At 66.7% G+C, this 55,787-nt stretch carries 52 protein-coding genes and 1 other RNA gene (1 of these 53 running past the window's edge); 26 read left to right on the forward strand and 27 right to left on the reverse strand.

What is annotated here, in order from left to right:
* The first annotated feature begins 585 nt into the window (after positions 1–585).
* From ACFQ4G_RS13860 to ACFQ4G_RS13875, 4 genes are all read left to right on the forward strand, one after another.
* The gene (locus tag ACFQ4G_RS13860) at positions 586–1,107 is read left to right on the forward strand and encodes a CBS domain-containing protein (protein WP_238203952.1); all 522 of its coding nucleotides are present in this window, start codon (positions 586–588) and stop codon (positions 1,105–1,107) included.
* Between the two features lie 329 nt (positions 1,108–1,436).
* Positions 1,437–1,718 carry a hypothetical protein gene (locus tag ACFQ4G_RS13865; RefSeq protein WP_238203944.1) on the forward strand — a complete coding sequence of 94 codons (282 nt, stop codon included), beginning with the start codon at positions 1,437–1,439 and terminating at the stop codon, positions 1,716–1,718.
* A gap of 74 nt (positions 1,719–1,792) precedes the next feature.
* Positions 1,793–3,652, forward strand: a complete 1,860-nt coding sequence (locus ACFQ4G_RS13870; protein WP_238203942.1) for a zeta toxin family protein — start codon at positions 1,793–1,795, stop codon at positions 3,650–3,652.
* Between the two features lie 295 nt (positions 3,653–3,947).
* Positions 3,948–4,109, forward strand: coding sequence for a hypothetical protein (locus ACFQ4G_RS13875; protein ID WP_238203940.1), 162 nt, complete (start codon positions 3,948–3,950; stop codon positions 4,107–4,109).
* 173 nt (positions 4,110–4,282) lie between these two features.
* On the opposite strand, the gene frc is transcribed toward ACFQ4G_RS13875, so the two are convergent.
* Positions 4,283–5,557, reverse strand: coding sequence for a formyl-CoA transferase (frc, locus tag ACFQ4G_RS13880; protein ID WP_238203938.1), 1,275 nt, complete (start codon positions 5,555–5,557; stop codon positions 4,283–4,285).
* A 195-nt stretch (positions 5,558–5,752) separates the two neighbouring features.
* Positions 5,753–7,495 (reverse strand): oxalyl-CoA decarboxylase, encoded by a 1,743-nt coding sequence (oxc, locus tag ACFQ4G_RS13885; protein WP_238203930.1) that lies wholly within the window; start codon positions 7,493–7,495, stop codon positions 5,753–5,755.
* A 798-nt stretch (positions 7,496–8,293) separates the two neighbouring features.
* Between oxc and ACFQ4G_RS13890 the strand changes: the two genes are divergently transcribed.
* The 3 genes from ACFQ4G_RS13890 to lexA all read left to right on the forward strand — a co-directional run bounded on the left by ACFQ4G_RS13890 (position 8,294) and on the right by lexA (position 10,815).
* Positions 8,294–8,986 (forward strand): GntR family transcriptional regulator, encoded by a 693-nt coding sequence (locus ACFQ4G_RS13890; protein WP_238203965.1) that lies wholly within the window; start codon positions 8,294–8,296, stop codon positions 8,984–8,986.
* A gap of 211 nt (positions 8,987–9,197) precedes the next feature.
* Positions 9,198–9,803: a helix-turn-helix domain-containing protein gene (locus tag ACFQ4G_RS13895; RefSeq protein ID WP_238203928.1), complete on the forward strand. Its 606-nt coding sequence runs from the start codon at positions 9,198–9,200 to the stop codon at positions 9,801–9,803.
* 268 nt (positions 9,804–10,071) lie between these two features.
* The gene (gene lexA, locus ACFQ4G_RS13900) at positions 10,072–10,815 is read left to right on the forward strand and encodes a transcriptional repressor LexA (RefSeq protein ID WP_238203926.1); all 744 of its coding nucleotides are present in this window, start codon (positions 10,072–10,074) and stop codon (positions 10,813–10,815) included.
* On the opposite strand, the gene ACFQ4G_RS13905 is transcribed toward lexA, so the two are convergent.
* On the reverse strand, positions 10,809–13,070 hold the full coding sequence (locus ACFQ4G_RS13905; protein WP_238203924.1) for a ComEC/Rec2 family competence protein: 2,262 nt from the start codon (positions 13,068–13,070) through the stop codon (positions 10,809–10,811). The genes lexA and ACFQ4G_RS13905 overlap by 7 nt on opposite strands.
* Positions 13,071–13,266: 196 nt before the next feature.
* Between ACFQ4G_RS13905 and gltX the strand changes: the two genes are divergently transcribed.
* From gltX to ACFQ4G_RS13920, 3 genes are all read left to right on the forward strand, one after another.
* A complete protein-coding gene (gltX, locus tag ACFQ4G_RS13910; protein ID WP_238203922.1) occupies positions 13,267–14,694 on the forward strand; it encodes a glutamate--tRNA ligase in 1,428 nt (475 codons plus the stop codon).
* A 208-nt stretch (positions 14,695–14,902) separates the two neighbouring features.
* The gene (gene gltA, locus ACFQ4G_RS13915; protein WP_238203920.1) at positions 14,903–16,192 is read left to right on the forward strand and encodes a citrate synthase; all 1,290 of its coding nucleotides are present in this window, start codon (positions 14,903–14,905) and stop codon (positions 16,190–16,192) included.
* Positions 16,193–16,367: 175 nt separating this feature from the next.
* Complete coding sequence (locus ACFQ4G_RS13920; RefSeq protein ID WP_238203918.1) at positions 16,368–16,562, forward strand: amino acid transporter; 195 nt, start codon at positions 16,368–16,370, stop codon at positions 16,560–16,562.
* A 284-nt stretch (positions 16,563–16,846) separates the two neighbouring features.
* Here ACFQ4G_RS13920 and rpsD read toward each other — a convergent pair whose 3' ends face one another.
* Together rpsD and murI are read right to left on the reverse strand one after the other, a co-directional pair.
* Positions 16,847–17,464: a 30S ribosomal protein S4 gene (gene rpsD / locus ACFQ4G_RS13925; protein WP_238203916.1), complete on the reverse strand. Its 618-nt coding sequence runs from the start codon at positions 17,462–17,464 to the stop codon at positions 16,847–16,849.
* Positions 17,465–17,670: 206 nt separating this feature from the next.
* The gene (murI, locus tag ACFQ4G_RS13930; RefSeq protein ID WP_238203907.1) at positions 17,671–18,549 is read right to left on the reverse strand and encodes a glutamate racemase; all 879 of its coding nucleotides are present in this window, start codon (positions 18,547–18,549) and stop codon (positions 17,671–17,673) included.
* 194 nt (positions 18,550–18,743) lie between these two features.
* Between murI and egtB the strand changes: the two genes are divergently transcribed.
* Both egtB and egtD read left to right on the forward strand, forming a co-directional pair.
* Positions 18,744–20,018 carry an ergothioneine biosynthesis protein EgtB gene (gene egtB / locus ACFQ4G_RS13935; RefSeq protein ID WP_238203905.1) on the forward strand — a complete coding sequence of 425 codons (1,275 nt, stop codon included), beginning with the start codon at positions 18,744–18,746 and terminating at the stop codon, positions 20,016–20,018.
* 47 nt (positions 20,019–20,065) lie between these two features.
* Complete coding sequence (gene egtD / locus ACFQ4G_RS13940; protein ID WP_238203902.1) at positions 20,066–21,040, forward strand: L-histidine N(alpha)-methyltransferase; 975 nt, start codon at positions 20,066–20,068, stop codon at positions 21,038–21,040.
* Between the two features lie 3 nt (positions 21,041–21,043).
* Here egtD and ACFQ4G_RS13945 read toward each other — a convergent pair whose 3' ends face one another.
* The 4 genes from ACFQ4G_RS13945 to ACFQ4G_RS13960 form a co-directional block, all read right to left on the reverse strand.
* Entirely contained in the window at positions 21,044–21,319 is a 276-nt protein-coding gene (locus ACFQ4G_RS13945; protein ID WP_238203900.1) for a hypothetical protein, read from the reverse strand.
* A gap of 381 nt (positions 21,320–21,700) precedes the next feature.
* Entirely contained in the window at positions 21,701–24,178 is a 2,478-nt protein-coding gene (gene clpA, locus ACFQ4G_RS13950) for an ATP-dependent Clp protease ATP-binding subunit ClpA (RefSeq protein WP_238203898.1), read from the reverse strand.
* 23 nt (positions 24,179–24,201) lie between these two features.
* On the reverse strand, positions 24,202–24,552 hold the full coding sequence (gene clpS / locus ACFQ4G_RS13955; protein WP_238203963.1) for an ATP-dependent Clp protease adapter ClpS: 351 nt from the start codon (positions 24,550–24,552) through the stop codon (positions 24,202–24,204).
* A 405-nt stretch (positions 24,553–24,957) separates the two neighbouring features.
* Positions 24,958–25,302 carry a phasin family protein gene (locus ACFQ4G_RS13960; protein WP_238203962.1) on the reverse strand — a complete coding sequence of 115 codons (345 nt, stop codon included), beginning with the start codon at positions 25,300–25,302 and terminating at the stop codon, positions 24,958–24,960.
* Positions 25,303–25,599: 297 nt separating this feature from the next.
* Between ACFQ4G_RS13960 and ACFQ4G_RS13965 the strand changes: the two genes are divergently transcribed.
* Positions 25,600–27,087: an SPOR domain-containing protein gene (locus ACFQ4G_RS13965; RefSeq protein WP_238203960.1), complete on the forward strand. Its 1,488-nt coding sequence runs from the start codon at positions 25,600–25,602 to the stop codon at positions 27,085–27,087.
* Positions 27,088–27,227: 140 nt separating this feature from the next.
* Here ACFQ4G_RS13965 and ACFQ4G_RS13970 read toward each other — a convergent pair whose 3' ends face one another.
* The 3 genes from ACFQ4G_RS13970 to ACFQ4G_RS13980 all read right to left on the reverse strand — a co-directional run bounded on the left by ACFQ4G_RS13970 (position 27,228) and on the right by ACFQ4G_RS13980 (position 29,429).
* Entirely contained in the window at positions 27,228–27,941 is a 714-nt protein-coding gene (locus ACFQ4G_RS13970) for a J domain-containing protein (protein ID WP_238203894.1), read from the reverse strand.
* Positions 27,938–28,186, reverse strand: coding sequence for a hypothetical protein (locus tag ACFQ4G_RS13975; protein WP_238203893.1), 249 nt, complete (start codon positions 28,184–28,186; stop codon positions 27,938–27,940). Before ACFQ4G_RS13975 ends, ACFQ4G_RS13970 begins: the two co-directional genes overlap by 4 nt.
* 109 nt (positions 28,187–28,295) lie before the next feature.
* A complete protein-coding gene (locus tag ACFQ4G_RS13980; protein WP_238203891.1) occupies positions 28,296–29,429 on the reverse strand; it encodes a S1C family serine protease in 1,134 nt (377 codons plus the stop codon).
* Between the two features lie 424 nt (positions 29,430–29,853).
* Between ACFQ4G_RS13980 and ACFQ4G_RS13985 the strand changes: the two genes are divergently transcribed.
* Complete coding sequence (locus ACFQ4G_RS13985) at positions 29,854–30,069, forward strand: hypothetical protein (RefSeq protein ID WP_238203889.1); 216 nt, start codon at positions 29,854–29,856, stop codon at positions 30,067–30,069.
* A gap of 213 nt (positions 30,070–30,282) precedes the next feature.
* Here ACFQ4G_RS13985 and ACFQ4G_RS13990 read toward each other — a convergent pair whose 3' ends face one another.
* Positions 30,283–30,483: a hypothetical protein gene (locus ACFQ4G_RS13990; protein WP_238203887.1), complete on the reverse strand. Its 201-nt coding sequence runs from the start codon at positions 30,481–30,483 to the stop codon at positions 30,283–30,285.
* Between the two features lie 347 nt (positions 30,484–30,830).
* Between ACFQ4G_RS13990 and ACFQ4G_RS13995 the strand changes: the two genes are divergently transcribed.
* The 3 genes from ACFQ4G_RS13995 (at position 30,831) to ACFQ4G_RS14005 (ending at position 35,148) form a co-directional block, all read left to right on the forward strand.
* Positions 30,831–31,268, forward strand: coding sequence for a hypothetical protein (locus tag ACFQ4G_RS13995; protein WP_238203885.1), 438 nt, complete (start codon positions 30,831–30,833; stop codon positions 31,266–31,268).
* A 107-nt stretch (positions 31,269–31,375) separates the two neighbouring features.
* The gene (gene scpA / locus ACFQ4G_RS14000) at positions 31,376–33,544 is read left to right on the forward strand and encodes a methylmalonyl-CoA mutase (protein ID WP_238203882.1); all 2,169 of its coding nucleotides are present in this window, start codon (positions 31,376–31,378) and stop codon (positions 33,542–33,544) included.
* 170 nt (positions 33,545–33,714) lie between these two features.
* Positions 33,715–35,148 (forward strand): mannose-1-phosphate guanylyltransferase/mannose-6-phosphate isomerase, encoded by a 1,434-nt coding sequence (locus ACFQ4G_RS14005; protein WP_238203880.1) that lies wholly within the window; start codon positions 33,715–33,717, stop codon positions 35,146–35,148.
* Between the two features lie 11 nt (positions 35,149–35,159).
* On the opposite strand, the gene ACFQ4G_RS14010 is transcribed toward ACFQ4G_RS14005, so the two are convergent.
* The gene (locus tag ACFQ4G_RS14010; protein WP_238203878.1) at positions 35,160–36,695 is read right to left on the reverse strand and encodes a YifB family Mg chelatase-like AAA ATPase; all 1,536 of its coding nucleotides are present in this window, start codon (positions 36,693–36,695) and stop codon (positions 35,160–35,162) included.
* Between the two features lie 146 nt (positions 36,696–36,841).
* Between ACFQ4G_RS14010 and ACFQ4G_RS14015 the strand changes: the two genes are divergently transcribed.
* The 4 genes from ACFQ4G_RS14015 to ACFQ4G_RS14030 all read left to right on the forward strand — a co-directional run bounded on the left by ACFQ4G_RS14015 (position 36,842) and on the right by ACFQ4G_RS14030 (position 39,594).
* Positions 36,842–37,105: a PepSY domain-containing protein gene (locus tag ACFQ4G_RS14015; RefSeq protein WP_238203876.1), complete on the forward strand. Its 264-nt coding sequence runs from the start codon at positions 36,842–36,844 to the stop codon at positions 37,103–37,105.
* Between the two features lie 56 nt (positions 37,106–37,161).
* Positions 37,162–37,258: signal recognition particle sRNA small type (ffs, locus tag ACFQ4G_RS14020), an RNA gene on the forward strand.
* Positions 37,259–37,329: 71 nt separating this feature from the next.
* Positions 37,330–39,201 (forward strand): DNA polymerase III subunit gamma/tau, encoded by a 1,872-nt coding sequence (locus tag ACFQ4G_RS14025; protein ID WP_238203874.1) that lies wholly within the window; start codon positions 37,330–37,332, stop codon positions 39,199–39,201.
* A 72-nt stretch (positions 39,202–39,273) separates the two neighbouring features.
* Positions 39,274–39,594, forward strand: a complete 321-nt coding sequence (locus ACFQ4G_RS14030) for a YbaB/EbfC family nucleoid-associated protein (protein ID WP_238203872.1) — start codon at positions 39,274–39,276, stop codon at positions 39,592–39,594.
* A gap of 64 nt (positions 39,595–39,658) precedes the next feature.
* On the opposite strand, the gene ACFQ4G_RS14035 is transcribed toward ACFQ4G_RS14030, so the two are convergent.
* Entirely contained in the window at positions 39,659–41,275 is a 1,617-nt protein-coding gene (locus tag ACFQ4G_RS14035; protein ID WP_238203871.1) for a phosphoenolpyruvate carboxykinase, read from the reverse strand.
* Positions 41,276–41,617: 342 nt separating this feature from the next.
* Between ACFQ4G_RS14035 and recR the strand changes: the two genes are divergently transcribed.
* From recR to truA, 4 genes are all read left to right on the forward strand, one after another.
* A complete protein-coding gene (gene recR, locus ACFQ4G_RS14040; protein ID WP_238203868.1) occupies positions 41,618–42,223 on the forward strand; it encodes a recombination mediator RecR in 606 nt (201 codons plus the stop codon).
* A gap of 129 nt (positions 42,224–42,352) precedes the next feature.
* Positions 42,353–42,871 (forward strand): peptide deformylase, encoded by a 519-nt coding sequence (locus ACFQ4G_RS14045; protein WP_238203857.1) that lies wholly within the window; start codon positions 42,353–42,355, stop codon positions 42,869–42,871.
* A gap of 28 nt (positions 42,872–42,899) precedes the next feature.
* The gene (gene fmt / locus ACFQ4G_RS14050) at positions 42,900–43,829 is read left to right on the forward strand and encodes a methionyl-tRNA formyltransferase (protein WP_238203854.1); all 930 of its coding nucleotides are present in this window, start codon (positions 42,900–42,902) and stop codon (positions 43,827–43,829) included.
* 25 nt (positions 43,830–43,854) lie between these two features.
* Complete coding sequence (gene truA / locus ACFQ4G_RS14055) at positions 43,855–44,631, forward strand: tRNA pseudouridine(38-40) synthase TruA (RefSeq protein ID WP_238203852.1); 777 nt, start codon at positions 43,855–43,857, stop codon at positions 44,629–44,631.
* Here truA and dapE read toward each other — a convergent pair.
* A complete protein-coding gene (gene dapE, locus ACFQ4G_RS14060) occupies positions 44,598–45,800 on the reverse strand; it encodes a succinyl-diaminopimelate desuccinylase (RefSeq protein ID WP_238203844.1) in 1,203 nt (400 codons plus the stop codon). The two genes, truA and dapE, sit on opposite strands and share 34 nt — an antisense overlap.
* A gap of 112 nt (positions 45,801–45,912) precedes the next feature.
* Between dapE and ACFQ4G_RS14065 the strand changes: the two genes are divergently transcribed.
* On the forward strand, positions 45,913–46,689 hold the full coding sequence (locus ACFQ4G_RS14065; RefSeq protein WP_238203834.1) for a HesA/MoeB/ThiF family protein: 777 nt from the start codon (positions 45,913–45,915) through the stop codon (positions 46,687–46,689).
* Positions 46,690–46,919: 230 nt separating this feature from the next.
* On the opposite strand, the gene ACFQ4G_RS14070 is transcribed toward ACFQ4G_RS14065, so the two are convergent.
* The 11 genes from ACFQ4G_RS14070 to ACFQ4G_RS14120 form a co-directional block, all read right to left on the reverse strand.
* Positions 46,920–47,123, reverse strand: a complete 204-nt coding sequence (locus tag ACFQ4G_RS14070; RefSeq protein WP_238203832.1) for a hypothetical protein — start codon at positions 47,121–47,123, stop codon at positions 46,920–46,922.
* A gap of 63 nt (positions 47,124–47,186) precedes the next feature.
* On the reverse strand, positions 47,187–48,218 hold the full coding sequence (locus ACFQ4G_RS14075; protein WP_238203830.1) for a formate dehydrogenase subunit gamma: 1,032 nt from the start codon (positions 48,216–48,218) through the stop codon (positions 47,187–47,189).
* Positions 48,219–48,263: 45 nt separating this feature from the next.
* Positions 48,264–48,860 carry a formate dehydrogenase FDH3 subunit beta gene (gene fdh3B / locus ACFQ4G_RS14080; RefSeq protein ID WP_238203818.1) on the reverse strand — a complete coding sequence of 199 codons (597 nt, stop codon included), beginning with the start codon at positions 48,858–48,860 and terminating at the stop codon, positions 48,264–48,266.
* Between the two features lie 12 nt (positions 48,861–48,872).
* On the reverse strand, positions 48,873–51,815 hold the full coding sequence (locus ACFQ4G_RS14085) for a formate dehydrogenase subunit alpha (protein ID WP_238203816.1): 2,943 nt from the start codon (positions 51,813–51,815) through the stop codon (positions 48,873–48,875).
* A gap of 7 nt (positions 51,816–51,822) precedes the next feature.
* Positions 51,823–52,047: a formate dehydrogenase gene (locus ACFQ4G_RS14090; protein ID WP_238203807.1), complete on the reverse strand. Its 225-nt coding sequence runs from the start codon at positions 52,045–52,047 to the stop codon at positions 51,823–51,825.
* Positions 52,048–52,091: 44 nt separating this feature from the next.
* Positions 52,092–52,739: a TorD/DmsD family molecular chaperone gene (locus ACFQ4G_RS14095; RefSeq protein WP_238203805.1), complete on the reverse strand. Its 648-nt coding sequence runs from the start codon at positions 52,737–52,739 to the stop codon at positions 52,092–52,094.
* A 95-nt stretch (positions 52,740–52,834) separates the two neighbouring features.
* On the reverse strand, positions 52,835–53,482 hold the full coding sequence (locus ACFQ4G_RS14100) for a DUF3306 domain-containing protein (protein WP_238203803.1): 648 nt from the start codon (positions 53,480–53,482) through the stop codon (positions 52,835–52,837).
* Positions 53,479–54,024: a DUF3305 domain-containing protein gene (locus ACFQ4G_RS14105; protein WP_238203801.1), complete on the reverse strand. Its 546-nt coding sequence runs from the start codon at positions 54,022–54,024 to the stop codon at positions 53,479–53,481. The genes ACFQ4G_RS14100 and ACFQ4G_RS14105 overlap by 4 nt, the downstream gene beginning before the upstream one ends.
* Positions 54,021–55,031: a DUF6352 family protein gene (locus tag ACFQ4G_RS14110; protein WP_238203799.1), complete on the reverse strand. Its 1,011-nt coding sequence runs from the start codon at positions 55,029–55,031 to the stop codon at positions 54,021–54,023. The genes ACFQ4G_RS14105 and ACFQ4G_RS14110 overlap by 4 nt, the downstream gene beginning before the upstream one ends.
* Positions 55,028–55,606: a DUF6505 family protein gene (locus ACFQ4G_RS14115; protein WP_238203797.1), complete on the reverse strand. Its 579-nt coding sequence runs from the start codon at positions 55,604–55,606 to the stop codon at positions 55,028–55,030. The genes ACFQ4G_RS14110 and ACFQ4G_RS14115 overlap by 4 nt, the downstream gene beginning before the upstream one ends.
* A gap of 156 nt (positions 55,607–55,762) precedes the next feature.
* On the reverse strand, positions 55,763–55,787 hold the 3' end of the coding sequence (locus ACFQ4G_RS14120; protein WP_238203795.1) for an OprO/OprP family phosphate-selective porin. The gene runs 1,289 nt beyond the window's last position; 25 of the gene's 1,314 nt are visible here — the last part of the coding sequence; its start codon lies beyond the right edge, outside the window; it ends in the stop codon at positions 55,763–55,765.

Raw genomic sequence — 55,787 nt, forward strand, 5'->3', positions numbered from 1 at the left:
GCCGTATTGCAGGTTGGCGATCATCACCATGCAGATCACGCCGATCACAAGCTGACCCCAGCGGTATCCGTCGGATACGCGCTCGGTCGTCGGTTCCGCCCTCGTCATAGCTGTCCTCCCGGTTATTCTCTTGTGTGTGAATCGCGGCGTCGGGGCCGGTTGACCGGCTTCCACTCTCAGCGACGGCGGACCGTTTCTGACGATCACCACGCTGGTATTTGGAATACCAGCCTCTCTCGTACGTGCTGGCTCGTCAAGGGCGCGCTGAAGAAAAATCGATTCCGCAACGCAGCAAAGACAGGATTATTTCAAGTTTTCGCGTTTTGTATCAGCATTCCAAGAGCGTCGAGAGAAAGATGTGAAGCTCTCGATAAATAGGCTTTCGCTCTGCTCCTGCAGTCATACTGGGATCGTTCGCCCCAGCATCTCGGTGCTACCGACCCGCATCTCGGTCTACAAGTATCGATCCGGATCAGGCTGGGCCCAGAGCACCCGCTTTCCTTGTACCGGCGTGACTATGCCGATGCAGTCCCGGCATTTAGACAAGCGGACGATTCCCGCCTGGCGCGAGCGCGGACCGGCCTCATGGCGCCGGCCCGCTGCACCATAGTTCTCTTTCCTCCGTTGACAACCGGTATTTTGCATACCAGTGTCCGATCCCAAGAAGCATTCCCGAGGGAGGGAGACGCCATGGCAGCCAGCCAGCCGACCGGACAGGGCGGCGCAGGCCTGCAATATATCCGTATGGATCGCTCCGTACGTGAAGCCCTGCGCCAGCTGCGAAGCCCGGATGTCGATGCCCTGGTCGTCATCGACGGCGACCGCCCCACCGACGGGGCGATCATTGGGATCATCACCGAGCGCGACATCTTCCGCGCGATGGCGGCGCGCGGTCTCGAAGCGCTCGACAACCTGGTATGGATGCTGGCGAAGGAAGACTTCGTTTCGGTCGATGTCGGCATGTCGGGGACCGATCGACTGAAGCAGTTCTGCGCGCACAAGACCGATCATCTCGCGGTGACCGACGGCTTCGTCCTCACGTCGGTTCAGAGCATCTGGAGTTGCGTCGACGAGGTTGCGGGAGGCGGAAAGACCGCTCATGGTTGACACCCCATCGGGCGGACCGTTCATTCAAGGTCGATGTATCTCAAGGTTGTGGACCGTCGTGTCGCGAAGTAGATGACGCACAATCGATTTGTATTTTCGAGTATTGCGATGCAAAAAATCGGTATCGCAGCTGCAGGATAAGATATTCCGCGTCTCGTCATTGACCCGAGACCGGTTTGCATTCAAAATTTATCCCAGGTGCCGCATCGTCCCGCGCTTCGAAACGAGGCGGGATCCAAGCCGGTCATCGAAGCTGGAAGACGCTGCGGGTCCGCGATGGTCGGTGAGCGATCGACATGGGCGGCTCGTGGACAACAAGGTTAGCAGCGATGCGTTACTTGGCCATTCTCGAATGCCCTGTCATCTTCAGCGGTGAATCCGCCTATGGGATGACCAGCATGGACATGTGTCCGTCGGCAGGCATCACCCGCGGCCTGATCAGCCGGCATGTGAAGGTGATCGATTCCCGGATCATCGCCGTCTGCATCTGGCAGAGCGAGTTCTGCGCCAAGCTGTTCTTCAACACCGACTGGTACGAGAAGGCCGAGGCTCTCTGGGGCGACCGCTACCAGTTGCGGCTCGAAGTCATCGACGAGGCGGCGGTCGCCTGACCTCGGTCCGATAGACGCCTGCAATCGTCGAGCCCGGCCTCCCTCGGAGGCTCTGAATGTCGGAGCGGCCGGGCATGTCGAGTCTGAAGAGCGAGGCCGCGCGCCTCGACGGCCCCGTTTCGGCCTCCCTTGCTTCCTCCCTTGCGTTCCAAGAATTCGGCCCGTGGAATCCGGGGCTGGAATCGAGCCTTCCCCGCTCCTTCCTGCCGCTCGCCACCGTGTTCAGGCCCGAGAACGTCGAGACCCGGCTCGCCGATGCCGGCGAGATGAGCGACGTCAGCGGACTTCCCCTGACGCAGCTGGTGAGGTTCCGGGCCCAACGCCTCGTCGTCCACGAGGTGCTCGTGCGCGTCATGGCCGACCTGTCGGTGCCGGTCGGCCGGACCTATGGCGATCTCGGCGTCAATTTCCGGGCGATCGTCGGCACCATCCTGCGTGATGGGATCGCGTCCCATGCCGATGAGATCGCGAGCCTGCTCGAGCGGGTTCGGGCGCATACGGTGCTCGTCCTCCACCGGGAGCTCTCCGACATGCTCGATGGGCGTGGCGTCGAACCCGCCCGGGAGCGACCGTCCCTTTGGCGGGCCATGTTCGGGACGCACGAGACCGCGAGGCGACGTGAGGATGCCGAGACGCCGGAGAACCGGGCCCTGCTGCATCTCGATGGATGGCAGCAGCGCTGTGTCGCCTCGGCCGATTCCCTCGAGGCCGCGGCCTGTGCCGCCCTCCGCCATGTGGTGACGAGCATCATCGGTCGTCGCGGTTTCCTCATCCGCGACAGGGCTCTTCTCTCACATCTCGCCTGCACGCTCGTTTCGAACCAGTACGGAAGCAGCAGGATCGGGCAGTTGATCGAGCCGTGGTTCCGCGAGATCGTGGCGCGCGAGGGCTATCACCGGCTGAAGATCCAGGCTCAGCCGGTGGTGATGAACGTCAAGGGTGCGTCGGCTTCGGGCAAGAGCACGATCCGTCCCTACCAGCGCGCCCTCGTCGGGCAGCTCGGCCTCGAATGGTCGGATTTCGCCGTGGTCACGCCGGACGTCTGGCGGAAATACCTGCTCGATTACGCCAGCCTCGGGCCGGCGCGGCGCTATGCCGGGACGCTGACCGGCCACGAGGTGGAGATCATCGACCGCAAGCTCGACCGTCACATGGCGGTGAAGGCCGCGGAGGGACGCATCTCGCACCTGCTCATCGACCGCTTCCGCTTCGACAGCTTCGCCGTCGATCCGGGCGCCGAGACCGGGAGCCAGCTCCTCACCCGCTTCGGTCACCGGGTCTACATGCAGTTCATGATCACGCCGCCGGAGGCTACCGTGGAGCGGGCGTGGAAGCGCGGCGAGCAGTTCGGTCGCTACAAGGCGGTGGAAGACCTGCTGGCGCACAATGTCGAGGCCTATACCGGCATGCCGCGACTGTTCTTCACCTGGGTCCTGCGCTCCGACAAGGAAGTCCATTTCGAGTTTCTGGACAACAGCGTTCCCGATGGCGAACGACCGAGGACCATCGCCTTCGGCGTCAACGGCACCATGAACATCCTCGACCTGAGGTTCATCTTCGACATCGAACGCTATCGCAAGATCGACATCAACGCGCGATCGGCCGACGAGGTCTATGCCGATGCGGGCTCGATGGAGCCGCGGCAGAATATGGGCTTTCTCCGCGACTGCGTCCGCCGGATGACGACGATCCGTTTCGCCGATCATGCGACGGGACGCGTCTATGCCCGCCTGGACCGGGGCCGTCTCAGCAACCTCGCCACGGACATCGTCCCGCGCTCGGCGGAAGATCCGGATCTGCAGGCCGCCCTGGTGGCGATGGGCGTCCCGGTGGACCGGTCCGGCCCGCTCTCGGCCGTCCCTCAGCCTGACGAATGGCTGCGGCCGGGCGAGGCCCCGACCCTGGGCAGATGGGGTAATGCAGCGTCCCACTGAGGTCGTTCTGAACCTTCAACTCGGTCCGCACGGAAACAGGTGATGGAAGGTCCCTCTTTGATGGTGGAATAGCTGCCCTCGACGGCGCCAGAACACGGTCGGGCTCTGCTGCACCCGCTAAGTCGATGACCCGAACCGCAGATTCGTACCCACCCGTGGATGCGTCGGACGCTCGCCGAAAGCTCGTTCATCCTCCGACATGCATTGGCCGCATGTCTGGTCGAAGGAATGTGGTATATCAGTTTGCGCTGCACCATGACATATAGGATGGGTAACACGCCCTCAGGAGCCCACCATGCTCGCCACCATCGTCGCCGCCGTCCTCTGCATGATCGTCCTTCAGGTGCTTCTCGTCGTGAAGGTCGCGGACTTCCTGTCGGTGCGCGCCGACAAGAGCCGCGCCGAGAGCCGCGATTACGTGACGGGCTCGGCCGGCCGCTTCACCGGCATCGCCTGAACGGTCCGGCGTCCGGGGCAATCGACTCTCTTCCGCATCGCGCGTTCTCCCCTGACGGAAAGAGCGCGGTACCGTGCCGTTGGCCGATACCGCGCTGAGTCAGGAGGAGTTTCACGTCGTGCGCAAAAGCCGGGAGGTCGAGACAGCCGGCTTCCGCTTCGTTCGAGGGCCGGTCACTCGGCGGCGATCCTCCGGACCGCGCCGATAGCCCCCGATTCCGAGATCCTGAGCCTGTCGCTCTCGGAATATCCGAGGACGTCGCGCAGGATTTCTTCCGTATGCTCGCCCAGCAGAGGCGAGCGCTTGACCTCGACCTGACTCGCCGAGAGCCTGATCGGGTTGCCAACGGTCAAGTATTTGCCGCGCTCGGGATGGTCGATCTCGACCACCGTGCCGGATTTCCGCAGCGACTCGTCCTCGGCGATCTCCTTCATCGAGAGGATCGGTCCGCAGGGGACGTGGAGCGCGTTGAGGATTTCCATCGCCTCGAACTTGGTCTTGGACATGGTCCAGGCCTCGACGCGCGTGAAGATCTCGTTGAGATGCGGCAGGCGGCCCTTCGGGGTCGCGTAGTCCGGGTCCGTCTTCCAGGTCGGCTCGCCGATGACGTCGCAGATCGGTTCCCAGACCGCACCCTGGGCGATGAAGTAGATGTAGGCATTGGGATCGGTCTCCCAGCCCCTGCATTTCAGGATGCGCCCCGGCTGGCCGCCGCCCGAATCGTTGCCGGCACGGGGCACCGAATCGCCGAAGCCGATCCCCTCGCCATACTGGCTGTATTCCTTGAGCGGCCCCCGCTCGAGCCGCTGCTGGTCGCGCAGCTTGACCCGGCACAGGTTGAGGACGCCGTCCTGCATGGCGCAATCGACCCTCTGCCCGAGGCCGGAATGGGTCCTCTGATAGAGCGCGGTGACGATGCCGAGGGCGAGGTGGAGGCCCGTGCCGGAATCGCCGATCTGCGCCCCGGACACCATCGGGATGTCGGTGCGGAAGCCCGTGGTGGAGGCCGCTCCGCCGACGCATTGGGCGACGTTCTCGTAGACCTTGCAATTCTCGTAGGCGCCCGGCCCGAAGCCCTTCACCGAGGCGAGGATCATCCGCGGATTCGCGGCGTGGATCGCCTCCCAGGTCAGGCCCATCCGGTCGAGGGCGCCGGGAGCGAAGTTCTCCACGAGGACGTCGCATTCCTTCACCAGGCGCCACATCACCTCGATCCCCTTGGGGTTCTTGGTGTCGAGGGTGATCGAGCGCTTGTTGTGGTTCAGCATCGTGAAATAGAGGCTGTCCACATCCGGGATGTCCTGAAGCTGCTGACGCGTGGCGTCGCCGACTCCCGGACGCTCGACCTTGATCACATCGGCGCCGAACCAGGCCAGCAACTGCGTGCAGGTCGGCCCGGACTGGACATGGGTGAAGTCGAGGATCTTCACGCCTTCGAGGGCATTCATGGGGCTCACCCGGTTCTGGGGCGATGAGGGGGCGACGGCCGGATTCACGGCCGTCGGGTTCGATGTGAGGGCGTGCTCCTCCCCGGTGTCGCGACCGTCGTCTCACAATTCGCGGGCATCGCGGGTCCCTTCCCCTGGAAGGAGAGGGAGCGCGCCACGCCCGTACCGGGGAGCGCCGCCTACAAGGGACGTGTGTCAGGCGGGCTTCTTCTTCACCGTGCTGGTCGGGTTGAGGCTGCCGATATTGCCGCTCTCGGTCCCGGCCTGAGGGTCGATCACCGCGTTGATGAGCGTCGGGCGGCCCGAATCCATCGCGGCGTTGACGGCCTGGGACAGTTCGTCCGGCGTCGTCGCGTTGACGCCGACTCCGCCGAAGGCCTCCATCATCCGGTCGTAGCGCGAGTCCCTCACGAACACCGTGGTGCCGGGATCGCGGCCGGTCGGGTCCGTATCGGTGCCGCGATAGATGCCGTTGTTGTTGAACACGACGATGCAGACCGGCAGGTTGTAGCGGCAGATGGTCTCCACCTCCATGCCGGAGAACCCGAAGGCGCTGTCGCCTTCCACCGCGAGGACCGGCTTTCCGGTCTCGACCGCGGCGGCGATGGCGAAGCCCATGCCGATGCCCATGATGCCCCAGGTGCCGACGTCGAGGCGCTTGCGCGGCTGGTACATGTCGATGATGCCGCGGGCGAGATCGAGGGTGTTGGCGCCCTCGTTGACGAGGATGGCGTCCGGCCGCTCGGCGATGATGGTCTTCAGCGCGCCCAGAGCGCCGTGGAAGTCCATCGGCGTCGAGTTCTTGCGCAGCTTCGACGCCATCTTGGAGAGGTTCTCCTCCTTCTTGGCGGAGATGGCATCGGTCCAGGATTTCGGCGGGGCCTGCCAGTCGCCCTTCATGCCGTCGAGGAGCGCGGTCACGCAGGAGCCGATGTCGCCGACGATCGGCGCGACGATCTCGACGTTGGAATCCATCTCCTTCGGCTCGATGTCGATCTGGATGAACTTCTTCGAGCCGGGAGCGCCCCAGGTCTTGCCCTTGCCGTGCGAGAGCAGCCAGTTCAGGCGTGCGCCGACCAGCAGGACGACGTCGGCCTCCTTGAGGACGAGGGAGCGGGCCGCACCCGCCGATTGCGGATGGGTGTCGGGCAGCAGGCCCTTGGCCATGCTCATCGGCACGTAGGGAATGCCGCTGGTCTCCACGAGGGCGCGGACCTCGTCGTCGGCCTGGGCGTAGGCGGCACCCTTGCCGAGGACGATGAGCGGGCGCTTGGCGCTCTTCAGGACGTCCAGGGCGCGCTTGATGGCGGAGGGAGCCGGCAGCTGGGCCGGAGCCGCGTCGATGACCTTCACCAGCGATTTCGCGCCGGCCTCGGCCTCCATCACCTGGGAGAAGAGCTTGGCGGGCAGGTCGAGATAGACGCCGCCCGGGCGGCCGGACACCGCGGCGCGGATGGCGCGGGCGACGGCGATGCCGATATCGGCGGCGTGCAGGACGCGGAAGGCCGCCTTGCACAGGGGCTTGGCGATGGCGAGCTGGTCCATCTCCTCGTAATCGCCCTGCTGCAGATCGACGATCTCGCGCTCGGACGAGCCGGAGATCAGGATCATCGGGAAGCAGTTGGTGGTGGCGTTGGCGAGCGCCGTCAGGCCGTTGAGGAAGCCGGGCGCCGAGACGGTGAGGCAGATGCCGGGCTTCTTGGTCAGGAAGCCCGCGATGGCGGCGGCGTTGCCGGCATGCTGCTCATGGCGGAAGGAGATCACGCGCATGCCCGCCGCCTGGGCGAGGCGGCCGAGATCGGTGATCGGAATGCCGGGCACGCCGTAGATCGTCGTGATGTCGTTGAGCTTCAGCGCGTCGATGACGAGATGGAAGCCATCGGTGAGTTCCGGCTCCGCCGCAACGTCGACGTCGATTCTCTGGGCCAAAGCGGACATCGTGTTCTCTCCCTGGTTCTTTGATGTTTTGTTCTGGTTGACGACCCGCGCGGCAGGCGGACCGATGACGCGACTCCCGCGCGGGGCGGCGACGGAGCCCCGCCGCGCAGGAGCGATATCGTGGACCGGCGGGTCGCTCCGGTCCGAAACCGTCGGCGGAGCTAGAGTGCCGCGAGCGAACCCATTCGGGGGCCGGGGACTTGTCGAGGGCCAGGGACTTGCCTGCAGGCGCTGTTCATTGACGTTTCCTCCCGATCGGTCCGCATTTTTCTTGTGGCGGATCCAAAAATTTATGATCTCTTCAAGCAAAGGTCGCTTCACGACTTGGAATGCCCGAACGAAAGCCTTCCTCCCAGAATCGGTTGGCATCTGAACTATATTGCAGATTCACCGTTCCGCCTGTATGAACCCGAATCGTCCCTGCCCTCTCGCGGGGACGGTCCGCCAGTGATCCGGCGCCTCGATCCGTGCTTGAAGTTCCATTCTCTCCCCGATTATTGGTGGCATACCAAATACCAAGTGTCAAACGGATTTGCACGATCTTGCCGATCGAGGGGAATGCTGGAAGGCGGGCGGTTAGCGAAGGGGCATCGCTCGCTGTCCCGCGATAAAGCGAATCTCGCAGGTTGCTTCTGCGATAGTGACGCAGACCGTGACGCTATTCTTGTGTTGAGACACTTCTTGCGCTCAAAGCGTTCCTTGTATTCCAAACTCGGGTTTGGCATGCTTCACACCATGTGTGCTCGACCATGTGTGCTCGACCATGCGTGCGAGTTGAAATCGTTCCAGGTGCCCAAAATGGTCAAAAACGACACGTTTCAAGTAAAGCCCATCGTTGCGACCTCGAGCTTGCGTGCACTTGCTTATGATGCGCTCAAAGAAGCGATCACCAACATGAACATCTATAACCAGCGCGAGGAAGTGCGGCTGGACGAGCGAAAACTGTCCCTGAACCTCGGGGTCAGCCGTACGCCGGTCCGCGAAGCGCTGACGGTGCTGGAGCAGGAGGGCTTCGTTCGGTTCGAGGCCCGGCGCGGCGTCTTCGTCATCAAGAAGTCGAAGAAGGAGATCGTCAGCATGATCCAGGCCTGGTCGGCCCTGGAGAGCATGGCCGCCCGCCTCGCCTGCGAGCGCGCCACCGACGAGCAGCTGCATGGCCTGCGCGAGCATTTCCCCGAATTCTACGAGGGACGCCCGTCCGACCACCTCGACGAATACTCGGAAGCCAATATCCGCTTCCACCAGAAGATCATCTCGCTCGGCCAGTGCGACGTGATCAAGGACATCACCAGCAACCTGCTGATGCATGTCCGCGGCATCCGCAACACCGCCCTCCGCCAGGGCGACCGCGCCGCCAACTCGATCAAGGAACACGTGGCGATCATCAAGGCGCTGGAAGCCCGCGACGCGGAATTGGCCGAACGCCTGGTGCGGGAACATGGTCTGGGCCTCGCCAGCCATGTGGAGAAATACGGCGATTACCTCGACTGAAGGTCGATGCGCATTTGTCCGCCACGAGGTCGAGGGCCGGAATCCGGCTCGCCGGTCTCGTCTCCGGACGGAGTGAAGGCGCCCCTACGACATTGTAGAGTTTGGAAGATTCCGCGGCTGCCCGCACTGGCGAAGGGCGGGGCCCGCCGCCATAATGGGTGACGGCCCGCGGCCGGTCGCGGCGTCGGGCCGGGAAGGTGCGGATCGGGTCATGCTCACCACTGCGTCGAATGCTCCTTCCGTCGAGGAGAAGCCTCTGGAGAAGGCGCTCGGCCACCAGATCAGGCTGCTGCGCCGGGAGCGGGATCTCTCGGTGGCCGATCTCGGGAATGCCGCCGGCATCTCCCTGGGGATGGTGTCGAAGATCGAGAACGGCGCGATCTCGCCCTCGCTCTCCTCCATCAACGCCATCGCAACGGCGCTGAATGTGCCGATCACGGCCCTGTTCTCGGCTTTCGAAGAGCGGCGGGACTGCTCCCACGTCAAGCGGGGCCAGGGCGTCGTCATCGAGCGCCGGGGCACCAAGGTCGGCCATATCTACGAGTTGCTCGGGGCCGGGATCGGCGGCGAGGTCGCCCTCGAACCCTACCTGATCACCCTCGAGACCGAGGCGGAGGCCTATACCAGCTTTCGTCACGTCGGCACCGAGTTCATCTACATGCTCACCGGCGAGATGATGTATCACCATGCGGGAGAAGACTATCATCTCCTGCCGGGCGACTCGTTGCTGTTCGATTCCAACGGCTTGCACGGTCCGGCCAGGCTGTTGCAGACGCCGATGACCTACCTCTCGATCATCGTCTACCCACGCGGCTGACGGACTGCTTCGGCGATTCGGTCGAGATCGTCTTAAATGGCGGATATGGCCCGGTTCGAGCGAGTGTTTTCGCACCTATGCCGCGTCCGCGAATCCGGCAGCCGTCTCGACGGCTGCCCGCCCGCGAGCGGAACATCGCGCCCAAGGAACAAACTCTACCATCGGGTTAACGGAACCCTTGCAGAACACTTGCGGAACGTCTACCGTGTTCGTGTTTTGTTTCGTCAGGCATTCGCCGCAGCTTGGCTTCAGTGGAAGAGTGATCTGTATGTTGACGCGTAAACAGCTGGATCTTCTCCAATTCATCCAGCAACGGATGCAGGAGAGCGGCGTGCCTCCGTCGTTCGACGAGATGAAGGACGCCCTCGACCTGAAGTCGAAATCGGGCATCCATCGCCTGATCACGGCGCTCGAGGAGCGTGGTTTCCTGCGGCGCCTTCCGAACCGTGCCAGGGCGATCGAGGTGATCCGGATGCCGGAAAGCCTCGCCGGCGCTCCCGCGCCTCGTCCCGTTTCCGCTCCCGCAGGCGAGGTTCGCCGCTTCACGCCGAGCGTCGTCGAAGGCGGGCGATCGAAGGCAATGCCGTCGGTCCGTCAACCCACCGCCCAGGCTCAGGACGAGAGCGGACGGGCCATCACCATCCCGGTCATGGGTCGCATCGCGGCCGGTACGCCGATCTCGGCGATCCAGAACCAGAGCCATTCGGTGACGCTGTCACCCGACTTCCTAGCCGGCGGCGAGCATTACGCGCTCGAAGTGCGCGGCGATTCGATGATCGAGGCGGGCATCCTCGACGGCGATCTGGTGGTCATCAAGAAGCAGGACACCGCCAATACGGGCGACATCATCGTCGCCCTCATCGACGACGAGGAGGCGACGCTGAAGCGCCTGCGCCGGCGCGGGTCGTCCATCGCCCTCGAAGCCGCGAATCCCGCCTACGAGACCAGGGTACTCGGCCCCGATCGGGTCCAGATCCAGGGACGCCTCGTCAGCCTGGTGCGCCGCTACTGATCCTGGTCCGGAGAGACGTCCGCTGACGGCTCGCCGTCCTCGGCTTCGGCATCCGGCGTCTTCGATGGTGCCGTCTGTGTCGAAGGCTTCGGCGCCGGTTCGGGCCATGCTCGGCGCCATGGCGGTCGAGATCCGGGCTCTCTCGCCGATGTCGCGACCGGACCGTCCGGCGTGAAGCGTATCGCCGTCGCCCCTCGGGCGGCGAGATAGGCCCGATCGATGACGAGGCTGGCCCGGCATCCCGGCGGCGCATCCCGGCGGGCAATGACGATCGTCGCTCGCGCGCAATCCTCGGCGAAGGCCCGCTTGTCCTTGACGAGGGCGATGGCTCGACCCGGCTCCGTCTCGATCGTGCAGCCGATCGGGTCGCAGCGGCTTCGATCCGACGCCGATACCGCGCCGGCTTTCCGCGAATCGCCGTCCGCCTTGAGCCATTGTTCGAGGACGAAATCCGGCGGCTTGCCGAGGATGGCCAGTCGCCCGTCCCGATCGCGCAGTGCGGCGCCCGTTCCCTCGCGGTCCACATAGAGATCGTAGCGCTGCGGCGTCGCCGCCAGCACCATGCCGATTCCGGCGGGGGCGAGCCCGATCCAGCGCAGATGCGAGACCGGCACGGTCAGCAGCAGGAGGGCGATGGCGAGCAGGCCGAGCGCCGTGCTGCCATAGGCCGGGACGACGAGGGTGGCGTGGCCGAACCCGCTGATCCATCCGGAGATCGTGAGCATTCCGCGCACCGCGAGCCCCATCGCCCACCAGACCGGCTGATCGAGGGCGAAAGGATAGGCGAGGATCCCGAGGACCGCCGCCGGCATCACCGCGAGGGAGACGAGCGGCAGCGTGAGGGCGTTGCCGACGATGCCGAAGGGCTGGACGGTCTGGAAATGGTAGGTGGCGAAGGGGGCTGTCGCGATCTGCGCCACCAGGGTCGTCGCCAGGGTGCCGACGACCGCGACGATCACGAAGCGGAAAGCGCGGGCGAGAAGACCGTGGCCCTCCCGCTGAGGCATCCAGCGGTTGAGCGCGGTGGCGCAGGCGATGAGGCCGGCGACGGCCCCGAAGGACATCTGGAAGCTCGGGCCGAGCAGGCCTTCCGGCTCGCGTGCGAGCGCGATCAGGGCGGCCAGCGCGAGATTGCGCATGCTCAGGGCCGGTCGATCCACGAGGATCGCGCCGAGCATCACCAGGGTCATGATCAGCGAGCGCTCTGCGGCGATGTCCCAGCCCGAGAAGACGCAATAGGCGGTGACGCCCACCATGGCGAAACCGGCGGCGATCTTCTTGATCGGCCAGGTCAGGGCGAGGCCCGGCACCAGGGCGAGGAGCGCGCGCACGAGCCAGAACACCACGCCTGCGGCGAGCACCATGTGCAGCCCCGAGATCGAGACCACGTGGTAGATCCCGGCCGCCCGCAGGATGTCGTTGGTCTCGGCGTTGATGAGGCCGCGCTTGCCGGTGACCAGGGCGGCCGCCACGGCGCCGGCCTGCCCGCCATTGGCATCGGTGATGCGCCGCGTCAGGGCGTTGCGCGCATCGTCCACCGCGGCCGCCACCGAGACGGTCCAGGGCATCGGTCTGGGCGGGGGTTTGACCTCGATCTTGCCGACGAGGGAGCCGACGGCGCCGATCCCGCGAAAGTAGGCGTCGCGGGCGAAATCGTATCCGCCGGGGCGTGCCGCCTCGGGTGGCGGCAGGAGCCGGGCGGTCGCCGAGATGAAATCGCCAGGCTTCAGCGCGAGGGCCCGCTTATAGGAGACGCGGACCCGGGTCGGACGCCGCTCCGGTGCGAGGGTACCGAAGCTCTCGACGCGGACGATCAGGCGCGCACCGACCTCGCGCTCGTCCAGGGCTTCCACGAGGCCGGTGAGCGGTGCGATCGTCGTGCGGGCGAGGACGGGCGCCGCCACGCGGTCCAGGCGCAGGATCGCGGCGGAAAAGCCGAGGAAGGATGCGGCGAGGCCGAGAACGACGGCGAGGGCGACGGGCCTCGCGCCGAGGAACGGGACGCCGGCGGAGAGCAGGGTCGCGACGAGGAGGGGCGCGACGAGGGACGGTTGGCCATCCGTCGCCGTGAAGCAGACGAGGATGCCGGCACCGAAGGCCACGGCCAGCCACGGGAACAGCCGCCTCTGCTCGACTTCGCGGACGAGGCCCCGACGCCACCACTCCTTCGCGGCATCGCCGAGCACGGAGAGCGAGCGCCGGCGGCTCCACGCGGCGGCGTTCGCACCCATCGCCCGTGCGCTGCCCTGCGCCATGCCCGGTTGCGCCCCTCCGCGGGTTCACGCTCGATCGCGGTCATGCTCGAAGCGTGAGGAATGCCGTGCGAGCGAGGGTCCGCCGCCGAGCATCGGTGCGACGGTTTTCTTAACGCCACCGCAAACGCATGCTACATGCGCGGCTCCGGGCCGGTCGATCCGCCCTCCCACCTTCACGCACAAGTTTAGCCGCCCGATGTCGTCACCCGTCGTTACGCGTTTTGCCCCCTCCCCCACGGGCTACCTGCATATCGGGGGAGCCCGAACGGCGCTCTTCAACTGGCTCTACGCCCGCCATTTCGGCGGCCGCATGCTGCTGCGCATCGAGGACACCGATCGGGAGCGCTCCACGCAAGGGGCCATAGACGCGATCCTCGACGGCCTGCGCTGGCTCGGCCTCGATTGGGACGGGGACGTGGTCTATCAGTTCGCCCGCGCGGCGCGGCACCGGGAGGTCGCCGAGAGCCTGCTGGCCTCGGGCAACGCCTATCATTGCTACGCCACGCCGGACGAACTCACCGCCATGCGCGAGGCCGCCCGCGCCGAGGGCCGCCCTATGCGCTACGACGGCCGCTGGCGCGATCGTGATCCCTCCGAGGCACCGGCCGGCGTGAAGCCGGTGATCCGTCTGCGCGCGCCCGCCGAGGGCGAGACCGTGGTGGAGGATCAGGTCCAGGGCCGCGTCACCTGGGCCAACAAGGATCTGGACGATCTCGTCCTGCTGCGTTCGGACGGCAACCCGACCTACATGCTCGCCGTCGTCGTCGACGACCACGACATGGGTGTCACCCATGTGATCCGCGGCGACGACCATCTCACCAACGCCGCCCGCCAGGGCCAGATCTACGACGCGCTGGGCTGGTCCGCGCCGATCATGGCGCATATCCCGCTGATCCATGGGGCGGATGGCGCCAAGCTGTCGAAGCGTCACGGGGCGCTGGGCGTCGATGCCTATCGCGACCTCGGATACCTGCCCTCCGCCCTGCGCAACTACCTCGTCCGTCTCGGCTGGAGCCATGGCGACCAGGAGGTCTTCTCGACCGATGAGATGATCGCGGCCTTCGATCTCGGTTCGATCGGCCGCTCGGCCGCCCGTTTCGATTTCGCCAAGCTCGAAAACCTCAACGGCGTCTACATCCGCGGCGCCGACGATGCCGCTCTGGTCGATGCGATCGAGACGATCCTGCCGGTGCTCGCCCCCGAGCGCGGCTTGCCCGGCACTTTGTCGCCGGATCTGCGCGCGAAACTCGGGGCTGCGATGCCCGGCCTGAAGGAGCGCGCCAAGACCCTCGTCGAACTCCTCGATAGCGCCTACTACCTCACCGCATCGCGCCCCCTCGCCCTCGACGACAAGGCGAAGGCTCTTCTCGGCGACGAGGCCCGCCGGCGTCTCGCCGCGATCCTGCCCGTCCTCGCCGACCTGCCGGAATGGAATGCGGCCTCCACGGAAGGCGCGGTTCGCGGCTTCGCCGAGAAGAACGCGCTCAAGCTCGGCCTGATCGCCCAGCCCCTGCGCGCCGCCCTGACCGGGCGGGCGACCTCTCCGCCGGTCTTCGACGTGATGGCCGTGCTCGGGCGCGAGGAATGCCTCGGCCGCCTCGGCGACCAAGCCTCGGCCGAGTGACAGATCGGCCCGGTTTTCGCTTGAGCGGCCGGGTGGCGAGGGGGATCGGTTGAAGGCGGTCGGCCGATCCGCTAACCCGATAGGCGTGTGAGCACCTGCAGCATAACTCTGCCGGTGCGCTCCGGGGTCGGGTGGCGGATGTCGCCACGCGGGCCGGCGCTACCCTCCGCCAAGGTCTGCCTTCTGCCAAGAAAGGGTCCACGTCTCCATGAGCGCCTCCAGCACGATCTCCGTGGGCGACAACCAAGTCGATCTGCCGATCAAGACCGGCACGATCGGACCTGACGTCATCGACATCGGCAAGCTCCACGCCAAGACCGGCATGTTCACCTTCGATCCGGGCTTCACCTCCACCGCCTCCTGCGAATCGAAGATCACCTATATCGACGGCGATGCCGGCGTCCTCCTGTATCGCGGCTACCCGATCGAGCAGATCGCCGAGCAGGGCGACTTCCTCGAGACCTGCTACCTCATGCTGTTCGGCGAATTGCCGACCCCCGCCCAGAAGGCGGATTTCGACTACCGGGTCACGCGCCACACCATGGTGCACGACCAGATGAACCGCTTCTTCCAGGGCTTCCGCCGCGACGCCCACCCGATGGCGATCATGGTCGCCTGCGTCGGCGCGCTCTCGGCCTTCTATCACGACTCGACCGACATCTCGGACGACAAGCAGCGGATGATCGCCAGCCTGCGCATGATCGCCAAGATGCCGACGCTGGCGGCGATGGCCTACAAGTATTCCATCGGTCAGCCGTTCGTGTATCCGAAGAACGACCTCGACTATACATCGAACTTCCTGCGGATGTGTTTCGCGGTGCCGTGCGAGGAGTTCGTGGTCAACCCGATCTACGCCCGTGCGCTGGACCGGATCTTCATCCTTCATGCCGACCACGAGCAGAACGCCTCGACCTCGACCGTTCGGCTGGCCGGTTCTTCCGGCGCCAATCCCTTCGCCTGTATCGCCGCCGGCATCGCCTGCCTGTGGGGACCCGCCCATGGCGGCGCCAACGAAGCGGCGCTGAAGATGCTGGAAGAGATCGGCACTCCCGACAACGTGGCGAAATACGTCGCCAAGGCCAAGGACAAGAACGACCCGTTCCGCCTGATGGGCTTCGGTCACCGAGTCTACAAGAACTACGATCCGCGCGCCCGCATCATGCAGAAGACCACCCACGAGGTGCTGGCCCAGCTCGGCATCAAGGACGATCCGCTGCTCGAAGTCGCCGTGCAGCTGGAGCAGATCGCCCTGAAGGACGAGTACTTCATCGAGAAGAAGCTCTACCCGAACATCGATTTCTACTCGGGCATCACCCTCAAGGCGATGGGCTTCCCGACTTCGATGTTCACGGTGCTGTTCGCCCTCGCGCGGACGGTCGGCTGGATCGCCCAATGGGCCGAGATGATCGAGGATCCCTCGCAGAAGATCGGCCGCCCGCGCCAGCTCTATATCGGCCCCGACAAGCGCGAATACGTGCCGATCGGCAATCGCGGCTGAGCGCCAAACTCGCTCCTCGTCGCATGGCGAGGAGCGAGTATAGCCGTCCATGCGGGGGGCAGTGGTCGCGGACTCCCGCTCGAAGGCCGACCCGAAGCACATGGTCGAATGCCGCCGTATCACCCGGTTTCGCACTCGGGTCATCCGATGACGATCTGCCCTCACGTGAGAACGGATGAGCGAGCCCGACGAAGACCGCAGCAAGCTCGTCGCCAACGAGCGCTCCAAGCTGACGGCGACCTATGTGAACGGGCTGGCGATCGCCCTGTTCGCCGTCGGAGGCTTGGCCCCGATGTTCGCTCGGCGCGGCGCTTCACCCGGCGATGTCGGCCGATCCTGGCTTACGCTGTCGATCTCCCTGCTTTGCTGATGTGCCAGCGCGGCCCTACATTGGATGGCCAGAGGCTTTCTCCGGGAGCTACGGTGATGGACTACACATCCTGACCATGCTGCTGTTTCCCCTCGGTGCGCTGGCACTGGGTATGGGCACGCTGTGGTTCGCACGTCGGGCGCAGTGACGGCCGACACGCCGGCGTAGGCTTCAGTAGAAGACCCGACGGCCTCCAGCGGTATCGATGCCGCCTCTCGAAGCGGCAACAAAAAAGGCCGCCCTCCCGGGCGGCCTTTTCGTATCGGCGATGATCCGTTCGAGGATCAGCGCGAATAGAACTCGATGACGAGGTTCGGTTCCATCTGGACCGGGTAGGGAACCTCGCTGAGGCTCGGCACGCGGGTGACGCGGGCGGTCATCTTGGCATGATCGACCTCGATGTAGTCGGGCACGTCACGCTCGGGCAGCTGCGCGGCGACGACGACGATCTCGAGCTGCTTCGAGGAATCCTTCACCTCGATCACGTCACCCGGCTTCACGAGGAAGCTGGCGATGTTCACGCGGCGGCCGTTCACCTTCACGTGGCCGTGGTTCACGAACTGGCGGGCGGCGAAGGGGGTCGGCACGAACTTGGCGCGGTACACGACCGCATCGAGGCGACGCTCCAGCAGGCCGATCAGGTTCTCGCTCGAGTCGCCGCGCAGGCGGATCGCCTCGGCGTAGTAACGGCGGAACTGCTTCTCGGTGATGTTGGCGTAGTAGCCCTTGAGCTTCTGCTTGGCGCGCAGCTGCGTGCCGAAGTCGGACATCTTGCCCTTGCGGCGCTGGCCGTGCTGGCCGGGGCCGTACTCGCGGCGATTGACGGGGCTCTTCGGGCGGCCCCAGATGTTCTGGCCCATACGGCGATCGAGCTTGTGCTTCGCCTGAATACGTTTTGACATCGCGGTTCCTCTCAGCGAGTGAGATTGGTCGAGGAACGCGCCCTCCTCTTTCCGATAACGGCCCAGGGCCGAAGCGGAACGACAGAGCGGACATTGCCGCTCACGGGTGCGCTTGAAAAAGCTGCGGGGCCCCTCTCGGAGCCCCGTAACTGTCGCGGTGAATAGGCGACGGACGTCAGAAGGTCAATGCCGAGACGGCAACGGATCTATTGCAGGGCCAGCGGCATCGATTCCACGGCGACGTCGCCGACGCCCCTGGCATCGAGGGAACGACGTAGGGACGCGGTGATGCCGATGCCGCTGGTGAAGGCCGTGAGCCCGGGAGGGACGTCGTCGCGCGGGTCGCGCCGGGATGGGCCGAGAAGCTGCGTCACCCTGCGGGCGATGGCGGGGGCGGGATCGATCCAGGTCACCTGCCAGGGGGCGAGGCGCTGGAAACGCGCGAGCAGCAGCGGGTAATGGGTGCAGGCGAGGCAGACCACGTCCGTGCGCCGCCCGTCCTCGCTCTCCACGAAGCACGGTGCGATCTCGGCGGCGAGCGAGGAATCGTCCATGGGCCGGCCCGCGAGTTCGGCCTCGGCATAGGCGGCGAGATTGGGCGACCCGACGAGGGTGACCGAGCAGGCGCTCGCATAGGTCTCGATCAGATCGTGGGTATAAGGCCGCGCCACAGTCCCCGGCGTCGCCAGCAAGGTGATCAGGCGCGAGCGCGTCGCCTCGGCCGCCGGCTTGATCGGCGGTACCACGCCGACGAAGGGCGTCGAGAACTGTGCCCGGAGGGCCGGTAGCACCAGGGTGGAGGCGGTGTTGCAGGCGATGACGACGAGATCGGGGTCGTGGCGGGCGAGAAGCCGCGCCATCACCGCGAGCACGCGCTCCACCAGAGTCGATTCCGACAACCGGCCATAGGGAAAGGCAGCGTCGTCCGCGGCATAGACATAGCGTGCGTCCGGCCGTGCCCGCCGCACCTGATCGAGGACCGTGAGGCCGCCGAGCCCGGAATCGAAGACGAGGATCGTCGGCGCCCGCCGGATCTCGGCCGCCAGGGCCGCTGTCGTCGCTCCTGCCATCAGATCGATCCGCATACGAGTCTTGCCCGGACACTGTGCGTGGATGGACGAGTGTCGGGCAGTCAGGGTTAAGGCCGTGTCACTGCGGCGTTAAAAAGGCCCGGCTTTCTGTGGACCCGCCCCGCGACGATGGGCGCGGATCGCAAGCCGTTGTCGAAACGCGCGCGAGTCATATTTCCGCTTCGTCAAAGATGAGCGGAGTGATCGAAATGGCAGCGACGGCGGCAATTCGCGGGACCTTGCAGGATCGATCGGACAGGGCGGCTTTCCCGCCGCCTGACGTCTCTGCGAGGCCGGTCGACCGGGCCGCCTGGATCGCCGCCTTTCGCACGGTGCGGGACGAGACCGAGCGCCGTGCCGCACCGCTCTCTCCCGAAGATCAGCAGATCCAGTCCATGGCCGATGCCAGCCCGACCAAGTGGCACCGGGCCCATACCACGTGGTTCTTCGAGCAGTTCCTGCTGCGCGATCATCTGCCCGGCTTCCGCCTCTACGACGAGCGCCTGCACTACCTGTTCAATTCCTACTACGTCGCCGCCGGGCCTCGTCAGCCGCGCATCATGCGCGGCCTCATCACCCGGCCGACCGCCGAGGAGGTGGCCGGCTACCGCGCGCATGTGGACCGCGCCGTGGAGGGGCTTCTGTCGGAGGCGTCCGACGAGACCCTCGACGCATTGCTGCCGATCCTCGAGATCGGCCTCTATCATGAGCAGCAGCATCAGGAATTGCTGATCACCGACATCCTCCACGCCTTCGCGCAGAACCCGCTGGCGCCGGTCTATGACGAGGCCTGGCGGTTCCCCAGGTCGCAGGCGAAGGCGGGTCTCGCCGAGCTCGCAGGCGGAGTGACGCGCATCGGGCATGACGGGAACGGCTTCTCGTTCGACAACGAATCGCCGCGTCACGAGACGCTGATCCTGCCCTGCGCGATCGACAAGGGCCTCGTCACCAACGCCCAATGGCTCGCCTTCATCGAGGATGGCGGCTACGCCCGGCCCGAACTCTGGCTCTCGGATGGATGGCTCGCAGTCCAGGCCGAGGGCTGGGAGGCACCGGGATACTGGCAGCGCAACGAGGCCGGCCAGTGGTCCGTCATGACGCTGGCCGGACGGATGGGCATCGATCTGAGTCTGCCCGTCACCCATGTCAGCTACTTCGAGGCGGATGCCTATGCCCGCTGGGCCGGGCGCGACCTGCCGACGGAGTTCGAATGGGAGGCGGCGGCCAATGACGGGCTCCTCGACGATGCCTTCGGCCTCGTCTGGCAATGGACCCGCTCGGCCTACGTGTCCTATCCGGGCTACCGCCCGGTCTCCGGTGCGCTCGGCGAGTATAACGGCAAGTTCATGTCGAACCAGTTCGTGCTTCGCGGCTCTTCCGTAGCGACGTCGGAAGGACATGCCCGGATCGGTTATCGGAACTTCTTCTATCCCCACCAGCGTTGGCAGTTCACGGGGCTTCGCCTGTCGAATTACCGCGACTGAGTACCGTCTTCTTTCCTTATGCGTATGCGTCCTTCGGAGACCTGCCCGTGACCATCAATCCCGTCTTCACGGACGCCACACCCCTCTCCGCGGTCGCTCCGGAGCAGCAGTTCCTGGACGATGTGCTGGTGGGCCTCGCAGCGGCACAGAAGTTCGTTCCGGCGAAGTATTTCTACGACGAGATCGGCTCGGATCTGTTCGAGGCGATCACCCGCCAGCCGGAATACTACCCGACGCGGACCGAGATCGGCATCCTCGACGCGTCGGGGCCGGACATCGCGGCGGTTCTGCCGGCCCAGGCGAATCTCGTCGAATTCGGCAGCGGTTCCACGGTGAAGGTTCGGCGGCTCCTCTCCCATCTCAGAGACCTTGCCGCCTACGTGCCGGTGGACGTCTCGGAGAGTTTCCTGCGGAGCGAGGCGGAGACGCTGTCGGGCGATTTTCCGAATCTGTCGATCCTGCCGGTGGCCGCCGACTTCACCCGGCCCTTCACCCTTCCCGAGGGCCTGTCCGATGGGCCGGTGGCGGGCTTCTTTCCGGGCTCGACGATCGGCAATTTCGAGCCTCCCCAGGCCGCCCACCTGCTCGCCCATTTCGGACGGGTCCTCGGGCGCGATGCCACCCTCATCGTCGGCGTCGACCTCGTGAAGGACAAGGCCGTGCTGGATGCGGCCTACGATGATGCGGCCGGTGTGACGGCGAGGTTCAACCTCAACCTGCTCGATCGTATCAACCGCGAACTCGGCGCCGATTTCGACACGGCGTCCTTCGCCCACCGCGCCTTCTTCGCTCCCGAGACCTCGCGGATCGAGATGCATCTCGTCAGTCTGCGCGCCCAGGAGGTGGTTCTCGCCGGTCGTCGCTTCGGTTTCTCGGCAGGTGAAACCATCCACACCGAGAACAGCTATAAATACACGATCGAGGGATTCCGCGGCCTTGCCGATCAGGCCGGCTGGAACGTGGCGCGGAGCTGGACCGACCCGCACCGCCTGTTCTCGGTCCATGCCCTCACCCGTCGGTGAGGATCAGGCCTTCTTCTCCAGCATCTGCTTGACCTGCATCAGCTGGTCCCAGACCGTCCCGGGTGTCGTGCCGAGGACCTCGAAACCTGCGCTGACGCCCCAGTAGATCCCGTAGCAGATGATCGGAACGAGGATCCAACCGAGGATCTCTTCGCCTCGCCGGCGGCGGATCCGACGGCGGCGGCGCTCCTCGCGCCGGGTCAGTTTCTGCGGCCGGGCAGGTGCGTGGGGCGCTTGGCCGGAGAGCGGCGTCAGGGGGCCCTCTTGCAGGTCGCTCATGGATAGTCCCCCATTGTCGCGAGCGGCCAGACGGTCCCACACACGTCCCGCCTCATCGGCGTGACCCGGCATGGAAGCCGGAATGTGTGGTGTCGCGTCGCGAGCCCCCTCGCATGATTCGACGTCGACCGGGCGCCGATGCACCCTTCCGAACGCGGTAGCTAGGACATCGGCCCGAAAAGTGGATGCCGCTTTTCCGAGAAAACCGATGCGAGACGTAAGCCTGAGCACCGCTCCGGACGCGATATCCGGGACGATGCTCTAGCGAGCGATCTCCCGCCTGTCGACCGGCACACCGTTCTTTTCGGCGCCGAACGAAAGCGGGGCACGGCCTCCCCGTCGTGAGGAAACCATGCCCCGTTCAACGAAACGACACCGGGTTCAGGCGCGGACGAGAGGCACCTTAGGCACGGTGCGGACGCCGCCCGAACCGCCCTTGTCGTCCTTCTTGGCCTCGTCCTTCTTGCGCGGAGCCGCCTTGGCCCGGCTGCGCTTGCGCTTGCCGCCGGCATTGGTGACGTCCTTTTCCGGCTTCGGCGTCACCGGACCGGCCGGGAACTCGAAGGCGAGCGCATCCTTCTGCGCGATCGTCTCCCCATTCTCGGCCTTCCTGAGCACGACGCGGACGGCACCGCCATCCTTGAGGCGCCCGAACAGGACCTCGTCGGCCAGCGGCGTCTTGATCGTGGTCTGGATCAGGCGAGCCATGGGCCGCGCGCCCATCGCCTCGTCGTAGCCATTCTCGGTCAGCCACTCGCGTGCCTCGTCCGAGAGTTCGATGGTGACGTTGCGGTCGGCGAGCTGCGCTTCGAGCTGAAGGACGAACTTGTCGACCACCTTGGCGACCACGTCCTTCGGCAGGTGTCCGAACGAGATGATCGAGTCGAGTCGGTTGCGGAATTCCGGCGCGAACAGCTTGTTGATCGCCTCCACGTCGTCTCCCGTGCGCTTCGTCTGGGTGAAGCCGTAGGCCGATTTCGCCAGATCGGACGCGCCCGCATTCGTCGTCATGATGATGATGACGTTGCGGAAATCCACCTGCTTGCCGTTGTGGTCGGTGAGCTTGCCGTGATCCATGACTTGCAACAGGATGTTGAACAAATCCGGGTGGGCCTTCTCGATCTCGTCGAGCAGCAGCACGCAATGCGGATGCTGGTCGATCCCATCGGTGAGCAGGCCGCCCTGGTCGAAGCCGACATAGCCGGGCGGCGCGCCGATGAGTCGGCTGACCGTGTGGCGCTCCATGTATTCCGACATGTCGAACCGCAGCATCTCGATACCGAGCGAGGCGGCAAGCTGCTTGGCGGCCTCCGTCTTGCCGACGCCGGTGGGGCCGGCGAAGAGATAGGAGCCGATCGGCTTGTCGGGATCGCGCAGGCCCGCACGGGCGAGCTTGATCGCCGAGGTGAGCGCCTCGATGGCGCTCGACTGGCCGTAGACAACGCGCTTCAGGTTCTCGGTGAGGTTCTTGAGAACCACCGCGTCGTCCTTGGAGACGGTCTTGGGCGGGATGCGGGCCATCGTGGCGATGGTCGCCTCGATCTCCTTCACGCCGATCGTCCGCTTGCGGCGGGCCTCCGGCACCAGCATCTGCGAGGCGCCGGTCTCGTCGATCACGTCGATCGCCTTGTCCGGCAGCTTGCGGTCGTTGATGTAGCGGGCCGACAGCTCCACCGCGGCCTTGACCGCCTCGGTGGTGTATTTGAGCTTGTGGAACTCCTCGAAATACGGCTTCAGGCCCTTCACGATCTCGATGGCGTCCGGGATCGACGGCTCGTTGACGTCGATCTTCTGGAAGCGCCGCACCAGGGCACGGTCCTTCTCGAAATACTGGCGGTATTCCTTGTAGGTGGTCGAGCCGATGCAGCGGAGCGAGCCGTTGGCGAGGGCCGGCTTCAGCAGGTTGGACGCGTCCATGGCCCCGCCGGAGGTGGCGCCGGCACCGATCACGGTATGGATCTCGTCGATGAAGAGCACCGCGTTCGGGTGGGCCTCGATCTCCTTCATCACCTGCTTGAGGCGCTCCTCGAAATCACCGCGATAGCGGGTTCCGGCGAGCAGCGTGCCCATGTCGAGGGAGAACACGGTCGCGTCGATGAGGACCTCGGGGACCTCCTTGTTGATAATCTTGCGGGCGAGCCCCTCCGCGATCGCGGTCTTGCCGACACCGGGATCACCCACCAGAAGCGGATTGTTCTTCTGGCGGCGGCAGAGGATCTGGATCGTGCGCTGGACCTCGCTCTCGCGGCCGATCAGCGGATCGATCCGCCCGTCGCGGGCCTTCTTGTTGAGGTTGACGCAATAGGCTTCGAGGGCGTCACCTTTCTTCTTGGTGCGGTTCTCACCCTCCTCGCCGCTCGGGCGCTCGGACGAGGATTCCTCCTCCGCACCACGGACGGGCTTCGGCTCGGACGCGCCGGGCCGCTTGGCGATGCCGTGGCTGATGTAATTGACCGCGTCGTAGCGGGTCATGTCCTGCTCCTGCAGGAAATAGGCGGCGTGGCTCTCGCGCTCGGCGAAGATCGCCACCAGCACGTTGGCCCCGGTCACCTCTTCCCGGCCGGACGATTGGACGTGGATGACCGCGCGCTGGATCACGCGCTGGAAGCCCGCCGTCGGCTTGGCATCCTGGCGTCCGTCGCCGATCAGGTTGGCGAGTTCGGTATCCACGTATTCGACGAGGCTGCGCTTGAGCGTATCGACCTCGACGTTGCAGGCCCGCATGACGGCCGCGGCATCCTGATCGTCGACCAGGGCGAGGAGCAGATGCTCCAGCGTCGCATATTCGTGCCGGCGCTCGCCGGCGAGCGCCAGGGCGCGGTGGAGAGCTTGTTCTAGGCTGCGAGAGAAGCTGGGCAAAAGCGGGTCCTCGTGTGGGGTGCCTATTTTTTTTCCATGACGCACTGGAGAGGATGTTGATGTTTGCGCGCGAAGTCCATGACCTGCGTCACCTTGGTCTCCGCCACCTCGTAGGTGAAGATCCCGCACTCGCCGACGCCGTTCTGGTGAACGTGCATCATGATCTGGTAGGCGTCTTCCTTCGACTTGTTGAAAAATTTTTCGACGACGTGCACGACGAATTCCATCGGCGTGTAATCGTCGTTGAGAAGGAGCACGCGGTACAGGCTCGGCCGCTTGGTCTTCGGCTTGGTCCGCGTGATGATCGCGGTGCCGGAACGGCCGTCGTCGTTGCCGCCGGGCCCGATCGGATCGGCGGATCGCGGAACCGGCATGGCGGCGCGCGGCGCATCGTCGTCACGGCGCGGGGCTAGCCGGCCCTGATCCATGACGTGAGACGCGGATAACCGCATCAGGTCGTCGAACATCGGAATAGCTGCGACCCCATTCTTGGCAGAGGAGTCCGGATGCGGGGTGAGAAGAACCGACCGGCTTCCCGAGGGCACGCCTGCGCGACGCACCTGCTGGATCGTTAATCTATAGGCCGTTTCCGGACTTCGCCAGTCGCCTGCGCGCACTTGTCCGCCGGCAGAGACGACCAGCGCCCCCACCGTCGGATGCATTCTCCCGTCCCGCCGCTCGCGGGGTGCCGTGCCGCACGAGAAAGGGCGATCGAGCCTCGCCCGATCGCCCCGAAACGTCATTCTCGAAAAGCGGGCCGTTCGCGCCCGCCGGGTCGCTCAGCTGGCGACGGGGAGATTGGTCTTGGTCAGCTCCTGGAGCGGCTTGCCGATCTCCTTGGCGAGTTCGCTGTACAAGCCGCCGACGAGCTTCGCCTGGGCGACCATGCGCTCATAGGAAGCCTTCATGAATTCGGCCTGGATTTCCATGGCGACCTGGGGGCTCTTCGCCTCGGCCAGCTTCTTCATGGTCGCGGTGCCGAGCTCGAAGGACTGCTTGGCGAAATCGGCCATTTCCAGGCCGGCGGTCTGGTTCGTCTTGGAGACGAGCGAGACGCTCTTCATCATGGAATCGACGCCGGATTTGTCGAAGGCGGGGATCTTGTCGAAGGGCTGGAACGTCATGAGATGCAAGATGCCCTCTCGGGCATTCCTCTGGAGCCGGACATCGACAAGGCCGCTCCCCCGACTCGCAGGATCGACCAGCACGCGTTCTATGTGCGATGCAGCATGTGACGTCAAGATCTATGTTGCACTGCAACAAAATCGCTCGATTAGTTGTGAACGCATTAACCGGGCCGTAACCGCGTCGACCTAGCCTGATTGACAGATGTTGCGAGGTAACGGCGGCGAGCCCGCCTCTCGCAGTGATGGTGCAGTGCAAGCCGGTCATCGATCGGTCGTCGAGGGCAGTAAGTCGTGATGCGTAGCGTTCCGAGTCGCCTCCGGACGACCCATGGCCTGCCGGCCCTCATCGCGGCGGCCGCTGTCCTCTCGGCGATCGCGTCACCGGCGGATGCCCGGCGCGGACATCACCATCGCAGCGGTGGAGGCTACAACCCGCCCTACGCTGCCATGGTGATCGACGTGAAGACCGGCCGCACCCTGCATGCGGTCAACGAGGATTCCCTGCGCCATCCCGCCTCGATCACCAAGGTGATGACGCTCTACATGCTGTTCGAGCAGCTCGAGCGCGGTCGCTTCAACCTCGATTCACCCCTGACCATCTCGAGCTTCGCCGCCGCGCAATCCCCGTCGAAGCTCGGCCTTCGGCCCGGCTCGACGATCGAGGTCGAGGACGCGATCAAGGCGATCGTGACGAAATCCGCCAACGACGTGGCCTGCGCCATCGGCGAGAACATCGCCGGTTCGGAGCCGAAATTCGCCGAGATGATGACCCGCAAGGCGCAGGCCCTGGGCATGACGCGGACCCATTACGCCAACGCCTCCGGCCTGCCCGACGCGGACCAGATCACCACGGCGCGCGACCTGACGATCCTCGCCCGCGCGATCCAGGACCGCTTCCCGCGCTACTACAAGTACTTCCAGACCCGCTCCTTCGCCTTCCGCGGCCGGGTCATCGGCAACCACAACCGCCTGCTCGGCAATGTCGAGGGCGTCGACGGAATCAAGACCGGATACACGCGCGATTCGGGCTTCAACCTGATGACGGCCGCCAAGTCCGACGACCGCCAGATCGTGGCGATCGTGCTCGGCGGCAAGTCGGGCGCCAGCCGCGACCGGATCATGGCCGACCTGGTGCGCAACAGCCTGCCCCGCGCCTTTGCCGGCAACCGCCAGACCCCGGCGGTGACGGAGGTCGCCGAGCGCGGTCGTCCGGCCGTCGTCGCCGACGCCACCTCGCGGACCCGCACCCAGGTCGCCTCGGCCGATGACGACGATGCCGAGGTCGAGACCACCGCCTCGACCCAGCCCCTCGACATCAGCCCGCGCCAGACCACGACGCCGGGCAGCGCCGGCGCCAAGTGGCGGACCGGCGCCCTCCCGGCCTCGGCCCAGGCCTATGCCCCCACCGCCGCGCCGGTCACCTTCCCGGGCGCGAAGGTCTCCGCCAGCGGCAAGACCGACGCCCGGCTCGCCTCCGTCGACGGCCCCCGTGCCGAACCGGCCGCCAAGGTTTCGCCCGGCACCAAGGTGACGCCCACCGCCTGGGTGATCCAGCTCGGCGCGATGGACGACGAGGACAAGGCGAAGTCGATGCTCTCGGATGCGCGCAGCCGTGCCGGCAGCGCGCTCTCCAAGGCCTCGCCCTACACCGTCAAGGTCGAGCATGGCGGCGCCACCCTCTACCGCGCCAGGTTCTCGGGCTTCGCCGAGCAGGAAGCCGCGCAGGACGCCTGCTCGACCCTGAAGCGCAACGGCTTCAACTGCTTCGCGACGCGGAGCTGAGCCGAGGTTCCGCTTCCGTCACCAGGGACGGGACGATTCTGCCGACATCGACGATGGCGCCGTTCGTGCCCTCGTCGAACCCTGCGGCCGTTTGCCGACAGGTTCGACTCGATCATTTTTCTGGCAACGCGCGTGGAGTATCAGCGATGTCGGTCCAAAAGCCTGTCTCGGGCCGCGTTGATGCGCGCCGCCCCCTCGACCGTTCCGCCCTGGTCGGGATGCCACCGTTTCATCAGCGTGCGATGAGCCGTGCGGATCTGCTGCAGGGTCGCCCCGCCCTGAAGCCCCAGGATCTGGTGGGCCTCCTCCTGCGTCATCGCCCCTGGATTCGCCGGACGGCGCGGCCGCGGGTCGGCATCTCGCTCAGCGTCTACACGCCCGGCGGCCGATCTGCCGTCGAGATACGTCTGTAGCCGGCGCGCGGCGATGCGATCGACCTTGCGGCACACCGCGAGGATCTGGATCAAGGCCGGCTCGGGCAGTTCCGACAACCGATGCCCGGCATAAGGGCCGATCTGCACGATCCCGTCCGCCGTCCGCCCGTCGGGCAGGACCTCGAACAGCACGATCGACGGTCGCGACACGGATGCGCGTGGAAGCATCCCGCGCAGGCGGGTGGCGAGGGCATCGACGCCGTCGAGAAACCAGAAGGCGACGCCGCCGAACAGGATCGCCAGCTCGATCCTGCCGCGAACGGCCGCCACACCTGCCAAAGCCAGAAGCGCGTAGCCACCGGCCCGCCTCACCACGCGCGGCGTGATCAGCCGCCCGAGACGCCGGGCGAGACGCGGCTTGGCGTCCTTGACGTACCACCACAGGACGAAGAGGGCGACGATGGCGGCGAGGATCGTCATCGGCGCATGTCATGATCGAGCGTCACCCGGCCGCCGACCCGGACCTTGAACCCGCCGACCTCGTGGAACTCGCCGTCGGAGCGTCGACGGGACGGGCTCCCACCCGGACACCCGTCTCGCGGAGGCAGGCGCACACCTTCGGGTGCATCGTCCGGGCACAGGCGCCGCGCTCCGTCGCCCGCCTGGACTGGCGGCGCGCCGAGCGTCAGGCCGACGCAGACGAGGAACTGGGGAACGCGGGACATCGCCGTCATCGTTGTTTCTTGCTTGGTTCTGATCGTGCGGGACTATCACGCTGCGGGGGATCCTACCCCAACGGAAGGGGCCGACGCGACACGAGACGCGGCAAAAGCCTCATTGCCGCGTCTCGGCCACATCCGCCGTGGTGACGCGGACCTTGCGGATGCGGCCGTCGCGCTCGACGGCGAGGTCGATGGCCTTGCCGATGCCCGCCGCTTCCATCGCGGCGGTGAGATCGGCCAGGCGATGCACCGGCTGGCCCCCTGCGCCGACGATGACGTCGCCGATCGTCCCGGTCTGGAGATCGACGCCGCGCAATCCGGCCTCGGCGGCCGGCGATCCGCGCAGGACGCGCAGGACCACAACGCCGTCGATACCCAGGCGCGCCGCGGTCGCCTCCTGGCCCGCGATGATGCCGATACCGGGATTGCGGGTGCGGCCGTTGCGGATGAGTTCGGGCACGACCCGGTTCACCACGTCGGCGGGGATGGCGAAGCCGATACCCGCACTGGCGCCGGAGGGCGAGTAGATGGCGGTGTTCACGCCGATCAGCCGCCCGGCGGAATCGAGAAGCGGTCCTCCCGAATTCCCGGGATTGATCGCCGCATCGGTCTGAATGACGCCGGAGAGCTCCCTCCCCTCCCCGGTGGGAAGCCGCCGGCGCAGCGCGCTGATGACGCCCGTCGTCAAGGTATGGTCGAGGCCGAACGGGTTGCCGATGGCGAAGGCCGCCTGCCCGACCTTGAGATCCGTCGATGTGCCGATGGCGAGCGGCGGGGGAACCGCTCCGGTGCCGCCGAGACGCAGGACGGCGAGGTCGTAGCTCGGCGCGGTGCCGACGATCGTCGCCGGCCTGACCTCGCCGGAGGAGAGCCGGACCGAGACCGATCCGCCGCGCTGGGCCGCCGCGGCCACCACGTGGTTGTTGGTCACCACATGCCCGGCGCCGTCCCAGACGAAGCCGGTACCGGTCTGCGATCCGTTGCCGCCCTCACCCTCCTCCGAATCCGGGCTCATCAGGGCACGGCCCTGGGTTGCGGCCTGCGCGAAGACGTGGACGACGGAGGGACTGGCGCGCTCGAACAGGGCGGCGGTGGAGCTTTCGGCCGGGGCGAGCTCTCCCCTCGCCGTGATCGCCCGCGGTGTTTCCGCCGAGAACAGGAGGGCGGTGACGTAGGGCTGCCCGACATAGAGCGCCATGAGCACGAGCGCCGCCGTGACCGCTATGCGCGCGAAGCGATCCGGCATGTCACATCCCCTTCAAGGCTTTGGGAAAAATCCGGGCATTGCCCGCCGCATTAACTGGTCGGTCATCGCTCTCCGTTCAACTGGTCTCACGGGCGGGACGGTCCGGGTGCGCAGGCACACCGCTTTGCCCCGACCCACAGGCTACAGACTAGATCAGCACTGGAATTCACCACTCTTCATTCGAAAAAGAGGGCGTCCCGGGGCGGCCGCCGTAAGCTTTGTGTCGAAAACGTGATGCTTAGGGCGGGGGATGGAAAATCGAGATGGTTACCGTCTTTGTGACTGTGCCCAAATTGATCGCAAAGCTGCCCTAGAGATGCTTCCATTCTCACGGAAACACGTCCCGCGCTGGTTGGCCCGAATGTTCGGGCAACCGGACAGACCCGCGGGGAACGACCCTCTCAGGTTCAAGGAAAACATAGACATGGAAACCGAAGCCCTCGAACGTCCTGCCGATCTGACGATCTGGCGGACGGCTCCCGTCCCGGCACCGCTGGCACAGCCCGCGCGCTACGACACCCTTCGCGAGGCGATCGAAGCCGCCGCCGGTGCCCTGACCGACCCGGCCAAGCAGCCCTGGATCATCACCGAGGAGGGCGAAATCCTCTCCCCGAACTGGATCCGCACCTACCTGAACTGATCGGCCGATCGACCCGGATTAGTTCGGTTCAAGTCTGTCGCATCCGCATTCGCCGAGTGTGTCTCGGCAAAGGTCGAAACGACCTCGCCGCCGGCGCGGAATCGACCGCGCCGCGCAGCCTCGACGACGACATGCCGGATCCTCCGCTCCGTCCGACGAGAGCCGAGGGATCATGCCGTGTCGGCACGTCATGCCGCTTCGGGCGGACAGGCCTCAGGCCAGACGGTCCACCACGACGCCCTGCCCTTCAGGAAGCACGGCTTTCTGCGATTCCGCGCTCTGCTGCACCAGCTGGGCGATGGCCTGATCGCCCTCGGCCTGCTTCTTCAGGAAGATGGACTGTATCGTCCCGCTCGTGGCCGCGCTCTGGCTCGACACGATCGACTGCGCGAGGCCGGCAATGGAATCGCTCATGGATGGGGTTCTCCGAGGATCGGACTCACCTAAAAGACGAGCCCTTGCCGAAGTTTGAAGAAAACCGGCCGGGATTATCCGAAAAACGTCCCGGTCCCTTGCCACCCTCCGACAGCGCTGCGGCCGGATCGTTGCGGTGACCCGGCTTTTCGAAGGCCTCCACTGTTTCGAACGGTGACGGGTCTCGAGGGAGCCGGACGCGCGTCGGGATGCCGATGAGTGCGGCGCTTTCGCCGGATGCCGGTGATCGGAGCAATCCGTGGTCTGTGCGACCTCGCCCCTGCCATGCCTGGAGGCGAACCCCCGATCGAGGCTACACCCTATCGATCCTGCGAGGGACCGACGGCGTGACGATCCAGATTCTCTCCGACGACGCAGACCCTGAGGCACGCCGCGTGCGGCGTCACCTGGCACGCCTCCAGGCTCTCCTCGAACGGCGCCGCCTGCGCGTCACGCTCATGCGGGGTGCCAGGGGGCTCGTCGGCGGCGGCGCGAGCTTCGCGGCGCTGGTGAAGCTGAAGCTCGCCGGGTCCCTCGTCCTCAAGGGTGGTCTCGCCGTGCTGGTCGGTCTCTGCTTCGCCTGGCCGATCGTGGCCGGGCTTCTCCTCGCCCTCCTGCTCGTCGTCCTCGCCGTCGTGGGCGCCATGGAAGGAGAGGCGCCGAGCCTTCCAGACACGTGCTGGAGCAGTTCCGGGCGGCGCGACAAGCTGCGCGAACTGATCGACGAGCGCGTGCGATGGCTCGATGGCCGATCCGGACCGGCGCCGAGATATCGTCGTCCCTGATCGACGCTTGTTCGACTCTGTTTCTCAAAATGGATTTGAGAGGGATAGCCCGAAGCCGGGGCTTCATTATAATGCGCTGCGAAACGCCGCCGCACGAGTTCGATCACATGACGTCCCGTATCCCTGATTTCGCGACCGTCCCTTATGCGGCAGACGCTTTCGTGGCGCCGGTTCCCCCGATCGGCGAACCCTGGATGACCCCGGAAGGCATTCCGGTGAAGGGCGTCTACGGGCCCGAGGATCGTGAGGGCATCGAGTTCCTGAACACCTATCCGGGCGTGGCTCCGTATCTGCGCGGTCCGTACCCGACCATGTACGTCACCCAGCCCTGGACCATCCGGCAATATGCCGGCTTCTCCACGGCCGAGGATTCGAACGCCTTCTACCGGCGCAACCTCGCCGCCGGGCAGAAAGGGCTGTCGGTGGCCTTCGATCTCGCCACGCACCGCGGCTACGATTCCGACCATCCGCGCGTCTCGGGCGATGTCGGCATGGCGGGCGTCGCGATCGACTCGATCTACGACATGCGCACCCTGTTCTCGGGCATCCCCCTCGACGAGATGACCGTCTCGATGACGATGAACGGGGCCGTGCTGCCGATCCTCGCCCTCTACATCGTGGCCGCCGAGGAGCAGGGCGTCCCGCCGGAAAAACTCGCCGGCACGATCCAGAACGACATCCTGAAGGAGTTCATGGTCCGCAACACCTACATCTATCCCCCGGCGGGTTCGATGCGGATCATCGGCGACATCTTTGCCTACACCTCCCAGCACATGCCGAAGTTCAACTCGATCTCGATCTCCGGCTATCACATGCAGGAAGCCGGAGCGACGAACGACCTCGAACTCGCCTACACGCTGGCCGACGGCGTCGAGTACATCAAGGCCGGCCTCGCCGCCGGTCTGACTATCGACAAGTTCGCCCCACGCCTGTCGTTCTTCTGGGCGATCTCGACGAACTTCTTCATGGAGATCGCCAAGATGCGGGCCGCGCGCCTGATCTGGGCCAAGCTCGTGAAGGAGTTCGAGCCCAAAACCGACAAATCGCTGCCCCTGCGCACCCATAGCCAGACCTCCGGCTGGTCGCTCACCGCGCAGGACGTGTTCAACAACGTCACCCGCACCTGCATCGAGGCGATGGCGGCGACGCAAGGGGGCACGCAATCCCTCCACACCAACGCCCTCGACGAGGCGCTGGCGCTGCCCACCGATTTTTCGGCGCGTATCGCCCGCAATACCCAGCTCTTCCTGCAGCAGGAGAGCGGCACGACGCGCATCGTCGATCCGTGGGGCGGGTCCTACTACGTCGAGAAACTCACCCAGGACATCGTCACCCGCGCCTGGGAGCACCTCCGCGAAGTGGAGGAACTCGGCGGGATGGCCAAGGCGATCGAGGCCGGCATCCCCAAGCTGCGCATCGAGGAGGCGGCTGCCCGCGCCCAGGCCCGGATCGATTCCGGGCGCCAGACCATCGTCGGCGTCAACAAGTTCAAGCCCGAGGATGACCGCGCCATCGAACTGATGCGCGTCGACAACGGCAATGTCCGCATGCTGCAGATCGACAAGCTCAAGCGCCTGCGCGCCGAGCGCAACCAGGCCGATGTGGACGCGGCGCTCGCGGCCCTCACCCAGGCGGCGCAGGACGGCACGGGCAACCTGTTGGCTCTCGGCGTCGAGGCAGCGCGGGCCAAAGCCACGGTCGGCGAGATTTCCGACGCGCTGGAGAAGGCCTGGGGCCGGCATCGGGCCGAGATCCGCTCGATTTCGGGCGTCTACAAGCGGGAGGTGGGTGGCATGTCGCCTGTGGTCGAGACCGTTCGTCAGCTCGTCGAGACCTTCGAGGAGAACGATGGGCGCCGCCCGCGCATCCTGGTCGCCAAGATGGGCCAGGACGGCCACGACCGCGGCCAGAAGGTGATCGCCTCGGCCTTCGCCGATCTCGGCTTCGACGTGGATATCGGGCCGCTTTTCGCCACGCCCGCCGAGGCGGCGCGTCAGGCGGTGGAGAACGACGTCCATATCGTCGGCGTGTCGTCCCTGGCCGCCGGACACCTGACGCTGGTGCCCGAACTGAAGGCGGCCCTCACCGAGCAGGGTCGCGGAGACGTGATGATCGTCATCGGCGGCGTAATTCCTCCCGGCGACTATCCCGCCCTCCATGCCGCGGGCGCCTCGGCGATTTTTCCGCCCGGCACGGTGATTGCTGAAGCCGCGGTGAAGCTGATTGAGGAATTGAATGGCAGGCTCGGCTACAGCGCTCGGCAGGCGGCCGAGTGATCGGAGACGTATCCCCAGCGTTGGAAGGATCGTCCCGAAGCCATTGCCGCCCGGTCGGCTCTTGCCCTATCGCTTCGATTTCATCTTCCGTTTCGGACATGGTCGGGCGCGGCGACCAAAAATCGTACCGTACGACGCCGCGTCGACCTTCAGATTGTGAGTAGACGTCGATGACCTCAGGATACTCTCCGCTCATCCATCCGGTCATCCTGTGCGGAGGGTCTGGGACACGATTGTGGCCGGCCTCCCGTGAGAGCATGCCGAAGCAGTTCACGCCGCTCGTGAGCGCCGACAGCTCGACGTTCCAGGACACGGCCCGGCGTGTGGCGGATGGGGCGGCGTTCTCGCGGCCGACCGTGATCACCAGCAGCGAGGCCCGCTTCATCGTGGCCGAGCAGTTGCTGCAGGCGGACGTCCAGGCCGATATCGTGCTCGAGCCCGAGCGGCGCGATTCGGCCGCAGCCGTGGCGGTGGCCGCCCTGCATGCCGCCGGTCGTGATCCCGAGGCGGTGGTGCTGATCCTGGCCGCCGACCACGTCATCGGCGACACCGAGGCCTTCGTCGCGGCGGCCCGGTCCGCCGCTGAGGGCGCCCGTGCCGGTCGCATCATGACGCTGGGGATCGAGCCGGGCACCCCCTCCACCGCCTACGGCTACATCCGCAAGGGTGCACCGATCGAGGGCATCGACGGCGCCTACGAGGTCGGTCGCTTCGTGGAGAAGCCCAACCGTCACGGGGCCGAGAGCCTGATCGCCGACGGTGCCCTGTGGAACAGCGGCTACTTCCTGTTCCGCGCCGACGTGATGCTCGCCGAGCTCGAAACCTATGCGCCCGAAATCCTGGCCGCGACCCGTGCGGCCCTCGACGGCGCGACCACGGATCTCGACTTCCTACGCCTGGACGCCGCCGCCTTCGCGCGTGCGCCCAAGACCTCCATCGACTACGCGGTGATGGAGCGGACCGACCGGGCCGGGGTGCTGCCGGTCTCGTTCGCCTGGTCCGATGTCGGCACCTGGGACGCGGTCTGGGACGTGCTGCCTCGCGACGCGTTGGGCAACGCCGTGCGCGGGCGGGTGGAACTGGTGGAGACCCGCGGCAGCCTCGTCCATAGCGAGGGCGAGCACCTCACCGCCGTGGTGGGCGTCGACGACATCGTCGTGGTCTCGACCCCGGATGCGGTCCTCGTCACCTCGAAAGCCAAGGCGGGTCTCGTCAAGGAGCTGGTCACGCAACTGCGCGAGAAGGCTCATCCCGAAGCCGATGCCCACCGGCGGATGTTCCGTCCCTGGGGCTGGTACCAGCGCATCGACATCGGCGAGCGCTTCCAGGTGAAGCGCATCATGGTGACGCCGGGCGGCCGGCTCTCGCTGCAGAAGCATTTCCACCGGGCCGAGCACTGGGTCGTGGTGCGCGGCACCGCCGAGGTCACCGTGGACGAGCGCGTCGTCCTGGTTCACGAGAACGAGGCGGTCTACCTCCCCATCGGCTCGATGCATCGCCTCACCAACCCCGGCAAGATCCCCCTCGAACTCATCGAGGTCCAGGTCGGATCCTATACCGGCGAGGACGACATCATCCGCGTCGAGGACATCTACGGGCGTTGAGCCGCCCGGAGTCAGGCGGCCACCGGCCGCTCGACCCTGCCGCGATAGGATAGGGCCTCGGCGAGGTGGATGCGGCGCACCCGCTCCTCCCCGTCGAGATCCGCCAGGGTCCGCGCCACCCGCAGTACCCGGTGGAAGCCCCTGGCCGACAGGCGCATTGTTTCCGCCGCATCGCGGATCAGCGCCGCGCCATCCGCGTCCGGCGCGGCCATCTCCTCGATCAGTGTCGCCGGGCAGGTCGCGTTGGTGACGACGCCGGTCAGGCCGTGCGCCGCGAAGCGCTCGATCTGTAGCCCGCGGGCCGCCGCGACACGTGCCGCGGTCTCGGCCGAGCCCTCGGCCGGAGGCGGCAGGATCAGGTCGGCCGCCGTCACCGCACCCACCTCGATCCGCAGGTCGATCCGGTCGAGGAGCGGTCCCGAGATCCGTGCCCCGTATTGCGCGACGCAACGCTCGTTGGGGCCGCGCCGGCAGGCATAGCCCGGTTCCAGGGCTTGCCCGCAACGGCATGGATTCATGGCGGCGACGAGCTGGAAGCGTGCCGGATAGGTCACCCGATGATTGGCGCGGGCGATCATCACCTCGCCGGTCTCCATGGGCTGGCGCAGGGAATCGAGCACCTGGGGCGTGAATTCCGGCAATTCGTCGAGGAAGAGCACGCCACCATGCGCCAGCGAGGCCTCCCCGGGACGGGCGTTGATCCCTCCGCCCACGAGCGCCGCCATCGACGCCGAATGATGCGGTTGCCGGAACGGCCGCCGGTTCGAGAGCGCGCCGCCCTTCAGCTCTCCGGCCACCGACTGGATCATCGAGACTTCGAGGAGCTCGCGCGGGCCGAGTGGCGGCAGGATCGAGGGCAGCCGGGCCGCGAGCATCGATTTCCCCGCCCCGGGGGGGCCGTTCATCAAGAGGTTGTGGCCTCCGGCCGCGGCGATCTCCAGGGCGCGCTTGGCCCCTTCCTGGCCCTTGATGTCGCGAAGGTCGGGCAGGCGGCCGGTGGGCGCGGCGACGGCCGGTTCGGGCCGGGCCATCACCTGGCTTCCCTTGAAATGGTTGGCGAGCTGGATCAGCGAGCGCGGTGCCAGCACGTCCATGTCGCCGCCGGCCCAGGCCGCTTCCGGCCCCGTGGCGGCAGGGCAGATCAGACCGAGACCCCGAGAATTCGCCGCCATCGCCGCCGGCAGCACGCCGTTCACCGCCGTGATGGTGCCGTCGAGGGCGAGCTCCCCGAGGACGCAATAACCGGCGAGCGCATCGGCCGGAATCGCCCCGATGGCGGCCATCACCGCCAGCGCGATCGGCAGGTCGTAATGCGAGCCCTCCTTGGGCAGGTCCGCCGGCGCCAGATTGACGGTGATGCGCTTGGCCGGCAGCGCCAGCCCGGAGGCGATCAGAGCGGAACGGACGCGCTCGCGCGATTCGGCCACGGCCTTGTCCGCGAGTCCCACCACCATGAAGACCACGGCGCCGGGAGCGATCTGCACCTGGACGTCGACGGCGCGCGCCTCGATTCCCTCGAAGGCGACGGTGGCGACGCGGGTGACCATGGTTCCGAACCTCTCGAACTATGGCCAAGGTTAGGGTGAGGCGTGATCGGTGACAACCAGCGCGTGCGCCATTGCGGAATCGTCATGGAACCTCGGGGCCATTCCGCCGTTCGCCCGCCGTCGGATTCCCGACGAAGGAGTTTTCAATGTCGATCAAGACCGCCGGCCTCGCCGCCATCGCCCTCGGTTTCGCCCTCACCGGCACCGCCCTCGCCGATCGGGCGCCGACGCCCGAGGAACTCACCAAGATCGAGGCGACCCTGAAGAAGGAAGGCTTCGTGAAGTGGAAGAAGATCGAGGTCGAGGATCACGAGATCGACGTGGACGACGCCATCGACGCCAACGGCAAGCAGTTCGACTTGGAGCTCGATCCGAAGACCTACGCCATCACCACCCGCGAAGCGGAGTAGGCGGCTCGCGGATCGCGGCGCTTGCGTTCCACGAAGGCGCCGGCCATATAGCGCTCGGGAGGTTGGCGAGGGACGTTTCACTCGCCAACCGGGTCAGGTCCGGAAGGAAGCAGCCCTAACGAGACCGAGCGGGTCTTCGTCCAGCCTCCCACCTTCGTTGCTCTTCCAAGGCCCGCGTGGCGGCATCCCCCGACCTCGGGGCCGCTCGAACCACGCAAGGCGGCATGGACGCGACCTCCGGCACTCCGAGCGATCTTCCCGGTCTTCCGGGTTTTCCCGAGCCTGTGCCGGCCGCTGCGCCCTACCGGGTGCTGGCCCGCAAGTACCGTCCCCAGAATTTCGATGACCTGATCGGCCAGGGCGCCATGGTGCGCACGCTGGCCAATGCCTTCGCGGCCAACCGTATTCCCCAGGCCTGGATGCTCACCGGCGTACGCGGCGTCGGCAAGACGACGACGGCCCGCATCCTCGCCCGCGGGCTCAACTATGTCCGCGACGGCCATCCCGATACCGGCCCCACCATCGCCATGCCGGAGCTCGGTCGCCACTGCCAGGCGATCATGGAATCACGGCACATGGACGTGCTGGAGATGGATGCCGCCTCGCATACCGGCATCGACGACGTGCGCGGCATCATCGACGGCATCCGCTATTCGCCGGTCTCGGCCCGCTACAAGGTCTACATCGTCGACGAGGTGCACATGCTCTCGGAGAAGGCGTTCAACGCCTTCCTGAAGACCCTCGAAGAGCCGCCGCCCCACGCCAAGTTCGTCTTCGCCACCACCGAAATCCGCAAGGTGCCGGTGACGATCCTGTCGCGCTGCCAGCGTTTCGATCTGCGCCGGGTCGAGGCCGATACCATGGTCGCGCATCTCGCCAGGATCTGCGCCGCCGAGAGCGTCGAGGCCGAACCCGAGGCCCTCGCCGCGATCACCCGCGCCGCCGAGGGTTCGGTGCGCGATGCCCTCTCGCTCCTCGATCAGGCTATCGCCCATGGCGCCGGCCTCGTCACCGGGGCGAGCGTGCGCGACATGCTCGGCCTCGCCGACAGGGGGCGGATCGTCGACCTGTTCGAGGCGGTGATGCGCGGCGACATCCCGACGAGCTTCGCGGAAGTGCGCGGCCAGTACGAGGCCGGTGCCGACCCGGCCGTGATCCTCTCCGATCTCGCGAGCTTCACCCATCTCGTCACCCGCCTGAAGCTGGTGCCCGAAGCGGCGGCCGCAGACCCGACCCTCAGCGCCGACGAGCGCGGCCGCGGCGGCGAGTTCGCGGCCAAGCTCTCGATCCGTGCCCTGTCTCGGGCATGGCAGATTCTGTTGAAGGCGATCCCCGAAGTGCAGGTCGCCGCAAGGCCCCTCGCCGCAGCCGAGATGGCGCTGGTGCGCCTCGCCTACGCCGCCGACCTGCCGACGCCTGACGAGGCCCTGCGGCAGTTGAAGGCAGAGTCCGGCGCGGCGCAGTCCTCCGGGGCGGCGCCCGTATCGCCGCCTTTGTCCGCCCCGAATGCCTCGTCGCCGATGCAGGCGGTCGCCTCCCCGGTCACGGTGGATGTTCCTCCCTCGCGTCCGGCCCTCACCCTCGCGGCGAGCGGCGGAGCGCGGACGAGCCTCGTTCCCGCCGCCGTCTCGGCTGCGCCTCCGCAGGAGGCCGGCCCCCGCCTCAGCAGCTTCGAGGACGTCGTCGCGCTGGCCGACGAGCGCCGCGACATCGGCCTCAAGATGGCGCTGGAGCGCGAGGCGCATCTCGTCCGGTTCGAGGAGGGACGGATCGAGTTCCGCTTGGCGGAGGGTGGGCGGCAGAATCTCGCCAACGACCTCGCCCGCTCGCTCGACGCCTGGACGGGACGGCGCTGGATCGTCGCCCTTTCGAAGGAGGAGGGCGAGCCCACCCTCGCCTACAAGGCACGGGCGGCCCTGGAATCGCGCCACGAGAACGCGGCCGCTCATCCCCTCGTCAGGGAGGTGCTCGCACGTTTTCCCGGTGCTCAGATCATCGACGTGAGGGACAAGGCCGTCCTGACGGAGCCGGTGGCAGGTGCGGATCTCGCGGTATCCGATCCCGAAGGCAGCGGCGAACCGGACGACGAGGCGTAGCGCTTCGCCGGGTCGGACCCTAAATGGCGATCTGATAGTCCCCTGCCTCCAAACCTTTCGGAAAGCTCAGCCATGCGCGACCTCATGGGAATCATGAAGCAGGCCCAGGCCATGCAGGAGAAGATGGCGAGCCTGCAGACCGAACTCGAAACCGTAGAGGTGAAGGGTGCCTCCGGCGGTGGTGCGGTCGCCGTCACCATGACGGCCAAGGGCCTCGTCAAGGGCATTACCCTCGATCCGAGCCTGATGAACCCGGACGAGCGGGAAATCCTCGAAGATCTCATCGTCGCCGCCGTCAACGACGCGCGCGGCAAGGCCGAACAGGTGGCGGCCGAGCACATGGCCGAACTCACCAAGGGACTGCCGATCCCACCCGGCATGAAGCTGTTTTGATCCTCATCGCCGATCGGGCGTCCGATCCCGGAGCGAGCCGGGATCGGATCGTGACCAAGACAATCTAGGCGGCGATCACCTGAACCGGCTCCGCGGCGCGGACATCGGCGTCCACATGCGCCTCAAAACGCTTGAAGTTTTCGCGGAACATCGACACGAGCCGCGTCGCCGTCTCGGCGAAGGCGGCTTTGTTGCCCCAGGTCTTCACCGGCTGGAGGATATGCGGCTCCACGCCGGGGACGAAGACCGGGACCGCGAAGCCGAAATAGGGATCGCGTCGGAACTCGGTCTTCGACAGCGATCCGTCGAGGGCCGCGCCGAGCAGGCGCCGCGTGACGCGGATCGGCATGCGCCGTCCGGTGCCGACGCCGCCGCCGGTCCAGCCGGTATTCACCAGCCAGCAATCGACGTCGTGATGGGCGATGAGGTCGCGCAGCAGGTTGCCGTAGACGCTCGGGTGGCGCGGCATGAACGGCGCTCCGAAGCAGGTCGAGAACGTCGCTTCCGGCGCGGTCAGGCCGCGCTCGGTGCCGGCGACCTTGGCGGTGTAGCCGGAGAGGAAGTGGTACATCGCCTCCGCGCCGGTGAGCTTGGCGATCGGCGGCATCACGCCGAATGCGTCGCAGGTCAGCATGACGATGTTCTTCGGGTGCGCGGCGCGCCCCGTCGCGCTGGCATTGGCGATGAAATCGAGCGGGTAGGCGCAGCGGGTGTTCTCGGTCAGGGACGCGTCGTCGAAATCGGGACGACGCGACATCGGATCAATCACCACGTTCTCCATGACCGTGCCGAAGCGCTCGGTGGTGGCGTAGATTTCCGGCTCGGCGTTGCGCGACAGGCGGATGGTCTTGGCGTAGCAACCGCCCTCGAAGTTGAAGATGCCGTCCTTGCTCCAGCCGTGCTCGTCGTCGCCGAGGAGCATGCGCGAGGAATCGTTGGAGAGCGTGGTCTTGCCGGTGCCGGAAAGGCCGAAGAACAGGGCCGAATCGCCCTCGGCATCGAGCGCCGCGTTGGCGGAGCAATGCATCGGCATCACGCCGGCGCCGGGCAGAACGAAGTTGAGATAGGTGAAGACCGACTTCTTCATCTCGCCGGCGTAGGCGCTGCCGCCGATGAGGACGATCTTACGGGTGAAGTCGATGGCGATGACGGTCTTCGAGCGGCAGCCGTGGCGATGCGGCTCGGCCTGGAAGCTCGGCAGGTCGATGATCGTCAGTTCCGGAACGTAATCCGCCAGGGCCGCGCGATCGGGCCGGATCAGCAGGTTGCGGATGAAGAGCGAATGCCAGGCGAATTCGGTGAAGACCCGGGCCTGGACACGGTGAGCCGGATCGGCGCCGCCATAGAGGTCCTGGGCGAAGAGTTCGCGCCCCTCGGCATGGCCGAGGAAGTCCTGGTACAGGGTCTCGAACTGCTCGGGCGTGATCGCGCCGTTGTTCTCCCACCAGATCTCGTTCTCGGTGTTTGCGTCGCGGACAACGAACTTGTCCTTGGGCGACCGGCCGGTATGGGTGCCGGTGGTCGCCACCAACGCGCCGCCATGGGCGAGCTGCGATTCACCGCGCTTCAGCGATTCTTCGTAGAGACGCGGCGTCTCGAAATTCCAGTGGACGGCCTTGAGGTTGCGCAGGCCGATCGTCTCGGCGCCATGGCTGGCGTTGAACTCGCCGATATCTGTCACGTCCGTCACTCCTCAAGACACCTGATCGCTTACGCGAAGTTTCGGTCGGTCTCCCGATATGCTCCGACCGGTTCGACGAAGTGTCCGCGCAGTCGGTCAGGCCCGCCGCGCACAGGTTCACCACTCTATCGATCCGTCTTGCATAGACGGCGAAGGGAGCGCGTCAATTGAACCAAGGGTGGATGCGCCGACGAACGGGGCGATTTGTCAGCCGGGCCAACTCCGCTCGTCCAGGGAGAGCCGGGTGGCGTTGCGGCGCATGCCGCGACGGAAAAATCCGGCTAAGAGAGGTCGCCACACGCCCCTATCAACACGCGGCCATCGCCGCCCGACGGAACACGCATGGCTCAAGCCGTTGCAGGCCCCGAGATCGAGCGCCTGATCCAGCTCCTCGCCCGCATGCCGGGTCTCGGCCCGCGCTCGGCGCGGCGCGCGGCCCTGCACCTCATCAAAAAGCGGGAGACGCTGCTCGGACCGCTCGCGGACGCCATGAAGGTGGCCTCCGAGCGCATCGTCGTGTGCCGGGAATGCGGCAACGTCGATACCAGCGATCCCTGCACCATTTGCCGGGACGCTTCGCGCGACCCCTCGATCCTGGTGGTGGTGGAGGATGTGTCCGACCTCTGGGCCCTGGAGAGATCGGGCGCAGTGACAGCGCGCTACCATGTCCTCGGCGGCGTCCTCTCGGCCCTCGACGGGGTGCGCCCGGAACATCTCAACTTGGCTAGCCTGGTGGACCGGGCAGGCAACGGGGAAGTCCGCGAGATCATCCTCGCGCTCAACGCCACGGTGGATGGACAGACCACCGCGCATTACGTGACGGAATCGCTGAGCCACCACGGCCTCAAGGTCACCCGCCTCGCCCACGGCGTGCCGGTGGGCGGCGAACTCGATTATCTCGACGAGGGGACGCTCTCGGCGGCGATCCGGAGCCGGACGGCGTTCTGAGGCCCCGCTCACCCGACGCCCTTCGCCGATTTGACCGGCCTTTCGGCAAACCTTATCTGCGGGGTTGGCCCGGCCGGCTCCCCAAACTGGGAGGCCGGGCACCTTCCATCCGACAGACCTGGCCACGTCATGACCATCCGCCCCCTCGTCATCCTGCCGGACGCACGCCTGCGCCAGATGTCGACCCCCGTCGGCGCCATCGACAGCGAAATCCGCACCCTCGTCGCCGACATGCTGGAAACGATGTACGACGCCCCCGGCGTCGGCTTGGCCGCGATTCAGGTTGGCGTCCCGAGGCGCGTGGTCACGATCGACACGTCGAAGGACGAGAACGACCGGCAGCCGCAGGTCTTCCTCGACCCGGAGATCGTGTGGGCCTCGGAGGAGAAGCGCGTCTATGACGAGGGCTGCCTGTCGATCCCGGAATTTTACGGCGAGGTCGAGCGGCCGGACCGGGTCCGCGTGCGCTTCCGCGACCTCACCGGCGAGACCCGCGAGATCGACGCGGACGGATTGCTGGCCACCTGCATCCAGCACGAGATCGACCATCTCGACGGGGTGCTGTTCATCGACCACCTGTCGAAGCTGAAGCGCGACCGGGTGATCAAGAAATTCGTCAAGGCGGCCAAGCGCGGCGAGGACGCCTGATCCCGTCCAGACACGGAGAGTACGCGCGATGAGGCTCGTCTTCATGGGGACGCCCGACTTCGCCGTCGCCACTCTGGCGCGCCTGGCGGAGGACGGCCACGACATCGCCGCCGTCTATACCCGCGCGCCGGCACGGTCCGGGCGCGGCATGGCGCTGAGGCCGTCGCCCGTCCACGCCCTGGCGGACAGGCTCGGCGCGCCGGTCCTCACGCCCGCGACCCTGAAGACGCCGGAGGCCCTTGCCGAATTTCGGTCGCATGCCTGCGACGTCGCCTTGGTGGTGGCCTACGGGATGCTGCTGCCGCAGGCGATCCTCGACGTGCCGCGCCATGGCTGCCTGAACCTCCACGCCTCGCTGCTGCCCCGCTGGCGCGGCGCGGCGCCGATCCAGCGCGCGGTGATGGCGGGCGATGCCTTCAGCGGCGTCGGCATCATGCGCATGGAAGCCGGGCTCGATACCGGCCCTGTCGCCTTGGAGGCGAAGCTGGCGATCGCGCCCGGCATGAGCGGCGGCGACCTCCACGACGCGCTGATGCCGATCGGTGCCGCGCTGATGAGCGAGGCTTTGGCCGAGCTGGAGAATGAGGGGCTGACCCTCGTGCCGCAGGCCGAGGACGGCGTGGTCTATGCGCACAAGATCACCAACGAGGAGGCCCGCATCGACTGGGGAAAGCCGGCGATCGAGGTGGCCAACCACATCAACGGACTCTCGCCCTTTCCCGGCGCCTTCTTCGAGGCCGATCTCGGCAAGGGCGCGGAGCGGGTGAAAGTGCTGCGCGCCCTCCCGTCGATCGGCGCGGGCGAGCCGGGCACCTTGCTCGATGCGGACGGGACCGTGGCCTGCGGCGAGGGCGCGGTGCATCTCACGGAACTCCGCCGGGCCGGCAAGGGCGGCATCGCCACCGGGGCCGACTTCGTCCGCGGCGCCCATCTTCCCCGCGGCACGCGTTTCCCGTGAGCCATGCCGCAAGGAGGCGAGGCTGATGCCCCGCTACAAGCTCGTCATCGAGTATGACGGTGCCCCGTTCTGCGGATGGCAGAGGCAGGCCGAAGACCCCACCGTCCAGGGCGCCATCGAGGACGCGGTGAAACGCTTCTCGGGCGAGGATGCGCGCCTGACCTGTGCCGGCCGCACCGATGCCGGCGTCCACGCCATCCATCAGGTCGCCCATCTCGACCTGACGAAAGAATGGCGCACGGACACGGTGCGCGACGCCCTCAACGCCCATCTGCGCCCGCTTCCGGTCGCCATCGTCGGCGCGGAGCGGGTCGGTCCCGGCTTCGATGCGCGCCATTCCGCCATCCGCCGGCATTACCGCTACCGCATCTTCAACCGGCGCAGCCCGCCGGCACTGACCCGCGCTCATGTCTGGCACGTGCCCTGGCCCCTCGATGCCGAAGCGATGCACGAGGCCGCCCAGGGCCTGCTCGGCCGGCACGACTTCACCGCCTTTCGCGCCGCCGAGTGCCAGGCCAACAGCCCCGTCCGCACCCTCGAACAGCTCGACGTGGCGCGCGTTACGATGGGTCTGTTCGAGGAGATCGTGATCTCGACCTCGGCGCGCTCGTTCCTGCACCATCAGGTCCGCGCCATGGCCGGCACGCTGATGATGGCCGGATGCGGCCGTTTCAGCATCGCCGACGTGGCCGACATCCTCGCGAGCCGCGACCGTGCCCGCTGCGGGCCGATGGCCCCGGCCCAGGGGCTCACCTTCGTGGGGGTGGATTACCTCCCCGAGGGCGAGCGCCCGGAGAAATAGGCGGCCAGCACCCGCGCGTAGATCGCGGTGAGCCGGTCGAGATCGGCCACGGCCACGCATTCGTCGGTCTGGTGCATGGTCTCGCCCACGAGGCCGAACTCGATGACCGGACAGGCATCCTTGATGAAGCGGGCGTCCGAGGTGCCGCCCGTGGTGGAGAGGACCGGGCGACGCCCGGTCTCGGCCTCGATCGCCTCGACGACGAGATCGGTGAAGGCGTCGGGCGCGGTGAGGAAGGCCGGCGAGTTCGAGGGCTGGAGGTCGAGGGTGAACCGAACCGCATTGCCGGCCGCCATCTCCAGGCGCCGCCGGATCTCGCCCCCCAGACTCTCGGCGGTCCAGCCCTCGTTGAAGCGGATGTTGAAGGTGGCGCGCGCCTCCGCCGGGATGACGTTGGTGGCGGGATTGCCGACATCGATGGTGGTGAATTCGAGATTCGACGCGTCGAAATGCGCGGTCCCGCCGTCGAGGGGCCGATCGAGGAGCGCGGAGGCGAGGCGCAGCAGGCCGGGGATGGGGTTCTCCGCCTTGTGCGGATAGGCGACGTGGCCCTGTCGTCCGTGGACGACGAGCTTGCCGGTGAGCGAGCCGCGCCGGCCGATCTTGATCATCTCGCCAAGAGCCGACGGATTGGTCGGCTCGCCGAGGAGGCAATGGTCGAAGCGTTCGCCGCGCGCCCCGGCCCAATCGAGGAGCTTCACCGTGCCATTGACGGCCGGCCCCTCCTCGTCGCCGGTGATGAGGAATCCGAGGGAGCCGGAAAAGTCCCCTCCCCGCTCGGCGACGAAGGCAAGGGCGGCCGACAGCATGCAGGCGATCCCGCCCTTCATGTCGACGGCGCCCCGGCCGTAGAGCATCCCGTCCGACACCGCTCCCTCGAATGGCCCATGGCGCCAAGCGTCGGCGGCGCCCGGCGGGACGACGTCGGTATGGCCGGCAAAGAGCAGGTAGGGCGCGCCTGACCCGATCCGGGCATAGAGATTGTCGATGTCCGGCGTGCCGGGCTCCGAGAAGCACGGGCGCTCGACGGCGAAGCCCGCCGCCTCCAGCACGCCGCCGAGCCATTGCAGGGCGCCGCCCTCCTCCGGCGTCACCGACGGGCAGCGGATGAGCGCCTGAGCCAGAGCGAGGGGCGAGCGGTCGGCGATATCGGGAGAGGACACGGGCATCGTCTCGGCGGGGTGGGACGTTTCAGCGTCGCGCATAGGCCGCGATGCCCGGTGACGCAAATACAGGTGCCTCGGCCTTCCGATGCCCTGCGGCAGGGGCTATCTCAGGGCCATGGCCTTCTCCAGCGACGAAGTCGAACGCTACGCCCGCCACCTCGTCCTGCGCGAGGTCGGAGGGCCCGGACAGGCGCGGCTGAAAGCGGCCCGCGTGCTGGTGATCGGTGCGGGCGGTCTCGGCGCACCGCTGATCCAGTATCTCGCGGCGGCCGGCATCGGCACGATCGGCATCGTCGATGACGATACGGTGTCGCTGTCGAACCTGCAGAGGCAGGTCATCCATGGCACACCGGATATCGGCCGGCCGAAGGTCGACAGCGCCGTCGACGCCGTGGCCCGGCTCAACCCGCATGTGCGCATCGAAGCGCATCGTATGAGGATCACGGCTGAGAACGCGGTCGCCTTGGCGGGTGAGTACGACGTGGTGGCCGATGGCTCGGACAATTTCGCGACCCGCTACGCGGTGTCGGACGCCTGCTTTCACGCGAAGCGTCCGCTGGTGACGGCGGCCCTCGGGCAGTTCGACGGCACGCTGACGACGATCCGGGCCCATGAGACCGGCCCGGACGGCCGCCCGAACCCGACCTATCGCTGCCTGTTCCCGAACCCGCCGCCGCCCGGCAGCGTGCCCGCCTGCGCCGAGGCCGGCGTGCTCGGGGCGCTCGCCGGCGTGATGGGATCGCTGATGGCGATGGAGGTGATCCGCACGGTGGCGGATTTCGGCGAGCCGCTGGTGGGGCGTCTGCTCATGGTCGACGCACGCTCGATGCGCTTCGAGACACTCGGTTATGGCTGGGACGAAGCGAACCCGCTGAATGGCACGGGCATCTGAGCCAAGGACGGTGATCTCGCGCACCGGCCTCCCCGAACGGGTGAAGCGAAGCGGAACCCGATCCAGGGCCTAGCAAAAGAAGCCGCGCAGCGCCTGCGCTTCGTCACCCACGCTATCGAGCCGCTGTCGCCGCACGTCCTGCCATGGATCCCGGCTCACCTTCCGCTGACGCTGCAGATGTCCGGGAAAGCGGCGGGCTTTGCGTTTGGCGGTTGGCGTGAGGAAATCCGTCAGGACTTCGACGGCTTCTCCGGCTCGGGCGTCACGCCGTTCCATTTCGGCCCGACGAGGTTGCTGTGGCCGGCCGGGTCCGAGACCCGCGCGCCCGAGGTCGCGAAGGCCTGATAGGCGAAGCGCTGCTGCTCGTTGAGGACCGTGGCGGCCAGCGTGCCGATGGCGACGGCGACGATCAGGGCGATGATGAAGGCTTTCATGGACGTCGTCCGATCGTTCGAGAAATGCCGGCGGAAGCCGTCGATGCCGGAGGATGTCCGACCTTATTCGGCCGGAACCTGATGGGGGCTGATCCGGGAATCGTTCCTTGTCTTCGCCTGTTCCTTCGCCACCCAGAGATCGTGGTGGTCCTTCGCCCAGCCGAGATCCACCTGCCCGCTGCCCATGGCGTCGTAGGCGCCCTCCATACCCAGCGTGCCGATATAGATGTGCGCAAGGATGCCGGCGATGAAGGCGACGCCGATCAGCGAGTGGACCACCTGCATCACCTGCATCCCGGTGATGTCGGTGAGCGCGAAGGGGAAGATCATCATCAGCCCGGTGATGCTCATGGCTGAGCCGAAGCCCACCACCATCCAGAACACCATCTTCTGACCGGCATTGAAGCGCTCCGCATGCGGGTGGCCCTTGCCGAGGAAGCCTCCGCCGGCCTTGATCCACTGCCAGTCGATCCGGTTGGGGATGTTGTCCTTGATCCACAGGACCAACATCAGCGCGACGCCGATCATGAACGGCCACGCGAGATAGATATGGCTGTACTTGGCGTATTGCGAGATGACGCCGAAGGCGTCGGCGCCGATCAGGGGCATGAGCAGGCGCTTGCCGAAGATGTAGTTCAGTCCCGACAGGGACAGAATGATGAAGCAGCTCGACGTCATCCAGTGGGTGAAGCGCTCGAACCCGCCGAAGCGCAGGATCGTCTTGCCCGAATCCGCATTCGGCTCGAGCCTGATCCGCCCGCGCCACAGGTAGAAGGCACCGAGCAGGGCGATGATCCCCAGCACGGCCAAAGCGCCGATCCAGGGCAGCCAGCTCTCCCGAAAGGCCCGATAATCACGGCCGGCCGGCTGGATCAGGTTGGCCGCCTTGTGATCGGGGATGCTGATGCGGCCGGTGATCTTGGGGTCCTGCTTGAACAGGAATTCCTCGTTCACCGACTCCGCCGTGGGGTTCTGCCCGGTCGGGTTCAGGCCGTCCTTCGTCTGCTGGGCAAGCGCAGGCGACAGCGCGCCGACGCTCACGGTGAGCGCGGCTGCCGCGACGAGGGTCCTGAAGAGCGTTGGTCCGCGCCGCATCGGCGTTGTCCTTCCAAAGTCGTCCGCTGACTGGCTGTCCGTCGCTCAGATGGCGACGGTTTCGCGATAGGCGGTCTTCCAACCCCAGGCGCCCGAGCCGTAGCCGCGCTTGATCACGCGCTGCTTGTAGATCTCGGCGATCATCTCGCCGTCACCGGCGAGCAGCGCCTTGGTCGAGCACATCTCGGCGCAGAGCGGCAGTTTTCCTTCGGCGAGGCGGTTCGAGCCGTACTTCTCGTACTCGATTGTCGAGAGGTCTGGCTCGGGTCCGCCGGCGCAGTAGGTGCACTTGTCCATCTTGCCGCGCGAACCGAAATTCCCGACCTTCGGATATTGCGGCGCGCCGAACGGGCAGGCGTAGAAGCAGTAGCCGCAGCCGATGCAGATGTCCTTCGAATGGAGGACCACCGCGTCGGCCGTGGTGTAGAAGCAGTTCACCGGGCACACCGCCGCGCAGGGCGCGTCGGTGCAGTGCATGCAGGCCATGGAGACCGAGCGCTCGCCGGGCTTGCCGTCATTGAGCGTGACGACGCGCCGGCGGTTGATGCCCCACGGCACCTCGTGCTCGTTCTTGCAGGCGGTGACGCAGGCGTTGCACTCGATGCAGCGGTCCGCGTCGCAGAGGAATTTCATGCGAGCCATGGCGATTGTTCCTCAAACGGCCCGGATCTGACACAGGGTACACTTCGTCTCCTGCATGCCCGTCACAGGATCGAAGCCGTAGGTCGTGGTGTTGTTGGAGCTCTCGCCCAGCACCACGGGGTCGGTGCCGTGCGGATAGAACTTCCGCATGTCGTCGCCCTGGTACCAGCCGGAGAAGTGGAACGGCATGAAGGCGACGCCCTTGCCGACCCGGTCCGTCACCAGCGCCTTCACCTTAGCCTTGGCGTTGTTCTCGGGGCCCGAGACCCAGACGAACTGACCGTCCTTGATGCCGCGATCGGTGGCGTCGCCGGTATTGATCTCGACGAACATGTCCTGCTGCAGCTCGGCGAGCCACGGGTTCGACCGCGTCTCCTCGCCGCCACCCTCGTATTCGACCAGACGGCCGGAGGTGAGGATGATCGGGAAGTCCTTGGCGATGCCCCGGTCGACCGCCGCCTTCTGTACCGAGAAGCCGATATTCGGCATGCGCAGCTGCCGCTCGTCCGGCCGCGTCGGGTACTTGGCGACGAGGTCGGGACGGGGGGTGTAGATCGGCTCGCGATGCACCGGCACGGGGTCGGGCAGGTTCCAGGCATTCGCCCGTGCCTTGCCGTTGCCGTAGGGCGTCACGCCGTGGTCGAGGCAGACGCGCTGGATGCCGCCCGACAGGTCGGTGGCCCAGCTGACGGCGTCGATATTGGTGCCGCCGGTCTTGGTGATGCTCGCCATCTCCTCGGCGGTGAGATCCTTGTCCCAGCCGAGCTTCTTGAACACCGCCATGGTGAATTCGGGATAGCCGTCGGTGAGATCCGATCCCTTGGCGTAAGAGTCCTCGGCGAGCAGGGTCACGCCGTTGCGCTCGGTGCCGAAGCGCGCCCGGAAGGTGCCGCCGCCTTCCTTGATGTGGAGGTTGGTGTTGTAGAGGATGTGGGTGCCCGGATGCTTGAGCTCGGGCTTGCCCCAGCACGGCCAGGGCAGGCCGTAATAATCGCCGCCGACTTCCGGATCGTCCTTGGGCGCACGCAGGGTCACGAGGTCGAACTTGGCCTGATTGCGCATATGCGCCTTCAGCCGCTCCGGGCTCTGGCCGCAATAGCCGGTGGACCAGCCGCCGCGGTTGATCTCGCGCAGGATGTCCTCGGCCTCCGGCACGTTGTTGGCGACCTTGATGTTCTTGAACATCTTGTCGGCGAGGCCGAGCTTGTTCGCCAGGCGGTAGATCACCTCGTAATCGTTCTTCGATTCGAAGGCCGGCTTGACGATCTGTTCGCCCCACTGGATCGAGCGGTTCGACGCCGTCCGGCTGCCGTCCATCTCGAGCGAGGTGCAGATCGGCAGCAGGTAAGTGTTATCGCGTCGCGCATCGAGGGCCGCGAAGGTGGTGGGATGCGGGTCCGCCACCACGAGGAGGTCGAGCTTGGTTAGCCCCTTCACCGCCTCGGGCAGGCGGGTGACGGTGTTGCCGCCATGGCCGAACACCATCATCGCCTTGATGCCGGTGCGCTGGTCGACCTGCTCTTCGGGCAGGTTCACGCCGTCGAACCACCGGGTCGAGGTGATGCCCGGCGCTTCCATGCTCTCCTTGCGGGTGCGCGCCTTGCGGCCGGCCTTGGCCGGAACCTCGTCGAAACGGGATTGCAGCCAATCGTATTCCACGTCCCAGACGCGGGCCCAATGCTTCCAGGCACCTTCGACGAGGCCGTAATAGAGCGGCAGCGACGTCACATCGAGGCCCATATCGGTGGCCCCCTGGACGTTGGTGTGGCCGCGGAAGATGTTGGCGCCGGTGCCCGGCTTGCCGACGTTTCCGGTGGCGAGACAGAGGATGCAGAGCGCGCGGACGTTGGCGGTGCCCACGGTGTGCTGGGTCGCGCCCATGCACCAGATCAGGGTCGCGGGCTTCTCCTTGGCGAACTTCTCGGCCACGCGCCGCAGCTGCTCACCCGGCACGCCGGAGACGCGTTCCACCTCCTCGGGGTTCCACTTGGCGACTTCCTTGCGGACGTCGTCCATGGCGTAGACGCGCTGGCTGATAAATTCCTTGTCCTCCCAGCCGTTCTCGAACACGTGCCAGAGTATGCCCCAGACCACCGGGATGTCGGTGCCGGAGCGGATGCGGACGTAGTCGGTGGCATGCGCCGCCGTCCGCGTGAAGCGCGGATCGATGACGATCATGTTCGCGCGGTTGATCTCCTTGCCGGAGAGCACGTGCTGGAGCGAGACCGGATGCGCCTCGGCGGGGTTGCCGCCGAGGATGATCATCGTCTTGGCGTTGCGGATGTCGTTGTAGGAATTGGTCTGGGCGCCGTAGCCCCAGGTATTGGCGACGCCGGCCACCGTGGTCGAGTGGCAGATGCGGGCCTGGTGATCGACGGAGTTGGTGCCCCAGAACGCGCCGAACTTCCGGAAGATGTAGGCCGCCTCGTTGGTGAATTTGGCCGAGCCGAGCCAGTAGACCGAATCCGGGCCGTACTTGTCGCGCAGGCCGGTGATCTTGTCGCCGATCTCGTCGATCGCCTGATCCCACGAGATGCGGGTCCATTGCCCGTCGACCATCTTCATCGGGTATTTCAGGCGGCGGTCGCTGGACACGAGCTCGCGGATCGCGGCGCCCTTGGCGCAATGCGTGCCCCGGTTGATCGGGCTGGTGAAGGACGGCTCCTGGCCGACCCACACGCCGTTGACCACCTCGGCCGTCACCGTACAGCCCACCGAACAATGGGTGCAGATGTTCTTCTTCACCGTCACTTCGGAGCCGATCGCGGAAGCTCCCGCGGCCTCGGCCTTGCGCACCGAGCCGAGCTGGATCGCGCCGGCCGCGGCGAGGCCTCCGGCGACGAGTCCCGAATTGCGCAGGAACGCGCGGCGATCGAGCGCCCTCGGCGTCTCGCCGATGGTGATGGTCTGGCGGTTGTTGCGGCCAGGGCCGCCGGTCTTGCGCTTGATCAGCATGGCGCCCTCAATTCTTCTTCAGGGTCTCGTAGCCGTTGGTCCGGTAGAATGCCTTGACGTGGTCGGACTCGCGGTAACGAGCCTTCGTCTCCTCGGTGCCCGGATCATAGGCCTGGGCGGGCGTCGCGATCATCGGCTGGGCCGTGATCGCGGCGGCGGCCGCCACCGATCCGCCGCCGAGGGCGCGAAAGAAATGGCGCCGCCCCATTTCGTCTTTCCGGTCGTCCCGCATGTCCGTCACTCCTGACTGCGACAGATGTCCCATTGACCCTTGCCTCACGCGTCGAGCGCGTAGGCCTGGGTCTCGATTCCGATGAAAGCCCGTCCGAGGTCGCCCACGGCACGGTAGAAAGACGAACGCGAAGTGCCCGCCACGTCGTCGAACAAACGCGCGACCCAGGGCTGAAGATGCCGTTCGAAGAACGCGCGATCGGCGCCGGGCCCGGTATCGAACCGTTCCGAGACGAGGCCGGCCATGGTCTCGAGCAGCATCGCCACATGATCCTCAGGCTCGCTCATCCGGCCGCTCGCCTCGATACCGAGCCGGGCCAGATCCTCGCGGATCCGGGCCAGGGGCCGCTCGTTGAGGAAGCCGGTGAGATAGTAGGAGGCATGCGGCACGATCTCGCCGCGTCCGACGCCGACGAAGAGGTCGAAATACTCGCGTCCGACCTTGGCCGGATCGGCCCCGGCAGCTTCGCGCGCCAGTGCGGAGCACGCTCTGCCGAGGGGGCTCTCGTCGCCACTCGACCCTGCCAGGATCGAGAGGACGTCGTCGGAGGGTGCCCGGCCGGTCAGGGCCGCGAGGAGATCGTAGAGATGGGCGCGCAGGAGATCGACATCGTCGGCGACCCGTGCCGTCACGCCGGGCGCGCCGGAAGCGGCCTCGGCCTCCACCTCGCGCAACACCTCTACCGAACGCATCTCATCCCTCACGCCGCGACCGATCGCGGACGAAGTGTATTCACTTCCCCCACCATAGCTCGGAACGGGATGTCCGCAATCTAGTTTTTAACCGCTCAAAGCGGGACGGCACCGCCATGTCGTCGCGGTCTCGTCACTGTGGCCTCCTCGGGCGACCGTCGCGGCTCCGCCAGCGCGGGGTTCGGCAGTGATTCCTGCGCCGCCGCGAACTCGGGATCCGGGTCCACGCCATTGGCCTCGGCGTCCTCGTTCGCGGCCGACGTCACGGTTTCCGCTTCGCCCAACTCCTGCTCGGCGACCGCCGGTTCCGACGTGTCCTCCGGGGCCGGTGTACCGTCGAAGATATCGCGGAGCATCGCCTTGATGTCGTCCGTGGGCAGGAGCGGTCCGTTTCCCGGCACACCGCCGACCGCGTTCCAGTCATAGGCGTATTCCCGCGCCTCGCTGACATAGTCGCGGATATCGGTGTCGACCGACCACATCCGGCGCAACGCCGCCTTGCGCATCAGCAGCGGCACGCCCGCGCGCAGGAACTGCGTCAGGTCGGTCGCGGCGGTCAGGCTGTCCACGGACGGCAGCTTGGCGAGCTCTTCCGGGGACAAGAGATCGCTCTCGTCCACCGCATCGGAGGGCGATGCATCTTCCACCTGCGGCGCTTCGGCCGGAACGGCGACGGGCGCGGTGTCCCGCACGAGGGCACGCTTGCGCTTCGACCAGCGCGAGAGGAAATCGCCGCCTCTCATCCCTCGTCCTCCCGTCTGCGCGCCGCTCGTCCCTGCCGGGCGAGCGCTTCGGGATCGGCCCGGTCGCGCTTGCGCTTGTGGAAAACCTGTTCGACGTGGAAGGCTTCGAAGAAGGCCAGCACCCTGGCCTGGATCTCGGCCGGCATCGGCACGGCCTCGACGACCTCGCCGATCCCCTCCGCCATCGATTCACCCTCGTAAGGGTCCGCCGTCACCTTCGCGACCTCATAGCTGGCATCCGCCGCCTGACGCAGGGCGACCCAGAGCGAGGGCCGGCCCGAGACCAGGTTGTCGCGATAATGCGACGTCTCGGCCGGATGCAGCGAGACCTCGAAAGCACCGGCATAGAAGGTCTCTTCCTCCGGCGTCGCCGAAAGAATTGTCCACGGCGCGGTGGTGGGGATCGCGGGCAGCGCCGAGATCGGCAGCCAGGCATGGCTCGCCCAACGGCTCTTCAGGGTCCGTTTGGCGACGATGATCCCGACCTCAAACCGATCGTCCGGCACCGGCTTCGCATCGTCCGTCCGTTCGGTCTCCGTCATGCGGCCTCCGCTCCGGCGGCGATGGGCAGTCCCGCCACGAGGTTCTGGGGTTTCAGGGAAAGGCGTTTGTCGGAATCCATCGCCATCAGGAGATAGACCGGACGACCGGCCACGCGCGGGTCGATCCGCCGGTCGTCGGCGAAGGTCATGCGGAACAAAGCGAGGATGCGACTGCGGTTGGCCTCGTCCAGCTCCTCGCCGTTCCAGAGCGCGTTGCCGATCCGGGTCGCCTGCGCGTCGAGGCCGACGAACCAGCGCCAGTCCGGATCCTCCATCGCTGGGATCGGCTCGACCGTCGCCTCGACATGGAGGAGGTGGCGCGTCCAGGCCTCAGTGGCACGGGCGAGGCCGTCGCGGCTCTTCGGGTTGCCGCCGAGGTTGAGCGCCATGGTGAAGGCGTCCGAGCGGCTCCAATAGGTCCAGGCGGTCTCGTCGGTGAGGACGTCGAGTTCGTTGGCCGCTTCCTTGCCGAGCATGGCGACGAGGGGCGATTGCGCGGCGCCGGTCTCGCGCGCCTCGATCACCTCGGCATCGGCGAGGAGCGCCATGCCGTCCACGAAGGAGACGCGCTGGGGCCGGAAGAAGAGCTCGCCCGCGCGCAGGGTGTAGGGGTCGTCGCATCCCTCCAGCGCGTTGCGCAGGATGAGATGCGCCAGCTGGTTGAGGAAGATCGGCGGGGTGCCGTTCAGGCCCGTCCGAACGAGGTCGAGATAGGCCGCCTCCACCGAATGCGCGGCGGTGAGCCGGTCTCGGAAAGCGAGCATCATCGTCCAGTTCTCGCGCGCATCGGCATCCGCCATCGCCGCGATCTCGCCGGGGGAGACCGACCGGCGCGGCGCCGTCACGAGGCTGCGGTGGAGCGCGCGCTCGGCCATGCAGGCCTCCTCGGGCGGCACCAGCTCGGGCCTGGCGAGATAGGCGAGGATCAGTTCGTCGGTGACGGCGAGGCCGCCGCCCTCGGTGCGCCCGGCGAGGTGGTGGCCGCTCGAGACCCAGAACTCGGTCATCGTCCTTCGCCTTTCGATGAGGGAGCGGTCGCCATGCCGATGAGATCCGCCCGCTCCTCGGGCTCCTCGTCGGTCTCGACGAAGCTGAAGGCCCGCGCATGGGCGTGGAGCTTGTCGGCTCCCGCCATACCGGGGCTGCGCTGGTGCAGGGTGCGGAACGCCTCGCGGATCTCGCCGTCCTCGAAGGTCCTGTGCAGGGCGATCACGCTGCCGATGGCCGGCTGGCACAGGGAGGCGGCGAACTCGATCTCCTCCGCCGCCGCGACACGGGCCACATCCAGGCTCGGCGCGCCCAGGCGCTCGCAGAGATGGCGCGCGAGGTCCTCGACCGCCGCGTCCCGCTCGACCGGCGTCGCCTCGCTGACGACGACGAGGGTGGAGAACCCAAGGGATGTCACGCCGAGGAAACCCGATCGGAACGCCGTCCGCGCCTTGCCATCGAGCAACGGGACATCGGCGTCCCAGAAGAGGAAGGATCCGGTCACCGCCCATTCGCCCGGCTCGGCGGCCTGCGCGAACACGAAGGTGTCCGAAGGATCGAGGCGGATCGTGCGTGGAAGCTTGAGACTGCTCATCGACCCTTCCCAAGTCTCATCCCAAGACCTTTCCAAAGACGCATCCCGTCGCCCGTCCACGACTTCGTTTCCCGGGCCACGGCGACGACCATGGCGTTCAAGGCAGGTATCTGGTGCCGGACGGCGGGAATTGCTCGCGGAAAGGACGACACGGATTCACCAGTACAGCTGGAACCGGCCG

This window comes from Methylobacterium marchantiae (assembly GCF_042679825.1).
Classification (GTDB): Bacteria; Pseudomonadota; Alphaproteobacteria; order Rhizobiales; family Beijerinckiaceae; genus Methylobacterium; species Methylobacterium marchantiae.

Coding starts and splice junctions, on each gene's coding strand:
- ACFQ4G_RS13860 (WP_238203952.1), top strand. CDS start 586: ATGGCGCCGGCCCGCTGCACCATAGTTCTCTTTCCTCCGTTGACAACC.
- ACFQ4G_RS13865 (WP_238203944.1), top strand. CDS start 1,437: ATGCGTTACTTGGCCATTCTCGAATGCCCTGTCATCTTCAGCGGTGAA.
- ACFQ4G_RS13870 (WP_238203942.1), top strand. CDS start 1,793: ATGTCGAGTCTGAAGAGCGAGGCCGCGCGCCTCGACGGCCCCGTTTCG.
- ACFQ4G_RS13875 (WP_238203940.1), top strand. CDS start 3,948: ATGCTCGCCACCATCGTCGCCGCCGTCCTCTGCATGATCGTCCTTCAG.
- frc (WP_238203938.1), bottom strand. CDS start 5,557: ATGAATGCCCTCGAAGGCGTGAAGATCCTCGACTTCACCCATGTCCAG.
- oxc (WP_238203930.1), bottom strand. CDS start 7,495: ATGTCCGCTTTGGCCCAGAGAATCGACGTCGACGTTGCGGCGGAGCCG.
- ACFQ4G_RS13890 (WP_238203965.1), top strand. CDS start 8,294: ATGGTCAAAAACGACACGTTTCAAGTAAAGCCCATCGTTGCGACCTCG.
- ACFQ4G_RS13895 (WP_238203928.1), top strand. CDS start 9,198: ATGCTCACCACTGCGTCGAATGCTCCTTCCGTCGAGGAGAAGCCTCTG.
- lexA (WP_238203926.1), top strand. CDS start 10,072: ATGTTGACGCGTAAACAGCTGGATCTTCTCCAATTCATCCAGCAACGG.
- ACFQ4G_RS13905 (WP_238203924.1), bottom strand. CDS start 13,070: ATGGCGCAGGGCAGCGCACGGGCGATGGGTGCGAACGCCGCCGCGTGG.
- gltX (WP_238203922.1), top strand. CDS start 13,267: ATGTCGTCACCCGTCGTTACGCGTTTTGCCCCCTCCCCCACGGGCTAC.
- gltA (WP_238203920.1), top strand. CDS start 14,903: ATGAGCGCCTCCAGCACGATCTCCGTGGGCGACAACCAAGTCGATCTG.
- ACFQ4G_RS13920 (WP_238203918.1), top strand. CDS start 16,368: ATGAGCGAGCCCGACGAAGACCGCAGCAAGCTCGTCGCCAACGAGCGC.
- rpsD (WP_238203916.1), bottom strand. CDS start 17,464: ATGTCAAAACGTATTCAGGCGAAGCACAAGCTCGATCGCCGTATGGGC.
- murI (WP_238203907.1), bottom strand. CDS start 18,549: ATGCGGATCGATCTGATGGCAGGAGCGACGACAGCGGCCCTGGCGGCC.
- egtB (WP_238203905.1), top strand. CDS start 18,744: ATGGCAGCGACGGCGGCAATTCGCGGGACCTTGCAGGATCGATCGGAC.
- ACFQ4G_RS13945 (WP_238203900.1), bottom strand. CDS start 21,319: ATGAGCGACCTGCAAGAGGGCCCCCTGACGCCGCTCTCCGGCCAAGCG.
- clpS (WP_238203963.1), bottom strand. CDS start 24,552: ATGCCGGTTCCGCGATCCGCCGATCCGATCGGGCCCGGCGGCAACGAC.
- ACFQ4G_RS13960 (WP_238203962.1), bottom strand. CDS start 25,302: ATGACGTTCCAGCCCTTCGACAAGATCCCCGCCTTCGACAAATCCGGC.
- ACFQ4G_RS13965 (WP_238203960.1), top strand. CDS start 25,600: ATGCGTAGCGTTCCGAGTCGCCTCCGGACGACCCATGGCCTGCCGGCC.
- ACFQ4G_RS13970 (WP_238203894.1), bottom strand. CDS start 27,941: ATGACGATCCTCGCCGCCATCGTCGCCCTCTTCGTCCTGTGGTGGTAC.
- ACFQ4G_RS13975 (WP_238203893.1), bottom strand. CDS start 28,186: ATGTCCCGCGTTCCCCAGTTCCTCGTCTGCGTCGGCCTGACGCTCGGC.
- ACFQ4G_RS13980 (WP_238203891.1), bottom strand. CDS start 29,429: ATGCCGGATCGCTTCGCGCGCATAGCGGTCACGGCGGCGCTCGTGCTC.
- ACFQ4G_RS13985 (WP_238203889.1), top strand. CDS start 29,854: ATGGAAACCGAAGCCCTCGAACGTCCTGCCGATCTGACGATCTGGCGG.
- ACFQ4G_RS13990 (WP_238203887.1), bottom strand. CDS start 30,483: ATGAGCGATTCCATTGCCGGCCTCGCGCAGTCGATCGTGTCGAGCCAG.
- scpA (WP_238203882.1), top strand. CDS start 31,376: ATGACGTCCCGTATCCCTGATTTCGCGACCGTCCCTTATGCGGCAGAC.
- ACFQ4G_RS14005 (WP_238203880.1), top strand. CDS start 33,715: ATGACCTCAGGATACTCTCCGCTCATCCATCCGGTCATCCTGTGCGGA.
- ACFQ4G_RS14010 (WP_238203878.1), bottom strand. CDS start 36,695: ATGGTCACCCGCGTCGCCACCGTCGCCTTCGAGGGAATCGAGGCGCGC.
- ACFQ4G_RS14015 (WP_238203876.1), top strand. CDS start 36,842: ATGTCGATCAAGACCGCCGGCCTCGCCGCCATCGCCCTCGGTTTCGCC.
- ACFQ4G_RS14025 (WP_238203874.1), top strand. CDS start 37,330: ATGGACGCGACCTCCGGCACTCCGAGCGATCTTCCCGGTCTTCCGGGT.
- ACFQ4G_RS14030 (WP_238203872.1), top strand. CDS start 39,274: ATGCGCGACCTCATGGGAATCATGAAGCAGGCCCAGGCCATGCAGGAG.
- recR (WP_238203868.1), top strand. CDS start 41,618: ATGGCTCAAGCCGTTGCAGGCCCCGAGATCGAGCGCCTGATCCAGCTC.
- ACFQ4G_RS14045 (WP_238203857.1), top strand. CDS start 42,353: ATGACCATCCGCCCCCTCGTCATCCTGCCGGACGCACGCCTGCGCCAG.
- fmt (WP_238203854.1), top strand. CDS start 42,900: ATGAGGCTCGTCTTCATGGGGACGCCCGACTTCGCCGTCGCCACTCTG.
- truA (WP_238203852.1), top strand. CDS start 43,855: ATGCCCCGCTACAAGCTCGTCATCGAGTATGACGGTGCCCCGTTCTGC.
- dapE (WP_238203844.1), bottom strand. CDS start 45,800: ATGCCCGTGTCCTCTCCCGATATCGCCGACCGCTCGCCCCTCGCTCTG.
- ACFQ4G_RS14065 (WP_238203834.1), top strand. CDS start 45,913: ATGGCCTTCTCCAGCGACGAAGTCGAACGCTACGCCCGCCACCTCGTC.
- ACFQ4G_RS14070 (WP_238203832.1), bottom strand. CDS start 47,123: ATGAAAGCCTTCATCATCGCCCTGATCGTCGCCGTCGCCATCGGCACG.
- ACFQ4G_RS14075 (WP_238203830.1), bottom strand. CDS start 48,218: ATGCGGCGCGGACCAACGCTCTTCAGGACCCTCGTCGCGGCAGCCGCG.
- fdh3B (WP_238203818.1), bottom strand. CDS start 48,860: ATGGCTCGCATGAAATTCCTCTGCGACGCGGACCGCTGCATCGAGTGC.
- ACFQ4G_RS14085 (WP_238203816.1), bottom strand. CDS start 51,815: ATGCTGATCAAGCGCAAGACCGGCGGCCCTGGCCGCAACAACCGCCAG.
- ACFQ4G_RS14090 (WP_238203807.1), bottom strand. CDS start 52,047: ATGCGGGACGACCGGAAAGACGAAATGGGGCGGCGCCATTTCTTTCGC.
- ACFQ4G_RS14095 (WP_238203805.1), bottom strand. CDS start 52,739: ATGCGTTCGGTAGAGGTGTTGCGCGAGGTGGAGGCCGAGGCCGCTTCC.
- ACFQ4G_RS14100 (WP_238203803.1), bottom strand. CDS start 53,482: ATGAGAGGCGGCGATTTCCTCTCGCGCTGGTCGAAGCGCAAGCGTGCC.
- ACFQ4G_RS14105 (WP_238203801.1), bottom strand. CDS start 54,024: ATGACGGAGACCGAACGGACGGACGATGCGAAGCCGGTGCCGGACGAT.
- ACFQ4G_RS14110 (WP_238203799.1), bottom strand. CDS start 55,031: ATGACCGAGTTCTGGGTCTCGAGCGGCCACCACCTCGCCGGGCGCACC.
- ACFQ4G_RS14115 (WP_238203797.1), bottom strand. CDS start 55,606: ATGAGCAGTCTCAAGCTTCCACGCACGATCCGCCTCGATCCTTCGGAC.